This is a genomic window from Nesterenkonia halophila, from assembly GCF_009467795.1.
Taxonomy (GTDB): domain Bacteria; phylum Actinomycetota; class Actinomycetes; order Actinomycetales; family Micrococcaceae; genus Nesterenkonia; species Nesterenkonia halobia.
This window is the reverse complement of the sequence record NZ_WIAX01000019.1, coordinates 1-42,662: the sequence shown is the minus strand read 5'-3', so window position 1 is coordinate 42,662 and position 42,662 is coordinate 1. Positions and strand designations below refer to the sequence as shown.

The 42,662-nt window shown below is 72.0% G+C and carries 37 protein-coding genes, 1 other RNA gene and 1 pseudogene; 17 read left to right on the top strand and 22 right to left on the bottom strand.

What is annotated here, in order from left to right:
- The 11 genes from GCL72_RS09455 to GCL72_RS09405 form a co-directional block, all read right to left on the bottom strand.
- Window positions 1–1,426: ATP-binding cassette domain-containing protein (locus GCL72_RS09455; protein WP_153144469.1), on the bottom strand; the 1,426-nt coding region annotated here is incomplete at its 3' end.
- A 235-nt stretch (window positions 1,427–1,661) separates the two neighbouring features.
- Window positions 1,662–2,810 (bottom strand): multiple monosaccharide ABC transporter substrate-binding protein, encoded by a 1,149-nt coding sequence (chvE, locus tag GCL72_RS09450; protein ID WP_153144468.1) that lies wholly within the window; start codon window positions 2,808–2,810, stop codon window positions 1,662–1,664.
- A 214-nt stretch (window positions 2,811–3,024) separates the two neighbouring features.
- A complete protein-coding gene (gene araA, locus GCL72_RS09445; RefSeq protein ID WP_211365021.1) occupies window positions 3,025–4,545 on the bottom strand; it encodes an L-arabinose isomerase in 1,521 nt (506 codons plus the stop codon).
- Window positions 4,545–5,288, bottom strand: a complete 744-nt coding sequence (locus tag GCL72_RS09440) for an L-ribulose-5-phosphate 4-epimerase (protein WP_153144467.1) — start codon at window positions 5,286–5,288, stop codon at window positions 4,545–4,547. The genes araA and GCL72_RS09440 overlap by 1 nt, the downstream gene beginning before the upstream one ends.
- Complete coding sequence (araB, locus tag GCL72_RS09435) at window positions 5,285–7,015, bottom strand: ribulokinase (RefSeq protein WP_153144466.1); 1,731 nt, start codon at window positions 7,013–7,015, stop codon at window positions 5,285–5,287. The genes GCL72_RS09440 and araB overlap by 4 nt, the downstream gene beginning before the upstream one ends.
- Before the next feature lie 249 nt (window positions 7,016–7,264).
- Window positions 7,265–8,587: a D-arabinono-1,4-lactone oxidase gene (locus GCL72_RS09430; protein WP_153144465.1), complete on the bottom strand. Its 1,323-nt coding sequence runs from the start codon at window positions 8,585–8,587 to the stop codon at window positions 7,265–7,267.
- Window positions 8,588–8,766: 179 nt separating this feature from the next.
- Window positions 8,767–9,783: a LacI family DNA-binding transcriptional regulator gene (locus GCL72_RS09425; protein ID WP_246161123.1), complete on the bottom strand. Its 1,017-nt coding sequence runs from the start codon at window positions 9,781–9,783 to the stop codon at window positions 8,767–8,769.
- The gene (locus GCL72_RS09420; protein ID WP_153144464.1) at window positions 9,783–10,214 is read right to left on the bottom strand and encodes an HIT family protein; all 432 of its coding nucleotides are present in this window, start codon (window positions 10,212–10,214) and stop codon (window positions 9,783–9,785) included. The genes GCL72_RS09425 and GCL72_RS09420 overlap by 1 nt, the downstream gene beginning before the upstream one ends.
- Before the next feature lie 129 nt (window positions 10,215–10,343).
- Complete coding sequence (locus GCL72_RS09415) at window positions 10,344–11,363, bottom strand: LacI family DNA-binding transcriptional regulator (RefSeq protein ID WP_211365020.1); 1,020 nt, start codon at window positions 11,361–11,363, stop codon at window positions 10,344–10,346.
- A 180-nt stretch (window positions 11,364–11,543) separates the two neighbouring features.
- The gene (locus GCL72_RS09410) at window positions 11,544–12,854 is read right to left on the bottom strand and encodes an ABC transporter substrate-binding protein (protein ID WP_153144463.1); all 1,311 of its coding nucleotides are present in this window, start codon (window positions 12,852–12,854) and stop codon (window positions 11,544–11,546) included.
- A gap of 134 nt (window positions 12,855–12,988) precedes the next feature.
- The gene (locus tag GCL72_RS09405; protein WP_153144462.1) at window positions 12,989–14,503 is read right to left on the bottom strand and encodes an alpha-N-arabinofuranosidase; all 1,515 of its coding nucleotides are present in this window, start codon (window positions 14,501–14,503) and stop codon (window positions 12,989–12,991) included.
- Window positions 14,504–14,702: 199 nt separating this feature from the next.
- Between GCL72_RS09405 and GCL72_RS09400 the strand changes: the two genes are divergently transcribed.
- Window positions 14,703–15,155 (top strand): Fur family transcriptional regulator, encoded by a 453-nt coding sequence (locus GCL72_RS09400; protein ID WP_170289613.1) that lies wholly within the window; start codon window positions 14,703–14,705, stop codon window positions 15,153–15,155.
- 70 nt (window positions 15,156–15,225) lie between these two features.
- Here the strand turns inward: GCL72_RS09400 and GCL72_RS09395 are convergent, their stop codons facing one another.
- The 6 genes and pseudogenes from GCL72_RS09395 to guaB1 all read right to left on the bottom strand — a co-directional run bounded on the left by GCL72_RS09395 (window position 15,226) and on the right by guaB1 (window position 22,520).
- Window positions 15,226–16,155 (bottom strand): metal ABC transporter permease, encoded by a 930-nt coding sequence (locus GCL72_RS09395; protein ID WP_153144460.1) that lies wholly within the window; start codon window positions 16,153–16,155, stop codon window positions 15,226–15,228.
- Window positions 16,156–16,157: 2 nt separating this feature from the next.
- Window positions 16,158–16,943 (bottom strand): annotated as a pseudogene (locus GCL72_RS09390) (metal ABC transporter ATP-binding protein); the annotation flags it as partial.
- A 70-nt stretch (window positions 16,944–17,013) separates the two neighbouring features.
- Window positions 17,014–18,039, bottom strand: coding sequence for a metal ABC transporter solute-binding protein, Zn/Mn family (locus tag GCL72_RS09385; protein ID WP_153144458.1), 1,026 nt, complete (start codon window positions 18,037–18,039; stop codon window positions 17,014–17,016).
- A 96-nt stretch (window positions 18,040–18,135) separates the two neighbouring features.
- Entirely contained in the window at window positions 18,136–19,359 is a 1,224-nt protein-coding gene (locus GCL72_RS09380; RefSeq protein WP_246161122.1) for a hemolysin family protein, read from the bottom strand.
- Complete coding sequence (locus tag GCL72_RS09375; protein WP_246161121.1) at window positions 19,359–20,783, bottom strand: hemolysin family protein; 1,425 nt, start codon at window positions 20,781–20,783, stop codon at window positions 19,359–19,361. Before GCL72_RS09375 ends, GCL72_RS09380 begins: the two co-directional genes overlap by 1 nt.
- 249 nt (window positions 20,784–21,032) lie before the next feature.
- Window positions 21,033–22,520 carry a GMP reductase gene (gene guaB1, locus GCL72_RS09370; protein WP_153144457.1) on the bottom strand — a complete coding sequence of 496 codons (1,488 nt, stop codon included), beginning with the start codon at window positions 22,518–22,520 and terminating at the stop codon, window positions 21,033–21,035.
- A 310-nt stretch (window positions 22,521–22,830) separates the two neighbouring features.
- Between guaB1 and GCL72_RS09365 the strand changes: the two genes are divergently transcribed.
- The 4 genes from GCL72_RS09365 (at window position 22,831) to GCL72_RS09970 (ending at window position 28,317) form a co-directional block, all read left to right on the top strand.
- Window positions 22,831–26,829 carry a multifunctional oxoglutarate decarboxylase/oxoglutarate dehydrogenase thiamine pyrophosphate-binding subunit/dihydrolipoyllysine-residue succinyltransferase subunit gene (locus GCL72_RS09365; protein WP_425486774.1) on the top strand — a complete coding sequence of 1,333 codons (3,999 nt, stop codon included), beginning with the start codon at window positions 22,831–22,833 and terminating at the stop codon, window positions 26,827–26,829.
- Window positions 26,830–26,998: 169 nt separating this feature from the next.
- Entirely contained in the window at window positions 26,999–27,634 is a 636-nt protein-coding gene (locus GCL72_RS09360) for a GDSL-type esterase/lipase family protein (protein ID WP_153144456.1), read from the top strand.
- Between the two features lie 149 nt (window positions 27,635–27,783).
- On the top strand, window positions 27,784–28,206 hold the full coding sequence (locus GCL72_RS09355; protein ID WP_153144455.1) for a DoxX family membrane protein: 423 nt from the start codon (window positions 27,784–27,786) through the stop codon (window positions 28,204–28,206).
- 36 nt (window positions 28,207–28,242) lie between these two features.
- Window positions 28,243–28,317: a 50S ribosomal protein bL37 gene (locus tag GCL72_RS09970; RefSeq protein WP_425486775.1), complete on the top strand. Its 75-nt coding sequence runs from the start codon at window positions 28,243–28,245 to the stop codon at window positions 28,315–28,317.
- A gap of 162 nt (window positions 28,318–28,479) precedes the next feature.
- On the opposite strand, the gene rsrA is transcribed toward GCL72_RS09970, so the two are convergent.
- Together rsrA and GCL72_RS09345 are read right to left on the bottom strand one after the other, a co-directional pair.
- Window positions 28,480–28,788, bottom strand: a complete 309-nt coding sequence (gene rsrA / locus GCL72_RS09350; RefSeq protein ID WP_153144454.1) for a mycothiol system anti-sigma-R factor — start codon at window positions 28,786–28,788, stop codon at window positions 28,480–28,482.
- Entirely contained in the window at window positions 28,788–29,405 is a 618-nt protein-coding gene (locus GCL72_RS09345) for a sigma-70 family RNA polymerase sigma factor (RefSeq protein ID WP_153144453.1), read from the bottom strand. The genes rsrA and GCL72_RS09345 overlap by 1 nt, the downstream gene beginning before the upstream one ends.
- Before the next feature lie 327 nt (window positions 29,406–29,732).
- On the opposite strand from GCL72_RS09345, the gene GCL72_RS09340 reads away from it, so the two are divergent.
- The 12 genes from GCL72_RS09340 to GCL72_RS09285 all read left to right on the top strand — a co-directional run bounded on the left by GCL72_RS09340 (window position 29,733) and on the right by GCL72_RS09285 (window position 40,868).
- Window positions 29,733–30,365 (top strand): DoxX family membrane protein, encoded by a 633-nt coding sequence (locus GCL72_RS09340; protein WP_153144452.1) that lies wholly within the window; start codon window positions 29,733–29,735, stop codon window positions 30,363–30,365.
- Window positions 30,366–30,397: 32 nt separating this feature from the next.
- Complete coding sequence (aroA, locus tag GCL72_RS09335; protein WP_343030144.1) at window positions 30,398–31,834, top strand: 3-phosphoshikimate 1-carboxyvinyltransferase; 1,437 nt, start codon at window positions 30,398–30,400, stop codon at window positions 31,832–31,834.
- Window positions 31,831–33,012 (top strand): ribosome small subunit-dependent GTPase A, encoded by a 1,182-nt coding sequence (rsgA, locus tag GCL72_RS09330; RefSeq protein WP_153144450.1) that lies wholly within the window; start codon window positions 31,831–31,833, stop codon window positions 33,010–33,012. Before aroA ends, rsgA begins: the two co-directional genes overlap by 4 nt.
- Complete coding sequence (gene hisN, locus GCL72_RS09325) at window positions 33,009–33,917, top strand: histidinol-phosphatase (RefSeq protein ID WP_153144449.1); 909 nt, start codon at window positions 33,009–33,011, stop codon at window positions 33,915–33,917. Before rsgA ends, hisN begins: the two co-directional genes overlap by 4 nt.
- 106 nt (window positions 33,918–34,023) lie before the next feature.
- Window positions 34,024–35,073, top strand: coding sequence for a metal ABC transporter solute-binding protein, Zn/Mn family (locus GCL72_RS09320; RefSeq protein WP_153144448.1), 1,050 nt, complete (start codon window positions 34,024–34,026; stop codon window positions 35,071–35,073).
- Complete coding sequence (locus GCL72_RS09315) at window positions 35,070–35,867, top strand: metal ABC transporter ATP-binding protein (protein WP_153144447.1); 798 nt, start codon at window positions 35,070–35,072, stop codon at window positions 35,865–35,867. Before GCL72_RS09320 ends, GCL72_RS09315 begins: the two co-directional genes overlap by 4 nt.
- The gene (locus GCL72_RS09310) at window positions 35,858–36,724 is read left to right on the top strand and encodes a metal ABC transporter permease (protein ID WP_153144446.1); all 867 of its coding nucleotides are present in this window, start codon (window positions 35,858–35,860) and stop codon (window positions 36,722–36,724) included. The genes GCL72_RS09315 and GCL72_RS09310 overlap by 10 nt, the downstream gene beginning before the upstream one ends.
- A 171-nt stretch (window positions 36,725–36,895) precedes the next feature.
- Window positions 36,896–37,615 carry a metal-dependent transcriptional regulator gene (locus tag GCL72_RS09725; RefSeq protein ID WP_170289612.1) on the top strand — a complete coding sequence of 240 codons (720 nt, stop codon included), beginning with the start codon at window positions 36,896–36,898 and terminating at the stop codon, window positions 37,613–37,615.
- A gap of 47 nt (window positions 37,616–37,662) precedes the next feature.
- Complete coding sequence (locus tag GCL72_RS09300) at window positions 37,663–38,166, top strand: fluoride efflux transporter FluC (protein WP_153144445.1); 504 nt, start codon at window positions 37,663–37,665, stop codon at window positions 38,164–38,166.
- On the top strand, window positions 38,163–38,555 hold the full coding sequence (locus tag GCL72_RS09295; protein ID WP_153144444.1) for a CrcB family protein: 393 nt from the start codon (window positions 38,163–38,165) through the stop codon (window positions 38,553–38,555). The genes GCL72_RS09300 and GCL72_RS09295 overlap by 4 nt, the downstream gene beginning before the upstream one ends.
- A 133-nt stretch (window positions 38,556–38,688) precedes the next feature.
- Window positions 38,689–39,204 carry an SsrA-binding protein SmpB gene (smpB, locus tag GCL72_RS09290; RefSeq protein WP_153144443.1) on the top strand — a complete coding sequence of 172 codons (516 nt, stop codon included), beginning with the start codon at window positions 38,689–38,691 and terminating at the stop codon, window positions 39,202–39,204.
- Window positions 39,205–39,275: 71 nt separating this feature from the next.
- Window positions 39,276–40,868 carry an arylsulfotransferase family protein gene (locus GCL72_RS09285; protein ID WP_153144442.1) on the top strand — a complete coding sequence of 531 codons (1,593 nt, stop codon included), beginning with the start codon at window positions 39,276–39,278 and terminating at the stop codon, window positions 40,866–40,868.
- 81 nt (window positions 40,869–40,949) lie between these two features.
- Here GCL72_RS09285 and ssrA read toward each other — a convergent pair.
- From ssrA to GCL72_RS09720, 3 genes are all read right to left on the bottom strand, one after another.
- Window positions 40,950–41,326, bottom strand: a transfer-messenger RNA (tmRNA) gene (ssrA, locus tag GCL72_RS09280).
- Window positions 41,327–41,494: 168 nt separating this feature from the next.
- A complete protein-coding gene (gene ftsX, locus GCL72_RS09275) occupies window positions 41,495–42,406 on the bottom strand; it encodes a permease-like cell division protein FtsX (RefSeq protein WP_246161118.1) in 912 nt (303 codons plus the stop codon).
- Window positions 42,406–42,662 (bottom strand): hypothetical protein (locus GCL72_RS09720; protein ID WP_211365019.1); only part of this gene is annotated, 257 nt, incomplete at its 5' end. The genes ftsX and GCL72_RS09720, both read right to left, overlap by 1 nt.

Genomic DNA, 42,662 nt, shown 5'->3' with positions numbered 1-42,662 from the left:
CGGGCAGCTCGGAGGAGATCACCAGGATCGCCTTCCCGTCGGCCGCCAGGCGGTTGATGATGGTGTAGATCTCCTGCTTGGCGCCGACGTCGACGCCGCGGGTGGGCTCGTCGAGGATGAGCAGCTCGGGCTCGGTGTAGAGCCACTTGCTCAGCACGACCTTCTGCTGGTTGCCGCCGGAGAGCTGTCCGACGGTGGAGAGCACCGAGGGCGCCTTGATGTTCAGCGAGTCCCGGTACTCCTGGGCGACGGCGATCTCCTCGTTGGCGTTCACCCAGCCGCCGGTGGCCAGCTTGGTCAACGACGCGGCGCTGATGTTGCGCCGGATGTCGTCGATCAGATTGAGCCCGAACGTCTTGCGGTCCTCGCTGACGTAGGCGATGCCGTGGTCGATGGCGTCGGAGACCCCGCGGATGGTCACCGGCTTCCCGTGCATCTCCACCGTTCCGGAGATGTCGCGGCCATAGGAGCGGCCGAAGACGCTCATCGCCAGCTCGGTGCGGCCCGCGCCCATCAGCCCGGCGATGCCGACGACCTCCCCGGCGCGGACGTGCAGCGAGGCGCCGTCGACGACGGTGCGGTCGCGCTGCTCGGGGTGGCCGACGTGCCAGTCGATCAGCCGGAAGACCTCCTCGCCGATCTCGACGTCGCGGTCCGGGTACATGCTGCCCATCTCGCGGCCGACCATCCCGCGGATGATCCGGGCGGTCAGCGTCTGCTGGTCGGGCTCCTCCTCGGTGCGCATCGTCTCGATCGTCGTGCCGTCGCGGATCACGGTGACCGCGTCGGAGATCGAGGCGATCTCGCCGAGCTTGTGCGAGATGATGATGCAGGTCACGCCGGTCTCGCGCAGGTTCCGGATGAGGCCGAGCAGATGCGCGGAGTCGTCGTCGTTCAGCGCCGCCGTCGGCTCGTCGAGGATGAGCAGCTTCACGTTCTTCGACAGCGCCTTGGCGATCTCGACGAGCTGCTGCTTGCCGACGCCGAGCCGGCCGACCGGGGTGACCGGGTTCTCGTCCAGACCGACCTCTTCCAGCAGCTCGGCGGCCGCGGCGTTGGTCCGGTGCCAGTCGACGAAGCCGGCGGCTCCCTGCTCGTTGCCGAGGAAGATGTTCTCGGCGATGGACAGATGCGGCACCAGCGCCAGCTCCTGGTGGATGATGACGATGCCGCGATCCTCGGAGTCGCTGATGGAGTTGAAGTGCACCTGCTCGCCGTCGAAGGCGATGTCGCCCTCGAAGCTGGAGTCCGGGTACACCCCGGAGAGCACCTTCATCAGCGTGGACTTGCCCGCCCCGTTCTCCCCGCAGATGCCGTGGATCTCGCCGCGGCGCACCTGCAGGGTCACGTCGGAGAGGGCCTTCACTCCGGGGAAGGTCTTGGTGATCGACCGCATCCGCAGGATGTGGTCCTCTGCTGTGGTCATGGGGCCTCCTCAGGCCAGGCCTCGACGGCCCGCCGGATGTCGCCGCGGGGCCGCCGTCAGGGAGGGATGGGTGTCGAGGGTGGGTGTCGAGGGTGAGCGTCGAGGGGTGACGTCGGGGGTGACATCGGGCCGGACCGCACGCCGCGGATCGCGGCGCCGGGCGGTCCGCCGTCCCTGGTCCCGCGCCGTGGTGTCGGCGCCGCGGGGCCAGGGACGGCGGGGGATCGCGCCGCGATCACATCTGGCCGGAGTCGACCTGCTCCTCGGTGTAGTAGCCGGACTCGACGAGGATCTCCTCATAGTTGTCCTCCAGCACCATCTGGACATCGAGCAGGTAGGAGGGCACGACCTTGGCCCCGTTGTCGTAGGTCTCGGTGTCGTTCGGCTCGGGCTCACCGCCCTGCAGGTAGGTGTCGGCCGCCTCGACCGCCTGGTCGGCGAGGTCGCGGGTGTCCTTGAAGATCGTCGAGTGCTGCACGCCGTCGGCGATCAGCTTCACCGAGGCGATCTCGGCGTCCTGGCCGGTGACGATCGGCAGCCCGTCCTCGATGGTGTCGCCCTGTCCGTCGCTGCGCAGCGCGGTGATGATGCCGCGGGACAGCGGGTCGGCGGGCGCGAGCACGCCGTCGAGCTCCTCGCCGGAGTTGTAGTGGGTGGTCAGCAGGTTCTCCATGCGCTTCTGCGCGGTCTCCTGCTCCCACCGCTGGGTGGCGGCCTGCTCGATGTCGGTCTGCCCCGAGGGGACCTCCAGCGTGCCGTCGTCGATGTAGGGCTGCAGCGTGTCGATGGCGCCGTCCCAGAAGTGGTGGGAGTTGCTGTCGTCCAGCGAGCCGGCGAAGAGCTCGACGTTCAGCGGTCCCTCCGGGGCATCCTCGGCCGGTTCGAAGTCCTGGTCCAGGATGCCCAGGCCGTAGAGCAGGGCGTTGGCCTGGTTCACGCCGACCTGGTAGTTGTCGAAGGTGACGTAGAAGTCGACGTTCTCGTTGTCGGTCAGCAGCCGGTCGTAGGAGATCACCGGGATGTCGGCGGACTCGGCGGCGTCCAGCTGGGCCGACAGCGCGCTGCCGTCGATGGCGCCGACGATCAGCGCGTCCACGCCCTGGGTGATCATCTGGTCGATCTGCTGGGACTGGGTCGGAATGTCGTCGTCGGCGTACTGCAGCTCGACGTCGTAGCCGAGCTCCTCCAGGCCGGACCCGATGTTGTCGCCGTCCTTGAGCCAGCGCTCGTAGGTCTGGGTGGGCATGGCCACGCCGACGCTCATGTCCTCGGGGGCCTCGTCGCCCCCGCCGTCGCCGCTGCCGGCGCCGCCGCCGGCGCAGCCGGCGACGGAGAAGACGAGCGCCGCCGAGGCGCCCAGTGCGGTGAGATTCCTGATCCTCATCATGTCCTCCTTGACGTCTCCGTCCGGCGCTCCGGACGGACAGTGCGAATGCGCCGCCGATGCGGCGGCGACCCGGCGGCCGCGCCGCTCCCCTCCCGTGCGTCGACGGTGGTGCGGAGAGGAGCCGGCGCGGCGGCCGCCGGGGATCGGGGGTCGAGGCTCACGACCCGGCCGGTGCCGTGTCACATAGTCTCACGGGTCGCCGTAATCCAGATCACAGCCCCTGGGCGAGTCGGTGATAGGCGGCGTTGAGGCGCAGCTCCTGTGCGAAGCCGCGCGTGCTGGTGGACTCGTCGATGACCGCCAGCTCCACTCCGGCGATCTCGGCGAGGTCGGCGAAGGCCTCCACGCCGACGGCGGTGGACATCACCGTGTGGTGCGCCGCGCCGGCGGTCAGCCAGCACTCCGCCGAGGTGGCGAAGTCCGGCCGCGGCTCCCAGACCGCACGGGCCACCGGCAGGTTCGGCAGCTGGTGGTCGGGGCCGACGACGTCGACGGCGTTGGCGGTCAGCCGGAAGCGCTCGCGCAGGTCGGTCATCGCCACCACGACCGCCTCGCCCGGATCGGTGTCGAAGACCAGGCGCACCGGGTCCTCGCGGTCGCCGATGCCCAGCGGGTGGATCTCCAGCCGGGGCCGCGACGTGGTCAGCGACGGGCAGATCTCGAGCATGTGCGCCCCGAGGATCTTCTCCTTCCCCGGGGTCATCTCGTAGGTGTAGTCCTCCATCAGCGAGGCGCCGCCGGGGAGGCCGTGGCCCATGACCTTCGCCGCGCGGACCAGCAGGGCGGTCTTCCAGTCGCCCTCGGCGCCGAAGCCGTAGCCCTCGGCCATCAGCCGCTGCACGGCCAGCCCGGGCAGCTGGCGCAGTCCGCCGAGGTCCTCGAAGTTCGTGGTGAAGGCCTCGAAGCCGCCCTCGACGAGGAAGGAGCGCATGCCAGCCTCCTGCCGGGCGGCGTACGCCAGCGACTCGCGCCGCGAGCCGCCCTCGCGCAGCTCCTCGGCGACGTCGTAGAGCGCCTCGTATTCGGTCAGCAGGCGATCCACCTCGGCCTGCGGCACGGCCTCGACCCGCTCGACGAGGTCATTGACCGCCCAGGCGTTGACCGTGGTGCCCAGGGCGATCTCGGCCTCGGTCTTGTCGCCCTCGGTGACGGCGACGTTGCGCATCGTGTCGCCGAAGCGGCACAGCTTCAGGTGCTGCAGCGTGTCCCAGCCGGCCGCGGCACGCACCCAGGTGCCGACTTTGGCCCGGACTCGCTCGTCGGTGGCATGGCCGACCACCGTCTTGCGCGGCGTCGACGTGCGAGCGGCCATATAGGCGAACTCGCGATCGCCGTGGGCGGCCTGGTTGAGGTTCATGAAGTCCATGTCGATCTCGGCCCAGGGCAGCTCGCGGTTCGCCTGCGTGTGGAAGTGCAGCAGCGGCTTGGTCAACGCCTCGAGCCCGCGGATCCACATCCGCGCCGGCGAGAAGGTGTGCATCCAGACGATCACGCCCAGGCAGTCCGGGTCGGCGTTCGCCGCCAGCACCTCGGCGTGGATGGCTTCGCGGTCGGTGAGCACCTCGCGGTGCTCGATGGTCGCCGGGATCGCCTCGGCGGCGTCGAGCGTCTCGGCGACGTGCCGGGACTGGTCGGCGACCTGCTGCAGGGTGTCCTCGCCGTAGAGGCCCTGCGAGCCGGTCAGGAACCAGACTTTCCGGCCGGCGTAGGGGTTGCTCAGCGTGGTGGTCATCATGCGCCTTTCTGGCCGTAGACGTTCTGGTAGCGGTCGAAGAGGGAGTCGACCTGCCCCTGGTCGATGCGCGGCGGCTCGCCCAGCTGGCGGGCGACATGCACGGTGCGGGCGACCTCCTCGCACATCACCGCGGCCTTGACGGCCTGCTTCGCGCCGGCCCCGACGGTGAAGGGGCCGTGCTGGGCCATCAGCACCGCCGGCGAGCGCGAGGTGCGCAGCGTCTCGACGATGCCGCGGCCGATGGAGTCGTCGCCGATGAGCGCGAAGGGCCCCACCGGGACGTCGCCGCCGAACTCGTCGGCCATCATCGTCAGCACGCACGGGATGGGCTCGCTGCGGGCGGCCCAGGCGGTGGCGTAGGTCGAGTGGGCGTGGACCACTCCCCCGACCTCGTCCATGTGCCGGTAGACGTAGGCATGGGCGGCGGTGTCCGAGGACGGCGTGAGCGTCTCGGGCGTGCCGTCGTCGATCTTCTCGCCGTCCAGGGTGCAGACGACCATGGATTCGGCGGTGAGCTCGTCGTAGGAGACCCCGGAGGGCTTGATGACGAAGAGCGCGGGCTGCTCCTCGTCGGCGCCGAGCCGCGCGGCCTCGACGGTCGGCACCCGTTCGGAGACGTTGCCGGCGGTCCAGACGACCAGCTCGTTGCGGGGCAGTTCGGCGTGCAGCGCGGCGACGCGCTCGCGCGCGGCGGCGACCGCCTCGCGGACCGGCTCGGGCAGGGCGGACAGGCGGATCATGCGCGGGCTCCTTCCGCGGCGGCGGTCTCGGTCTGCCGATCGGCCGGCTGCTCGGCGAGCTGCTCGGCGTGGGCGCGGCGGCGGATCGCCTTCAGCCGGCGCATCATGTCGTCGCCGCCGCGGCCGAAGTGGTCGTGCAGGCGGGTGTACTCGGCGAAGAGCTCGTCGTAGGCGTCGGCGGCGGCCGGGTCCGGGGTGTAGGCCCGCTCGACGCGTCCGCCCATCGCCGCCCCGGCGGCGCGGACGTCGGCGTAGTGTCCGGCGGCGACGGCGGCGTGGACCGCCGAGCCCAGCGCCGGGCCCTGCTCGGAGACGATCGTCGAGATCGGCAGCCGGGTGATGTCCGAGTAGAGCTGCATGAGGAAGCGGTTCTTCAGCAGGCCGCCGGCGACGACGAGCTCCGTGACCGGCACCCCGGAGTCGCCGAAGGACTCGATGATGGTCCGGGTGCCGTAGGCGGTGGCCTCCAGCAGCGCGCGGTAGACCTCCTCGGGGCGGGTGGTCAGCGTCAGGCCGACGATCAGCCCGGAGAGCTCGTGGTCGACCAGCACCGAGCGGTTGCCGGAGTGCCAGTCCAGCGCGACCAGGCCGTGGGCGCCGACCGGCTGGGCGGCGGCCTTCTCGGTGAGCAGCTCGTGCAGCCCGATCCCGCGGGAGGATGCCTCCTCCGCGTAGGAGGCCGGCACCTGGTTGTCGACGTACCAGCCGAAGATGTCGCCGACGCCGGACTGGCCGGCCTCGTAGCCCCAGGCCCCGGCGAGGATGCCGCCGTCGACGACGCCGCACATCCCGGGCACCTCGGCGAGCCGGTCGCCGTTCATCACATGGCAGGTCGAGGTGCCCATGATCGCGACCATCTGACCGGAGTCGACGGCGTCGGCGGCCGGAGCAGTGACATGGGCGTCGACGTTGCCGACGGAGACGGCGATGCCCGGACGCAGCCCGGTCCAGCCGGCCGCCTCCTCGGAGAGGCCGCCCGCGTTCTCGCCGAGCTCGCCGATCCGGTGATCGAGCTTCTCGGCGACGAAGTCGGCGAACTCCGGGTTCAGCGCGGCGAGGAAGTCCTGCGACGGGTAGGAGCCGTCCTGGTAGATGCCCTTGTAGCCGGCGGTGCAGGCGTTGCGCACGTACTGGCCGGTCAGCTGCCAGACGATCCAGTCGGCGGCCTCGACCCAGTGGTCGATCGCCGCGTAGAGCTCGGAGTCCTCCTCCAGGATCTGCAGCCCCTTGGCGAACTCCCACTCCGAGGAGATGAACCCGCCGTAGCGGCCGATCCAGTCCTCGCCGCGGGAGTGGGCCAGCTCGTTGATCCGGTCGGCCTGCCCCTGGGCGGCGTGGTGCTTCCAGAGCTTGGTGTAGGCGTGCGGCCGGTCGCCGTACTCCTCCAGCTCGTTCAGCGGCGTGCCGTCGTCGGTGGTCGGCACCATCGTGCAGGCGGTGAAGTCGGTGCCGATGCCCACGACCTGCTCCGGGCTCACGCCGGCGGCCTCGACGGCGGCCGGCACCGCGGTCTTGAGCACCTCGACGTAGTCCGCCGGGACCTGCAGCGCCCACTCGGGAGGCAGCGGCTCCCCGCGGTGGGCGGTCAGCGCGTCGTCCATGACGGCGTGCGGATAGTCGTGGACGGCGCTGCCGAGCTCGGCGCCGTCGCTGACGCGCACCACGAGCGCACGTCCGGACAGGGTGCCGAAGTCGATGCCGATCACGACGGGGTCAGTGGTGGTCATCTCTGCAGGACTCCTTCGCGTGTTCCAGAGCACATCCGAGTGTTAACGTTAACATCTCGTCGTGTCCGGCGCCACACACCTCCGTGTCCTGCGTCATGCCGGGCGCGGAGCCCGCCTCGCCCGCCGGAGTGTCGGATGCGGACGGCGAACGGGGGATTCACTGCTGCTGTGTCGCCGATGCGGCGATTCAGCAGCAGTGGATCCCCCGTCCGATGCCTGAGGAGGCGCTGCGCGCGACGCCTGAAGGCCTCAGAGTCCCAGGCGCTCGGTGTAGTCGTTGCGCAGGGCCCCGGGCGGGTCGCACTCCTCGCGCAGCGCGACGAAGTCGTCCCAGCGCGGGTAGAGCCCGCGGATCCGATGGGGGTCCATGACGAAGAGCTTGCCCCAGTGCGGACGCGCCGAAGCCGGCAGCTCGCACTCGAGCTCGGCCAGCACCTCCTCGACGGCGGGCTGGTCGGGATGCCAGGTGAAGTGCAGCCCGACGGTGTCGCCGCCGTGGGCGGGGCTGAGCCAGTGGTCGTCGCCGGTCATCGTGCGCACTTCGCCGATCATCAGCACCGGCGCGATCCGATCGGCCAGCCGCTGCAGCGCGCGGATCGCCTCGACCGCATCGCGGCGCGGAACCAGGTACTCGCTCTGCAGCTCGGCGCCGGCCGACGGGGTGAAGTTCATCCGGAAGTGCGGCAGCCGCTCGTGCCACGGACCGGGTTCGCCGCCCTGCAGGCTGGTGGCCTCGACGTCGCCGCCGGGGACCGGGTGCCGCCGACCGTCGGCCGGACGCACTCCCAGCGCCTCGAGGACGGCGGGATCGGCGGCCGTCGCCGTGGCCGCGCCGGGCTCGACCTTCGCCTTGACCCACATCTGGTCGGCCACCTCGACGTCGCGCCAGCTGGAGAAGATGCTCACGCTGTAGCCCAGCGACGTCGCCGCGTCGAGGTCGGCGAGCACCGCCTCCCAGCGCGGCTGCTCGTAGACGGTCTGGGCCACCTCGTAGGCCGGCTCGGTGTCCAGCTCGACGGCGACGACCGCGCCGAGCGCGCCGAGGCTGACCACGGCGCCGTCGAAGGCCCGCTCGCCGCGCTCGAACCGGCGCAGCTCGCCGGCCGGGGTGAGGATCTCGACGGCGCGCACCGCGGCGGCCAGGCCGCCGACCGCGTCGCCGGAGCCGTGGGTGCCGGTGGCCACCGCACCGGCGACCGAGATGTGCGGCAGCGAGGCCAGGTTCGACAGCGACCGGCCCCGGGCATGGAGCTGCTCGGCGACGTCGCCGTAGCGCATCCCGCCGCCGACGCGCACCATGTCCTCGCCGATCTCCAGGAGCCGGGGCATGCGCTCCAGGGAGATCAGCGTCCCGGTGGTGTCGGCGATGTCGTTGAAGCAGTGCCGCGAACCGATCATCCGCTTCGGACCGGGGCGGCCGAGCTCCTCGCGCAGCGCGTCCAGCGACTCCGGACGGCGCACCGCGCGCGCCCGGTAGGTCAGGTTGCCCGCCCAGTTGGTCTCGCCCGCCGGATGCTCGGCGGTGCGGCCTGCTCGCTGAGCTGCCCTCTCGTCTGCCGCATGGTCTGCCACGTCACGCTCCTCGCTGTCGGCGACGGCGGCCCTGCGGCCCCGTCGAGTCACCTGCGACAGCATACGCCGAACCGTGACCTCGCCCACGGAACGCGCTCTCCGGATGACATCGCCCAGGCGGCTCGCGGTCCGGCGAGCTTGCCGCCCGAGGAGCCGCCTCGACGGCCTGCGGGTCCGTCTCAGGCGGTGGCGCGACGGATGAGCGTCGGAGCGATGAGCGTGGTGTGCTCGCCGCCGCCGGCGCCGAAGAGCTCGGCGATCGCAGCCCGGCCGACAGCCTCGAAGGGCTGGCGGACGGTGGTCAGCGGCGGGCTGAGATGGGCGGCGCCGTCGACGTCGTCGAAGCCGACCACGGCGACGTCCTCGGGGACGCTCAGCCCGTGATCGGCGAAGGCGTGCATCATGCCCAGGGCGATGTAGTCGTTGGCCGCGAAGACCGCGTCCACGACGCCGGAGGCGACCTGGGGCGCCAGCTCCGCCCCGGCGGCATAGCCGTCGTCGGCGGTCCACCCGGCGCAGTGCAGCAGCGGTCCCTCCGCGACGCCGGCGGCGGAGAGCGTCTCCTGCCAGCCCTGCACACGCCCGCGGGCGTCGTACCACTCGCCCGGACCGGCCGCATGGGCGATCCGCCGCCGACCGGCGTCGAGCAGATGGCGCACCGCCTCGCGGGCGCCGCGGACCTGGTCGATGCCGACCACGTCCAGCGAGGCGGTGGGCTCGGCCCCGGAGGCGACGAGCACCACTGAGCGGGTCTCGGCGATCTGCCGCGCCGCCTCGGCCACTGCGATGATCGGGGCGAGCACCACGATCCCGTCGACGCCGTGGTCGAGGAAGAACTCCAGGGAGGATTCGACCGTCTCGGGCCGCGAGTCGCGCACGACGCTCAGCGCGGTGGCGAAGCCGTGCTCGCGCGCGGCCTCCTCGACGGCCAGCGTCATCCGATTGGGACCGAAGGCCGAATGCCCCGGCGTGATCACCCCGATCAGCCCGGTCCGTCGCGTCTTCAGCGCCCGCGCGGTGGCGTTGCGCCGGTATCCGAGCTCGCGCATGGCCCGCTCGACCTTCTCGCGGGTCGCGGGCCGCACGGCGTCGGGAGTGTTGAGCACCCGGGAGACGGTCTGATGGGAGACGCGCGCCTGCTCGGCGACGTCGACCATCGACGGTGCCCGCGCCCCGCCTCCCGGCGGCAGGACCATCAGGACGCGTCCGGCACGCGGTCGGTCTCGCCGAGCACCCGCAGCGCGGCGCGCAGCGTCGCGGCCGACTCCTCCATCATCTCCGGATCCGGGGCGGTCATCGCGTTGGAGAAGTCGAAGTCGTCCATCGAGTTAGACGGCCACACATGCACGTGGAGATGATCGATCTCGTAGCCGGCGACCGCCAGGCCGGCCCGGGCGGAGTCGAAGGCCTGAACCTGGGCCTGCCCGATCCGGTGGGCGACGCGCGTCAGATGGGCGACCAGCTCGCCGTCGGCGTCGGTCCACCGGTCGACCTCGCGGCGGGGCACCACCAGCGTGTGCCCGTGGGCCAGCGGGTTGATGCTCAGGAAGCCCACGCAGGTCTCGTCCTGCCAGACGAAGCGGCCGGGCAGCTCGCCCTGGATGATCTTGGTGAAGACGGTGCTCATGAGAGGTGCTCCTGTCGTCGTGCGATGCGGTGCGGGTCCGGTGCCGGGTCGGCACCGCCGCGGAGCGGCCGGTGCCCCGGCCCCGATCGTACCTGCGGCGGACTCCTCCGCGGCGGCCGGCGACGCGGCTCAGCCGCCGGTGGACTCGCGCACCACCAGGCGGAAGGGCGCGATCTCGTCCTCGCCGGGCGGACCGCTCATCGCGATGCGCTCCAGCAGCCGCTCCACCGCCCGACGCGCCGTCCAGTCGTGGTCGGGCTCCACAGTGGTCAGCGACGGCGTCAGATGCGCGCCGACGCCGATGCCGTCGAAGCCGGCCACCAGCACGTCCTCGGGCACGCGCAGCCCGGCGTCGACCAGGCCGCGGATCAGTCCCACCGCCAGCGTGTCGGTCAGCGCGAAGATCCCGTCGACGCCGTCGGGACCGCCTGCGGCGCCCTGCTCGCCCAGCCGACGGCCCACGGCGCGGCCGGCGTCCATGGTGAGCATCTCGCAGTCGACCAGCCGGAGGTCCTCCTCGTCGATGCCCGCCGCACGCACCGCCGCCTGCACGCCGTCCCAGCGCATGCTGCGGATGGTCGGCTCGCGATCGTCCGGGCCGCCGACGAAGGCCAGCCGCCGCGCCCCGCGGTCGATCAGGTGGGCGGCGGCCGCCTGGGCGCCGTCGGCGTTGGGCAGAGCGATGTGGCCCACCGCCGAGCGGTTCTCCCGCTCCCCCAGCAGCATCAGCGGCAGCTGCGGCAGCGTGGTCAGCTCGGCCATGTCCAGCCCGACGGTGCTCAGGATGAGCCCGTCGTAGTCGAGCCGCTTCGAGCTGCGGATGGCCCCGCGCTCCCCCTCGGGGGCCGCGCCGGTCTCCTCGACGGCTACGCGCAGGTCGTGCTCGCCGGCGACGGCGACGATCCGCCGGGCCAGCTCGCCGAAGTAGGGGTTGTCCAGCTCCGGGACGGCCAGCCCGATCACGCCGCTGCGGCCGGCCCGCAGATTCCGGGCGGCCACGTTGATCCGGTAGCCGGTCTCCTCGATGGTCTCCATGACGCGGCGTCGGACCGCGTCGCTGACGCCGGCCCGGCCGTTGACCACGTTGGAGACCGTCATCGGCGAGACGCCGGCCGCCCGGGCGACGTCGCTCATCGTCACCGCCCCCATGGGCCGCACCTCCTGGTCGTCGTCGCCGGCCCCGCCGGGGCACCCGTCCTCTGCGGCATGCTAGCAACGTCGACCCGCGGCGCCCGCATCCGCACGCACTGCGCCGCCGACCCGCGGACGGTGTCGACGGCGCGGCGGCTGTCCGATGCCTCCGCCTCCGCGATGCGCGGAGGAGAGGGATCAGCCCTGGTCGAGCGCCTCCTGCATCTCGGCGTGCATCTGTTCGGCGGCCTCGGCCGGGGTCAGACGCCCGAAGAAGACCTCGTTGCAGTACCGGTAGGCGATATCCTGCAGCTGGCTGAAGCCCACCGGCGGGACGGGCTCGGCCTCGCCGATCTCGTCGGAGACCTCGTCGATGAAGTCCGCGACCACCTGCTCCTGGCCGTCGATCTGGTCCAGCACCACCTCGCGCGCTCCCTCGCTGGCCGGCAGGCCGCGGTCCATGCCGATGATCTCGGCGGCCTCCTCGTCGTTCACCAGGAAGTCGACGAACTCCTGGGCCTCTTCGGGGTGCTCGGTGGCCGAGCTGACCGAGTACATCATCGTGGACTTGAACCAGAGGCCGTTGTCCTCGGAGCTGCCGCTCTGCGACGGGAAGCGCAGCGGCTCGAAGTCCACGGCGGCCTGCTCCGAGAGGGCCGGCACCTGGTTCGACCACCAGCGGCCGACCGCCTGGTCGCCGGTCTCGAAGGGCGACTCTCCCGGCGCCATGCCGGAGACCTCCTGCATCACCGTCGCCGACGGATAGGAGTCGGCCTCGAGCAGATCCTGCTGGTACTCGAAGTACTCCTCGAGATCGGCCACGCTGTGGCCGAGCTCGCCGTCGGCGTCGGCGAGGTGCTTGCCCTGCTGGCGCAGCCAGATCTGCAGGTCGGCGGTCTGCGGCACGCCGCCGTCGCCGTAGACCTCCTCGGGCAGCTCCTCGCGCAGCTCGGAGGTCAGCTCCAGATAGTCGTCCCAGGTCCAGGACTCGTCGTCGGGCATCTCCATGCCCGCCTGCTCGAAGAGCTCCGGATTGGCCAGCACCGTCATCGTGTTGATGCCCGTGGTCACCCCGACCAGTCCGTCGTCGGTGGTGCCGTTCTGCACCGCGTTGTCGTCGAAGCTGGAGACGTCGACCTGGTCCATGTCCAGCAGCGCGCCGCGCTCGGAGTACTCGCTGAGATAGCTGGCGTCCATCTGGATGACGTCAGGGGCGTCATTGCCGGCCGACTGCGTCGCCAGCCGATCCCAGTAGCCCTCCCAGGGCGAGTTCTCCGCCTCGATGGTCACCCCGGGGTTCTGCTCCTCGTAGAGGGCGATGACCTCCTCGGTGACCGCGTTGCGATGCTCGGCGCCCCACCAGGTGAAGCGCAGCGTGACGTCGCCGTCCTCCGCGGCGTCCGAGCCGCCCGAGCAGGCCGTGACCGCCAGCAGCGCCGTCGTGGCCGCGACGCTCAGCACCGCGGCGCGGCGGGTGCGGGCCGTGGTCCGTGTGGTGTCGTCCCTCATCATCCATCTCCTCCCTCGCAGATGCTCCCCGGCGCATCCCGCCGGCGATTTAACGCAACAGTACGAGTGACGTGAATCACAAGTCAACAGCTCCGCACGGCTTCACACGGATCCACACTCGCCCGCGGCGCGACTCAGAGCTCGACGGCGACGAAGGACGAGGCCGGCAGCTCGAGCCTCAGCTCCTCGCCGTCCAGCCGCGCGCCGTCGAAGTCCCGCGGCGCGACCTCCGCCGGGACCTCCGCGGTGTTGTGCGCGGCCGGCTCGGCGGTGAGCAGCCGCGCCGAGCGCACTCCCCCGCCGAGCTCTCCGCCGCGCAGCCGCAGGCGCGCCGTCGCCGCCTGGTCGGGGTCCAGATTCGCCGCAGTGACGGTGATCCGCCCCTCGCGCGTGGAGACCGAGATCGGCAGCGTCCGGACAGTCTCGCCGTCGACGGCGCGCACCGGTTCCTCGCTCAGCGGGTGGACCGTCCGGCGGACGCCATCGTGGTGGCCGGTGCTCATCGCGAAGACGTGGTACGTCGGCGTGAGGATCATCCGGTGCTCGTCGGTCAGCACCATCGCCTGCAGCACGTTGACCGTCTGGGCGATCGTCGCCAGGCGCAGCCGGTCGGCATGGGCGTGGAAGGCCTCGAAGTGCACGGCGGCGACCAGCGCGTCGCGCATCGTGTTCTGCTGGAACAGGAAGCCCGGATTCGTCCCCGGCTCGACGTTCCACCAGCTCCCCCACTCGTCGAGCGCCAGCCCCAGCTTCTGCCCCGGGTCGTAGGCGTCCATGACCGCCTTGTGCCCGGCGATGATCCGCTCGACGCGCTGCGCGGCGCGCATCGTGGTCCAGTACTCGTCGACGGTGAAGTCGGTGGCGCTGCCCTTGTCCATCCACGGCCCCGAGCGGGTGTAGTAGTGGAAGGAGATCGCCTGGTAGATGTCCGAGGGCTCCTCATCCTGCAGCCCCGAGGTGACCTCGCGCATCAGCTGCTCGGTCCAGGCGTAGTCGTCCTCGTTGGCGCCGGCGGCGATGCGGTGCAGCCGGTTGCCCCCGTGGTCGCGGGCGTAGGTGGCATGCTGCCGCGCCGTCGCCCCGTACTGCGCGGCGGTGAGGTTCCCGCCGCAGCCCCAGGGCTCGTTGCCGATGCCGAAGAAGGCCACCTGCCAGGGCTCCTCGCGGCCGTTCTGCCGTCGCAGCCGGGCCATCGGCGAATCGCCCTCGCGGGTCAGATACTCCACCCAGTCGCTGGTCTCGCGGACCGTGCCGGAGCCGACGTTGGCCGAGATGTAGGGCTCGGCGCCGAGCAGCTCGCAGAGCCGCATGAACTCGTGGGTGCCGAAGTGGTTGTTCTCCTCGACGTCGCCCCAGTGCGTGTTGACCATCCGCGGACGCTGCTCGCGCGGACCGACGCCGTCGGCCCAGTGGTACTCGTCGGCGAAGCAGCCGCCCGGCCAGCGCAGATTGGGGATGTCCAGGCCGCGCAGGGCCTCGACGATGTCGGCGCGGATGCCCTCGACGTTCTCGATCGGCGAGTCCTCGCCGACCCAGAACCCGTCGTAGATGCACCTGCCCAGGTGCTCGGCGAAGTGGCCGTAGAGATGGCGGCTGATGGTCGGGCCTTCGACGTCCAGGTCGACGACGGCGGTCAGGGTGGTGGACATGGTTCTCCTCGTCTCCTCCGTCAGGTCACAGGGCGGCAACCCCCGTCCTTTAACGATACACGCCCATCCTCGACGACACCCTCACGGGCGGCGGCACCGCTCCGGCCGACGCTGGAGACCACGCTGATATCCTGGACGAGCCCGATCCGGGGCGTGCGCGCGGTGCGCTCGGCCCCCGGTGATCGAGACTCCTGGGAGGATGGCCCCGCCCGTGACCACCGATTCCTCGGCCCCGCCGGTCCGCGGCCGCTCGACGCGCCAGAAGCGCGCCGTCTGGGCGGCGCTGAACGCGCTCGACGACTTCGTCAGCGCCCAGGAGCTCCACCGGATCCTGCAGGAGCGCGGCGAGACGGTCTCGCTGGCCACGGTCTACCGCGTGCTGCAGTCCCACCAGGAGGACGGACTGCTCGACGTCGTCCGCCCCGACGATGCCGAGGCCGTCTACCGGCTGTGCGCGCGCGAGGAGCACCACCATCATCTGGTGTGCCGCCGATGCGGACTGACCGTGGAGTTCGAGGCCCCGGACATCGAAGCCTGGACCGGCCGGCTGGCCGCCGAGCATCGCTTCACCGACGTCCACCACACTTTGGAGATCTTCGGGCTCTGCGCCGGCTGCGCGGCCGCCCGCGACGGCGAGTCCGACGCCGGCTGACCACGCCGCCTCTGCCCGGGCCAGCTCTGGCTTCAGCTCCGGCCAGCTCCGGACCGCTCCCGGCGATGCCTCAGCCGCGGGACGAGGCCGCGGCCGTCGGAGCGCCCGCAGCGCCGGAGCCGCTCGTGCGGTCGCCGTCGAGCATCTGCGCGGCCTGCCGACGCCGGCGCCGGCCACGGCCGCGGCCCGCCGCCAGGCAGACCAGGTAGATCATGAAGGCGATCGTGGTGATGTAGGGGCTGATCGGCACTTCGCCGGTCAGCGCGAGCATGATGCCGCCGACGGCGGAGATCAGGCCGAAGAGCATCGACAGCCCCACGGCCAGCACCGGCCGCGCGGTGACCTTCAGCGCCGCCGCCGCCGGCACCACCAGCAGCGAGAGGACCAGCAGCGCGCCGACGACCTGCACCGACATCGCCACCGCGCCGCCGAGCAGCCCCATGAACAGCAGCGAGAGCGCGTTGACCGGCACGCCGCGGGCGCGGGCGAGCTGCGGATCGACCGAGGCGAAGAGCATCGGGCGCCAGACGAGGACCAGCACCGCCATGATCAGCACCGCCCCGGTGACCAGCGTCTGCGTCTGCACGTCGTCGACGCCGACGATCTGGCCGGTCAGCAGGCCGAATTTGTTCGACGACCTCCCGTCGTAGAGCGAGAGGAAGAGGATGCCGAGGCCGAGCCCGAAGGGCATCAGCACGCCGGCCACGCCGGAGGTGTCCTTGTCCTTCAGGCTCAGCCCGCCGATGAGCAGCGCCAGGACCACGGCGCCCACGGCCGATCCGGCGACGACGTCGAGGCCCAGCAGCAGCGCCAGGGCCGCTCCGGCGAAGGAGACCTCGGCGATCCCGTGGACGACCAGCGCGGTGCGCCGCAGCATGATGAACACCCCGACGAGGCCGCCCATCAGCCCCAGCACGCCGGCGGTGATCACCGAATTGCGCACCAGGTCGAAGAGGCGCCAATAGTCCTCGACGGTGAAGGAGGAGAGGAACTGGTCCATGGTCAGTGCGCTCCGATCCGTCCGTCGTGCCTCGGCTCCGCCGAGTCGTGCTCCGGCGCCGCGGTCCGCTCGTCCTCGGGGGTGCAGTGGTGCCCCTCCAGGTGCTGACCCATGACCACCAGCCGACCGCGATGCTCGAGCACGTCGACGGGCGCGTCGTAGAGCTCGCTGAGCACGGAGGTGCGCATCACCTCGCGCGTGGCCCCGATTCGGTGCTGACCGCGGGCGAAGTACAGCACCCGGTCGACGTGGTCGATCACCGGGTTGATCTCATGGGTCACGAAGACGACGGCGGCGCCGCGTTCGGCCGCCTGGCGCTGGATCAGGTCGGTGATGGCCTGCTGGTGGTGCAGGTCCAGCGAGTGCAGCGGTTCGTCGCAGAGCAGCACCGCCGGGTCGCCCGCGAGCGCCTGGGCGGCGCGCAGCCGCTGCTGCTCGCCGCCGGAGAGCAGCCCGACGGGCATGTCGGCGTACTCGGTCGCGCCGACCTCCTCGAGGAGCCGGTCGACCTCGCGACGCTCGGACCGGCCGCGGAGGCGCAGGCCGAAGCGGTGCCCGTCGAGTCCCAGGGCGACGAGGTCGCGCCCGCGGAGCGGAGTCTCGGTCGGCAGCGTGTGCTGCTGCGGGATGTAGCCCACGGCGCTGCTGCCGCGGCGCGCCGGCCGCCCGGCGATCTCGGCGGTGCCGGCGGTGAGCTTCTGCAGCCCCAGCAGCACTTTCAGCAGCGTGGACTTGCCGGCGCCGTTGGGGCCCAGCACGGCCAGGAACTCCCCCGGGGCGAGCTGCAGGTCCAGCTGCCGCCACAGCGTCCGGCCGTCGAAGCCGACGGCGGCGTCGTGCAGGGCGAGGACCGGGCCCTCACGCATCGTCGTCCTCCACGATCTGCCGGACCGAGGAGACGGTGTCGCGCATCCAGACGAGGTAGTCGTCGGTGTCGTCGGGCAGCGTCTCGCGGAAGTCCATCACCGGCACCTCCGCCTCCTCGGCGGCGGTGCGGATGCGCTCGGACTGGTGCGTCTCGGTCTGTGAGTTGTAGGCGAGCAGGTCGACCTCGCCGCCGGACGCGGCGCCCAGCGCCCGCTGCTGCAGCCGGGGAGAGACGTCCTCGCCGTGCTCCACGGCGCCGAGGAAGTCGGGGTCGGTGACATCCTCGTATCCCATCCGGACCAGCAGGTGCGCCGAGACCGGTTCAGTGGCCAGCGCCTGCAGGCCGTCGGCGTCGACGGCGCGGGCCTCCTCGTCGAGCGCGTCGATCTCCGCGGCGAGCTCCTTGGCGTTCTGCGTGAACTCCTCGGCGTGCTCCGGCGACCGCTCGCCGAGCTCCTCGGCGAGGTCCTCCACGAAGTCGCTCATCATCGGCAGGTCGTACCAGACGTGCTCGTTGGCGGCGAGCGCCTCGGCGGCGGCGCCGTGCTCGTGGCCGGCGTGCGCGTCCTCGCCGTCGGAGCCGTCTGATCCGCCGGACTCGTCATGCGCATGCTCGTTGGGGCCGTCGATCACCTGCACGACGGCGTCCTCCTTCTCCGCCGCCGTGGCCAGCTGGGTCAGGAAGGGGTCGTAGCCGCCGCCGTTGGCGATCAGCACGTCCGCCTCCTCGACGCTCAGCCGGTCCTGGGGCGTCGCCTCGTAGGAATGCGGATCCAGCGCCGGCTCGTCGACCACGGCCTCGACGTCGGCCGCGCCGTCGACGACGTGCTCGGCCAGCGAGGCGTAGACGTCGGTGGAGGTCAGCACCAGCATCCGCTCGTCGTCGTCCGCCCCCTGGGCGCCGCCGCATCCGGCGAGGAGCAGGGCCAGCGCCGCGGCGCCGGCCGTCGGACGGATCGAGCGACGGCGCGCCGGCGCGGTAGACGCGACAGGACGGGAGATCACAGGGCCGGACATGGCGGAGCCTTTCAGGACGAGAGGGAGGCGACGGCCCGCCGACCGCGCGGCTCGCGCTGAGCCCGGGTCGGAGGCGCGGGCCGCCGACTGCAGAGATCAGCGTACGCCGGGCCCCCTATTGCGAACAAATCTCAACTCACCCGGCCGGGGCCCGTCGTCCCGCCGACGCTCCGCCGGTGCCGTCCGGGCCGCCTGTCCGTCGCGCCCAGCGCGCCCGGCGATCTCGACCTCGCGCTCCTCCTCGGGCGGTTCCTCCTCGACCCGGTGCCGGCGCCGCGAGTCACGGGACTGGGTCGCGTCGTGGATCTCGCCGACGAGCACCTCGAGCACGTCCTCCAGGAAGAGGATCCCGCGGGTCTCGCCGTCCTCATCGATCACGCGAGCCAGGTGCGAGCCGGTGCGCTGCATCTGCGCCAGGCAGTCCTCGACCTGGTCGCCGCCGGTCATGTTGCCCAGCGAGCGGATCGCGGTCACCGGGATCGATTCGCGATACCGGCTCGCCGGCAGGCTCATCACGTCCTTGAGATGGACGTAGCCGATGAAGGCGTCGTCGCCGTCGACCACCACGAAGCGGGAGAATCCGGTGCGGCCGACGGCGCGCTCGACCTTCTTCGGCGAGACGTCGGCCGGGACGGTGATCACCTCGGAGAGCGGAACCATGACGTCGGAGGCGGTGACCTCGCTGAAGGACAGCGCCCCGGCGATCACCCCGGCCTCGTCGTGCACGGTGCCGTCGCGGGTGGACTCGGCGACGATCGACTGCATGTCCTCGAGGGTGAAGGTCGAGACGACCTCGTCGCGCGGGGTGACGCCGACGGCTCGGAGCACCAGGTTCGCGGTGGCGTTGAGCAGCAGGATCACCGGGTGCAGGATCCGGGACAGCAGGACCATCGGCGGCGCCAGCAGCAGCACCGCCCGGTCGGCCACCGAGACGGCGAAGTTCTTCGGCACCATCTCGCCGAAGGTCACGTGCAGGAAGGTCACCAGCACCAGCGCGACGGCGAAGGCCGCCGTGCCGGCGACCGAGGCGGGCAGCCCCAGGTCGACCAGCGGCTCGGTGAGCAGATGATGGATCGCCGGCTCGGACATCAGCAGGATCAGCAGCGAACAGACGGTGATGCCCAGCTGGGCGACCGCCAGCATCTGCGAGACGTGCTCGATGGCGTGCAGCGCGGTCTTCGCCCGTCGGGATCCCGCCTCGGCCTTCGGCTCGATCTGGCTGCGCCGCGCCGACATCACGGCGAACTCGCCGCCGACGAAGAACGCGTTGCCGGCCAGCAGCACGACCAGCCACACCGCGCCCATCAGGTCGCCGCCCATCAGCGTCCCCCTCTCTCGGCTCGCGCGGATCTTCCGGCGCTCTCGACGGCGCTCTCGACGGCGGGCGCCGCCCCGGACCCGACCGGCGCGCCGCGCTCAGCCTGGGCGACGAGCGCGGCCCGGCGCGCCTCGGCGTCGGGGATGAAGCGCACTCGGTCGATGCGGCGGCCGTCGACGACGACCACGCGCAGCGTGCCGCCGGAGACCGGAACCTCGTCGCCGACTGCGGCGAGCCGCCCCAGCGCATCGACGACGAATCCGGCGACGGTCTCGTAGGCGGCGTCGTCGGGCACGGCGAGCCCGACGATCTGGGCGTTGATCTCGTCGGGGCGCAGCAGGCCGGGGAAGAACCAGTCGCCGCCGGCCGACTGCAGCACGCCCGGCGCGATCCGGTCGTGTTCGTCGGCGACCTCGCCGACGATCTCCTCGATCAGGTCCTCCAGCGTGACCACCCCGGCGGTGCCGCCGTACTCGTCGACGACCACCGCCATCTGCAGCGAGGCTTCACGCAGCACCGGCAGCAGCGCGTCCAGCGAGAGCGTCTCGGGCACGCGGGTCACCTCGGACATCACCGTGGCCGCGACCAGGCCCTCGCGCTTGTCGCGCGGGACCGCCACGGCCTTCTTCACGTGAGTGACGCCGCGGACCTCGTCGACGGACTCGCCGAGCACCGGGAACCGCGAGTAGCCGGTCCGCCGGGCCAGGCCGATCAGCTCGGTCAGCGGGGCCTCGGCCTCGACGGCGGCCATCCGCGGACGCGGGGTCATCGCGTCGGCGGCGGTCTGCTCGGCGAAGCGCAGCGTGCGGTCCAGCACAGTGGCGGTGTCGGCGTCCATCGTGCCGAGCTTCGCCGACCGACGGACCATCGAGGAGAGCTCCTCCGGAGTGCGCGCCCCGGAGAGCTCCTCCTTGACCTCCAGGCCGAAGCGGTGGAGCACCAGGTTGGAGAAGCCGTTGAGCAGCAGCACCAGCGGCTTGGCGACGGCGGTGACGATCAGCTGCGGGCGCGCCAGCGCGCGGCCCAGCCGCTCTGCCTCGGCGATGGCCAGATTCTTCGGCACCAGCTCGCCGAGCAGCATGGAGACCAGCGTGGCCAGCAGCATCGCCACGATCAGCGAGACCGGTCCGGCAGCGGCGTCGGGCACCCCGAGGGCGGTCAGTGGCGAGTCCAGCAGCGCCCCCAGCGCCGGCTCGACGACGTAGCCGGTGAGCAGCGTGGTGACGGTGATGCCCAGCTGGCAGGTGGACAGCTGGGTCGACAGCGAACGCAGGCAGGACAGCAGCGCCCGGGCCCCGGGGTCGCCGCGGTCGACGGCGCGTTGGACGGTGGGCTGGTCGAGGGCGACCAGCGAGAACTCGACGGCGACGAAGAACGCCGTGCCGAGGATCAGCAGCAGGCCGAGGCCCAGAAGGATCCATTCCACGTCAGGCGGTGCACCTCCGCGCTCCGCCGGGACGTCCCCGCCGCGGCGCGGGTCCGCCCGCGGCGGGCGGGCCGCCGTACGGCGGCCGGCTCAGACGCGGGCGGTAGTGGGGCAGGACAGAGTGGTGCGGGGTCGAGCGTCGAGGGACGGGACCCGGTTGTCGATACTCCATGAGAAGACCCAGTGTAGCGACGCCCGCGGGTGACCGCCACCACCCGGCACGACGCCGACACGACGCCGGGACCCCGCTCACCACGTGGTCGGGACCGGCTTGCCCTCCTCGTAGCCGGCGGCGGACTGCACCCCGGCCACGGCCCGCTCGCGGAAGGCGGCCAGATCGCCCGCCCCGGCGTAGGTCATCGCGGAGCGCACGCCGGAGGTGATCGAGTCGAGCAGATCCTCCACTCCGGGCTGCTCCGGATCCAGGTACATCTTCGACGTCGAGATGCCCTCCTCGAAGAGCCCCTTCCGTGCCCGGGAGAAGGCGTCCTCCCCGGCGGTGCGATTCTGCACCGCCCGCGAGGAGGCCATCCCGTAGCTCTCCTTGTACCGCCGGCCGTCGGCCTCGGCGACCAGGTCGCCCGGCGACTCGTAGGTGCCGGCGAACCAGGAGCCGACCATCACCTGGGAGGCGCCGGCGGCCAACGCCAGGGCGATGTCGCGCGGATGGCGCACGCCGCCGTCGGCCCAGATGCGGCCGCCCAGCTCGCGGGCGGCGGTCGCACATTCGAGCACGGCGGAGAACTGCGGACGGCCCACGGCGGTCATCATCCGCGTGGTGCACATCGCTCCGGGGCCGACGCCGACCTTGACGATGTCGGCCCCGGCGGAGATCAGGTCGCGCACGCCGTCGGCGGTGACCACGTTGCCGGCGACCACCGGCACCGCCGCCCCGCGGACGTCGACCACCTCGCGGACCGCGGCCAGCGCGTCGAGCATGCGCCGCTGATGACCGTGGGCGGTGTCCACGACGAGCACGTCGACCTCGGCGTCGAGCAGCGCCTCGGCCTTGGCGGCGACGTCGCCGTTGATGCCCACCGCCGCGGCCAGCGCCAGACGACCCGAGGCGTCGACGTGCGGGGTGAACAGCGTCGAGCGCAACGCCCCGCGCGGGGTGAGCACGCCGGCGAGCACGCCCTCGGACGTGGTCACCGGCGCATACTCCACCGCGGCGGCGTCCATGGCGAGGAAGCCCTGGCGCAGCCCCTCGGCGAGCGCGGCGCCGTCGTCGTCGGCCTCCAGACCCAGCTCGGCGGTGGTGAAGCGGACCTGCGGCATGCGCATCACCGAGCCCACCGAGGAGAAGCGGTCCCGGCCGACGCCGTCCTCGGCGTGGACGACCCCGGCCGGGCGCATGTCCTCGTCGACGACGCAGACGGCGTCGTGGCTGCGCTTGTCGAGCAGGTGCAGCACGTCGAGCACAGTGTCCTGCGGCGAGACCTTCAGCGGCGTCTCCAGCACCGGGTGGCAGGACTTGACCCACTGGGCGACCTGACGGATGACCTCCAGCGGGACGTCCTGGGGCAGCACGCCCAGCCCGCCGCGGCGCGCCATGGTCTCGACCATCCGCCGGCCGGTCACCGCCGTCATGTTCGCCGAGACCAGCGGGATGGTGGAGCCGGTGCCGTCGTCGGCGGAGATGTCGACCTCGGTGCGCGACATCGCCTCGGACCGCGAGGGCACCAGGAAGACGTCGGCGTAGGTGAGATCGGTGGTCGGCTCGTTGAGGAACTTCATGCGCGGGTCGTCCGCCCCTTCATATGTCGTGCTCGTGCCGCGGGGACCTGCCCGTGAGCGGGTCGCACGGCCTGGGACACGATACCGCGCCCAGTGGCGATGCGGCAGGTCGAATCACTATGCTGGTCGGCAGGTGACCGACAGCGTCGCCGGCCCGCCGGGCGCATGTCCCCGAGACGGCGATGAAGCCGTCGTCGGATCTCCCCTCCGGGCAGGACTGTCGCACCGCGGCCGAGCGTCGGCTCCTGCAGCTGGACGGTCGTGGTGCTCCAGAACCGACCGACACACATATGGAAGAGGCGTATCCACAGTGCCAGAGCTAACGTCCAGCCGTCTCGCGGAGGAATTCCCCGGAAACGAATGGCTGGTCGCCGACATATACGACAAGTACAGGGCGGACCCCGGCTCAGTGGACCGGAAGTGGGCTGACATCTTCCGCCGGATGGAGTCGGAGAGCGCCGACGACGGCGCGGCGGCCCCGTCGGCGCCGACGTCGTCGACGACCTCGACGACGCCCCCTCCGGCCTCCGCCTCCTCCGCCGCCGGCTCTTCAGCCCGCGGCGCCGCCGACGACGGCGCCCGCGGATCGGCGAGCCCCTCGCCCGCCGGCTCGGCCTCCGCCGCCGACGGCGCCGCACCGGCGCCCGCCTCAGACATTCCCGACGCGGAGGCCCCCGCCGAGAAGTCCTCGCGCGACGGCTCCGGCACAGCGACGCCGCCGCGGAGCACCCCGTCGACGGCGAAGCCGGCCGAGCCGGACCACGCCCAGAAGCCGCGCGGCGAGAAGGGCCCCTCGACCTCCGCCACCTCCGCCTCCGCCCCCGCTGCGCCGAAGACGCCGACGACCCGGAAGGCCCCGGACTCCGACACCCGCCCCATCCCCTCCGAGCCCTCGGCGGGCGAATCGACGGCCACGGAGGAGAAGGAGGACGAGGTCACCGTCCTGAAGGGCATGTCGAAGGCGATCGCGGCCAACATGGACGCCTCGCTCTCGGTGCCCACGGCGACAACCGTCCGCGCCGTGCCGGCGAAGCTGCTGATCGACAACCGCGTGGTGATCAACAACCACCTCAAGCGCACCCGCGGCGGCAAGGTCTCCTTCACCCACATCATCGGCTATGCGATGCTCAAGGCGCTGCGCGCGCACCCGGCGATGAACGTCACCTACGACGTCAAGGACGACAAGCCCGCCGCCGTGCAGCCGGCCCACGTCAACTTCGGCCTGGCCATCGACATGCCGCGCCCCGACGGCACCCGGGCGCTGGTGGTGCCGAACGTCAAGGCCTCCGAGGAGATGGGCTTCACCCAGTTCTGGGCGGCCTACGACGACGTCGTCAAGCGCGCCCGGGACAACAAGCTCACCCCGGACGACTACTCCGGCACCACCGTCTCGCTGACCAACCCCGGAGGCATCGGCACCGTCCACTCGGTGCCGCGGCTGTCCAAGGGGCAGGCCACCATCGTCGGTGTGGGAGCGCTGGAGTACCCGGCCGAGTTCCAGGGCGCCTCGGAGAAGACGCTGAACAAGCTGGCCGTCTCGAAGGTCATCACGCTGACCTCGACCTACGACCACCGCGTCATCCAGGGCGCGACGTCGGGCGAGTTCCTCAAGACCATGCACCAGCTGCTGCTGGGCGAGGACGGCTTCTACGACGAGATCTTCGAGGCCCTGCGGATCCCCTACCAGCCGGTGCGCTGGTCGGCCGACATCCAGGTCAACCCCGAGGACCAGGTCAACAAGGTCGCCCGCATCCAGCAGCTCATCCACGCCTACCGCGTGCGCGGGCACCTGATGGCCTCGGTGGACCCGCTGGAGTACCGGATGCGCGACCATCCGGACCTGGAGATCGAGACCCACGGACTGACGCTCTGGGACCTCGACCGCGACTGGCCCACCGGCGGCTTCGGCGGCAAGTCCATGCTCCCGCTGCGCAACATCCTGGGCGTGCTGCGCGACACCTACTGCCGCAACACCGGTGTGGAGTACATGCACATCCAGTCGCCCGAGGAGCGGCAGTGGTTCCAGGATGAGATCGAGCACCCGTATGAGAAGCCCTCCCGGGACGAGCAGTTCCGGATCCTGGGCCGACTGAACTCCGCCGAGGCCTTCGAGACCTTCCTGCAGACCAAGTTCGTCGGTCAGAAGCGCTTCTCGCTGGAGGGCGGCGAGTCGCTCATCCCGCTGCTCGACGTCATCCTCTCCGGCGCGGCCGACGAGGGCCTCGACGAGGTCACCATCGGCATGGCCCACCGCGGGCGACTCAACGTGCTCGCCAACATCGCCGGCAAGACCTACGCGCAGATCTTCCAGGAGTTCGAGGGCCGCGACTCCGGCATCGGCTCCGGCGACGTGAAGTACCACCTGGGCACCCGCGGGTCCTTCACCTCCGACCAGGGCAACTCCACCAGGGTCTACCTCGCGGCGAACCCCTCCCATCTGGAGGCGGTCAACCCCGTGATGGAAGGCGTCACGCGCGCGATCCAGGACCGCCTGGACAAGGGCTCGGACAACCTCAACTCGTTCTCCGTGCTGCCGCTGCTGGTCCACGGAGACGCCGCCTTCGCCGGCCAGGGCGTGGTCGCCGAGACCATGAACCTCTCCCAGCTGCGCGGATACCGCACCGGCGGGACCGTGCACGTGGTGGTCAACAACCAGGTCGGCTTCACCACCGCGCCGCAGGCGGGCCGGTCGATGACCTACTGCACCGACATGGCCAAGGCCATCCAGGCTCCGATCTTCCACGTCAACGGCGACGACCCCGAGTCCGTCGCCCGCGTGGCGCAGCTGGCCTTCCAGTACCGCCAGCGGTTCAACAAGGACGTGGTCATCGACCTGATCTGCTACCGGCGCCGCGGCCACAACGAGGGCGACGACCCGTCGATGACCCAGCCGAAGATGTACAACCTCATCGAGGCCAAGCGCTCGACCCGTCGGCTCTACACCGAGGCGCTGGTCGGACGCGGCGACATCACCCAGGAGGAGGCCGACCAGGCGCTGCAGGACTTCCGCCAGCGGCTGGAGCGCGTCTTCACCGAGACCCACGCCGCGAAGACCCAGCCGATCTCCACCGTCGACTCCGGCGGAGGCGACGAGCTGGCCCCGACTTCCTCGGCCGACGAGGAGGCCACTCCCGAGCGGGCTCCGACCGACACGGCCGTCTCCGAGGAGACGCTGGCCCACATCGGCGAGGTCCACACCAACATCCCCTCGGACTTCACCCCGCATCCGAAGCTGAAGTCGCTGCTCGAGAAGCGGGCCAAGATGTCCCGCGAGGGCGGCATCGACTGGGGCTTCGCCGAGATCGCGGCCTTCGGCTCGCTGCTCATGGAGGGCACCGAGGTCCGGCTCTCCGGCCAGGACTCGCGGCGAGGCACCTTCGTGCAGCGGCACTCGGTCTTCCACGATCGGCACAACGGCGACGAGTGGTACCCGCTGAAGAACCTCACCGAGGACCAGGCGCGGTTCTTCATCTACGACTCGGCGCTGTCGGAGTACGGCGTGGTCGGCTTCGAGTACGGCTACTCGGTGGAGAACCCCGAGGCCCTGGTGCTCTGGGAGGCGCAGTTCGGCGACTTCGTCAACGGCGCCCAGACGGTGATCGACGAGTTCATCTCCTCGGCCGAGCAGAAGTGGGGCCAGCGGTCCTCCGTGGTGATGCTGCTGCCGCACGGCTACGAGGGTCAGGGTCCGGACCACTCCTCCGGACGTCCGGAGCGCTTCCTGCAGCTCTGCGCCCAGGACAACATGACGGTGGTCATGCCCTCGACCGGGGCGAACTACTTCCACCTGCTGCGCCGCCAGGCCGTCGCGCGGCCGCGGCGCCCGCTGATCGTCTTCTCGCCGAAGCAGCTGCTCCGGCTGAAGGCCGCGGCGAATGCGGTGGAGGACTTCACCACCGGCACCTTCGACGAAGTCATCGGCGACGCCGCGGTCGACCCGCAGAAGGTCGAGCGGGTGCTGGTGACCTCCGGGCGGCTGTACTACGACTTGGACGCCACGCGCCAGAAGCACCAGGACGAGCGCACCGCGATCGTGCGGCTGGAGCAGCTCTACCCGATGCCGGTGGAGCAGCTGCAGGCCGAGCTGGACCGCTACCCGCACGCGACCGACGTCGTCTACGCCCAGGACGAGCCGGCGAACCAGGGCCCGTGGCCCTTCCTCGCCCTCAACCTGCTCCCGCAGCTGACGCACGAGATGCGGTCGATCTCGCGGTCCGACTCCGCGGCGACGTCGGTGGGCCAGGCACGGCGCCACGCCCAGGAGCTGGAGACTCTGCTCGGCGAGGCGTTCCCGCACCTGGACCTCTGATCCCGTCCGCCGTCGCCGCTCCGAGGGGCCGCCGATCCGGAGAGATCGTCGGCCCCTCGGAGCGTCCATCGGGCGCACCGCCGGCACGGCGAGTACGGTCGGAGTTCAGGGATCTCCGCGTCGTCGAGGGCGCCCCTCAGGAAGGGGCGCCCTCGACGACGCGGCCTCCATGCAGGACCGGAATCAGGGACTGGGAAAGGACACTGTGGAACGCAGCATCAGAATCGTCGCAGTCGGCAACGAGCTGCTGACCGGGGTCGGCGACCCCCGGGCGCTGGGCTGGCTGGGCCGTGTGCTCGCCAAGACCCCGACCGAGTCGGTGCGTCTCGAGCACTACGTGCTGGCGATGCCGGGCGAGGGCACTGAGGCGCTCTCGCAGCGCTGGCGGGAGGAGACGCTCCGCCGCTTCGAGGCCGGGACGGAGAACCACCTCGTCATCGCGCTCAACGACCTCGACCTGGACAGCGAGACCTCGTCGGCCCGGGGCCGGCTGAACCTCGCCAACATCCTGGACCGCGCCTCGCAGGAGGGCATCCGCTGCCTGGTGGTCGGTCCCGTCCCGACGCTGGACTCCGAGCGCAATCAGCGCATCGCCGAGCTCAACGCCGCCTATGAGGACGTCGCCTCACGACGTCGACACGTCTACGTGGACACCTTCACCCCGCTGCTGCAGCACGAGCAGTGGCGCGGAGACCTGGCCGCCAACGACGGCCAGCCCGGCCAGGCCGGCTACGGCCTCATCGCCTGGCTGGTGCTGCACCGCGGCTGGTACCAGTGGCTGGGGCTCGCCGAGCCGACGACCTGAGGCGCCTCCGGCGCCGGCCGGTCCGGACGGTGCCGGGCTGGCCGGGGCCGGATCGGGCGCCGGGAATGACGCCGCATCCGCGGGAGTTCTCTCCGCCGGACCGTCCGGCCGTGCCGCGGCCGCCCCCAACCACAGAACGGAGCCTCTCCATGTCCTTCTCCTCGGTCGCCCTGCGCGCCGTGCCCGGCGCCTTCCTCCTGGACTCCGGCATCGGCAAGCTCTCCCTCGACGCCGACTCGGCGGCGGGGCTGCAGAGCATGGCCGCCACCGGCGTGCCCGCCGTCTCGGCGCTCTCCCCCGAGACGTTCGGCCGGGCGCTGGCCGTCGGCGAGATCGGCGTCGGCGCCGCCCTGCTGACGCCGTTCGTCAACGACCGGATCGCCGGCGTCGCCCTGGGAGGGTTCACCGCGGGGATGCTGAGCATGTACTTCCGCAACGACGCGATGACGCGCAAGGACGGCGTCCGACCGAGCCAGGAGGGCACGATGCTGGCCAAGGATCTCTGGCTGGCGGCCATCTCGGCGGCGCTGATCGGCGGCGAGCGCCGTCGCCCGCGCCGCGGCGGGGCGTAGTAGGATGGGTTCCAGTCGACGAGAGGAGTTCGCCCTATGAGCAAGCGTGGACGCAAGCGCAGCGCGCGCCGGAAGAACAAGGCCAACCACGGCAAGCGCCCGAACAGCTGATCCCGACGGGATCGGCGGGCGCCTCGGAGGGGCCGTGACCCGACGGCCCCGGCCCTGATCGGCCGGAGGCGCGAGAGCGCACCTGACGACGTCGAACCCCCTGCAGACCGTGGTCTGCAGGGGGTTCGACGCGTCTGGGGCCGGGGCCCGGCGGTCAGGCGCTCAGGCCGATTCGCGTCCGACGACGTCGTGGCCGGCCTCGCCGCGGAGCTGGCTGATGCGCTCCATGATGGTGACCTTCAACGTGTCGGGGGCCCGCTCGGTGCAGGAGCGGCGCACCACGCTGCGGATGATGCACTCGAGGTCGTACTCGGTCGCGCAGTCCGGGCAGTCGTGCAGATGGGTGCGCACGTCCTCGAGGTCCTGCCGGCTCAGCTGGCCGTCGAGGTACTCGTAGATGCGCTCCATGCGCTCGTCGGTCTCGCGGCAGTCGCCCTCGCGACACGTCTCGTCGGTGGTCTCGTCGCTCATCAGCGGGCCTCCAGCTTCTTGTTCTTGAAGCCGCGTTCGCGGGCATAGTCGGTCAGCAGACCGCGCAGCAGCTTCCGGCCGCGGTGCAGACGGGACATCACCGTGCCGATCGGGATGTTCATGATCTCGGCGATCTCCTTGTACGCGAAGCCCTCGACGTCGGAGAAGTACACCGCCAGGCGGAACTCCTCCGGGATCTGCTGCAGGGCGTCCTTGACGTCGGAGTCCGGCAGGTGGTCCAGGGCCTCGGCCTCGGCCGAGCGCAGCCCGGAGGAGGTGTGCTCGGCGGCCTGGGCCATCTGCCAGTCCTCCACCGTCTCGGTGTTGGCCTGCTGCGGCTGGCGCTGCTTCTTGCGGTAGATGTTGATGTAGGTGTTGGTCAGGATCCGGTACAGCCAGGCCTTGAGATTGGTGCCGGGCTTGTACTGGTGGAAGGCCGAGTAGGCCTTCGTGTAGGCCTCCTGGACCAGGTCCTCGGCATCCTGGGGATTGCGCGTCATCCGCATCGCCGCCGAATACAGCTGGTCGACATACTGCATCGCCTCGGCCTCGAAGCGCCGGCGGCGCTGGGCCTCGGTCTCCTCGGACACGTCGGCGTTCTCCTCGTGGTCATCCATCGCCTCCGAGTGTACGCGCACCGCCGCGCCCGCGCCCCCAGCCGGCCGCGCGGGCGCGGCCCCCGGGACCTCGGCGAGAGGACTCGCGGTCTGTGGTCGCTCCAGCGTACTTGTGCTCATGCACGGCTCAACGACCGGCGGGGCCGCGGCATTCCGCACCGCGGCCAGCTGTGAGCACGCGGACATGATTCCGAGTCCCGCGCGGATTGGGTAGATTGGCGTGTGGAGAGTGCCCGGGCCTCGTCGCCTCGGCGCGCACGTCCCGACTCGACCCCGAGTCCCCGCCGGCCGAGGCCGCCGGCGGCGGTACCGCCACAGGAGGATTCCATGTCTCTGATCCGCACACTCGCCCGGCCGATGCTCGGCGCCGGCTTCATCGTCCACGGCGTCGACCGTCTCCGGAACACGCCGGAGGCCGCCGAGGCGCTCGAGCCCACGCTGGAGGAGGTCGGGGCGCTGGTGCCGCAGGCTGAACCGGTCACCGGGCACCCGCAGCGCACCACGCAGGTCCTCGGCGGAGTCCAGGTCGTCGCCGGCGCCGCGCTGGCGATCGGGAAGTTCCCCCGGCTGGCCGCGCTGACGCTGGTCGGCGTGCACAAGCTCGACACCTACGTGGAGTTCCGCACCGCCCGGGCCGAGTCCACCGACGGCGCCGCCGTGCGCACCGGGCTGCTGAAGAACCTGGGCATCCTCGGAGGCCTCGGGCTGGCCGTGGTGGACCTCGACGGACGCCCCTCGCTGTCCTGGAGGGCCGAGCACCTGGCGAAGACCGCGAAGGGATCGCCGTTCAGCGACAAGACCCACAAGATCGCCGAGCGGACCGGAGGCGAGGCGGTGAAGACGCTGAAGGCGTACCAGAAGGCCGCCGCCAAGGGACTGAAGAACGCCGAGCGCGAGGCGCGGCAGGCCGTGGCCGCCGTCGCCGAGGAGGCGAAGAAGAAGACGGAGGCGGCCTCCTGAGCTCCGCGCCCCGCACAACGCCTGCTCACCCGGTGCCCCCGGAGCCGTGGCCTGCGCCGCGGGCGGGGGCGCCGGTGCGTGGAGAGGTCCGCGTGCCCGCCTCGAAGTCGCTGACCAACCGGCACCTGCTGCTGGCCGCCCTGGCCGACGGCCCGTCGGTGGTCGTCAACCCCCTGGAGTCCCGCGACAGTTCGCTGATGCTGCAGGCGCTGTCCGCGCTCGGCGCCGGCGTCGAGCATCTCGCCGAGCATCCCTCGACCGGCGAGCCGGCGGTGCGCATCACGCCGCTGACGCTGGATGCCGACGGCGACGACGGCGCCCCGCCGGTCGAGGTCGACTGCGGCCTGGCCGGCACGGTGATGCGCTTCCTGCCGGCAGTCGCCGCGCTGACCGGCCGCACCGCGCGCTTCGACGGCGACCCGGAGGCCCGGGTCCGCCCGATGGGTGCGGTCCTCGAGGGGCTCGCCGCGCTCGGCGCTGAGGTCCCCGCCGGCGCATCCGCCGATGCCGGGACGCCGCGGCCGGAGACGCTGCCGTTCACGCTGCGCTCCCGCCGTGGGCTGGCCGGCGGCGAGGTCGCCGTCGACGCCTCCGCCTCCTCGCAGTTCGTCTCCGGGCTGTTGCTCGCCGCTCCGCGCATGCGCGAGGGGCTCACGCTGCGCCACACCGGCTCGACGGTGCCCTCCTCCGAGCACGTGGCGATGACGGTCGCGGTGCTGCGCGCCGCCGGCGTGGAGGTCGACGACTCGGAACCGGCGGTGTGGCGCGTGGCGCCGTCGACGATCCCGGCCTTCACCGTGCGCGTGGAGCCGGACCTCTCCAACGCCGGCCCGTTCCTGGTCGCCGCGGCGGCCACCGGCGGAGAAGTCACCATGCGCGGCTGGCCGCGGGAGTCCACCCAGATCGGCCGCCGCTGGACCGAGCTGCTGCCGCAGTTCGGCGCCGTCGTCGAGCTCGTCGACGAGCCGACGGGGCAGGATTCTCCGGCCACGCAGACGCTGACCGTGCGCGGCGGCCGAGACGGCTCCGGCGCGCCGCAGGTGACCTCCCCCGGCGTCGTCGACGGCACCGCCGAGCTCACCCCGACCGTCGCCGCGCTGGCCGCCCTCGCCGACTGCGCGACCACCTTCACCGCCGTGGGGCACCTGCGCGGCCATGAGACGGACCGGATCGCGGCGCTGGCCGCGGAGCTGCGCCGCCTCGGCGCCGCCGTCGACGAGCACGACGACGGCTTCAGCATCCGCACTCCGGCGGTCCGCGGCGACCTGGTGCGCAGCTACGCCGACCATCGGATGGCGACCTTCGCCGCCGTGCTGGGGCTGCGGCTCGACGGCGTGGAGGTCGAGGACATCGGCTGCACGGCCAAGACGATGCCGACCTTCCCGCAGCTGTGGCGCGCCCTCGTCGACCCCGGCGGAACCGGCGAGCCGGGCGCACCGGCAGCACCGGGCGAGGGCGGAGGACGATGAGCCGCCGCTGGTCCGACTTCGACGAATCGGATGTCAAGGTCCGGCCCAATAAGCGCGGCTCCCGCCCGCGGACGAAGGAGAGCCCGGACCACCCCGACGCCGAGCTGGGCCGGGTCATCACCGTCGACCGCGGCCGCTACCGGGTGCATATGCACCGCGCCGACGACGGAGAGCGCCTGGTCACCGCCGTGCGCGCCAAGGCGCTGCGCCGCTCGCCCATCGTGCCCGGCGACGTCGTCGCGCTGGTCGGCGACACCTCGGGCGACGAGGGCACGCTGGCCCGACTGGTGCGCATCGAGGAGCGGACGACGCTGCTGCGCCGCAGCGCCGACGACACCGACGACGCCGAGCGCGTCGTCGTCGCCAACGCCGACCAGCTGCTGATCGTCGTCGCCGCCGCCGACCCCGCTCCGCGGACCGGTTTCATCGACCGTGCCCTGGTCGCCGCCTTCGACGCCGGCATCGAGCCGATCCTGCTGATCACCAAGGCGGATCTGGCCGCGGACCCCGCCGACCCGGCGGGGCTGCGTGCGCACTACGCGGAGCTGAGCCTGACGACAGTGGTCTCCCGCCGCCGGGACGCGGAGTCCGACGCCGGCGCCGGGGACGAGTCCGGGGACGACGCCGGGGACGACGCGCTCGACGAGCAGGCCGTCGCCCGGCTGCACACGCTGCTGGACGGCCATGTCACCGCGATGATCGGCCACTCCGGAGTGGGCAAGTCGACGATGGTCAATGCGCTCACCGGCGCCGAACGGGCGACCGGCGGCGTCAACGACGTCACCGGCCGCGGGCGGCACACCTCCTCCTCGGCGGTGGCGCTGCGGCTGCGGACCGCGGGCGGGGTCGCCTCCTCGGCGAGCGCGGACGAGGCCGGATCCGCCGCCGGCGTCTCCTGGATCATCGACACGCCGGGGGTGCGCTCCTTCGGCCTGGCCCACGTCGATCCCGACGGCGTGCTGGCCGCCTTCGAGGACCTCGTGGAGGGTTCGGCCGACTGCGAGCCCGGATGCGCCCATGAGTCTCCGCAGGGCGGCTGCGCGCTGGATGCCTGGGTCGCGGCGGGACGCGCCGGAGCGCACGGTCCGGCACGCCTGGCCTCGCTGCGCGGGCTGCTCTCCTCGCTCGCCGGATCTGCGGAGGAACAGGACGAGAAGAGACTAGGATCGTCCCCATGAACCGCCACCAGACCAGCCCGTACACCGAGGACCTGCGCCTCGCCCACATGATCGCTGACTCGGTGGACGCGCAGACGATGGCCCGCTTCTCCGCGATGGACTTCGACGTGGAGACCAAGCCGGACCTCACCCCGGTCACCGAGGCCGACCGGCAGGCCGAGGAGCTCATCCGCGGCCAGCTGAGCCGGGCCCGCGGGCGGGACGCCGTCCACGGCGAGGAGTTCGGCTCCTCGGGGTCGGGCCCGCGCCGCTGGGTGATCGACCCGATCGACGGGACGAAGAACTTCGTCCGCGGCGTGCCGGTCTGGGCCACGCTCATCGCGCTGGTCGACCATGGCGTGCCGGTGATGGGCGTGGTCAGCGCCCCGGCGCTGGGCCGCCGCTGGTGGGCCGCCCGCGACGGCGGCGCCTACACCGGCAAGTCGCTGGCCTCGGCGCGCCCGCTGGAGGTCTCGAAGGTCTCGGCGCTCTCCGACGCCTCCTTCTCCTATTCCTCGCTGACCGGCTGGCGCGCGGCGGGCCGCAGCCAGAACTTCCTGGAGCTCACCGAGTCGGTCTGGCGGACGCGGGCCTTCGGCGACTTCTGGTCCTACTGCCTGCTCGCCGAGGGCGCCGTCGACCTCGCCGCCGAGCCGGAGCTGGAGCTTCACGACATGGCCGCGCTGGTGCCCATCGTCACCGAGGCCGGCGGACAGTTCACCTCGCTCGACGACGAGCCCGGCTGCTCCGGCGGCAACGCGCTGGCCACCAACGGGCTGCTGCACCAGGCGGCCCTGGCCGCCCTGGCCCCGGACGACCCCACTCCGTGGGCGAGCCCCTCCGTGGAGGACGCGCCGCAGGGCGCCGCGACGCCGCCGGAGGCGGCGCAGCACGAGGCCCGGCGAACCGGCCTCAGCCCCTCCTGACCACGTCCTGCGGCCCCGGCCGCCGACTGGACGGACGCCCTCCGCCTCCCTCGTGATACGACGCGCCCCTTGCTGTTTTAAGCATGCCTAAACCATACTGGACGGCATGGCGCTCTCCCTCTCCTCTCGTCGGACGCCCCGCCGGGCGCGGCGGCACTCCGTCGTCGCGGCGCTGCTCGGCGCATCCCTGCTGCTGAGCGGCTGCGGGCCCGCCGGCGCCGACGGGCTCGGCGAGTCCGGCGATGCCGACGACGACCGCCCGGTGGTGCTGACCACCTTCACCGTGCTCGCCGACATCGTCTCGCAGATCGGCGGCGACCGCGTCCAGGTCCGCTCCATCACGCCCGTCGGCGCGGAGATCCATGAGTATGACCCCACCCCCGGCGACATCCGCGCCGCGACCGAGGCGGATCTGGTGATCACCAACGGCATGGGGCTGGAGGCCTGGTTCGACCAGTTCATCGACCACGCCGAGGCTCCGTCGACGACCGCGACCGCCGACGTCGACCCGCTGCCGGTGACCCGGCTCTCCGGCCATCCGGCCGCCGGCGAGGACCTGCCGACCAACCCGCACGCCTGGCTCTCCCCGGAGCGCGGCCGGCAGTACGTCGACGCCGTCGAACGGGCCCTGACCGAGCTCGCCCCCGCCGACGCCGAGGTCTTCGCCGAGCACGCCGACGCCTACCGCGAGCGCCTGACGGAGATCGCCGAAGACGCCCGCACCCGGCTCGCCGCCGTCGAGGAGTCCACCGGGTCGCCGGCCCAGGTGGTCACCTGCGAGGGGGCATTCAGCTATCTGGCCGAGGACCTCGGCCTCGAGGAGCACTATCTCTGGCCGATCAACGCCGACACCGAGGGCACCCCGCAGCAGGTCGAGGCGCAGATCGAGCACGTGCGCGCCCACGAGGTGCCGACGATCTTCTGCGAGACCACTGTCAACGACGACGCCCAGCGCCAGGTGGCCGAGGCCTCCGGGGCGACGCTCGGCGAGCCGCTGCACGTCGACTCGCTGTCCGCCTCCGACGGGCCGGTGCCCAGCTATCTGGAGCTGCTCCGCCACGATCTGGATCAGATCATCTCCGGGGCCGAGGCCGGCGTCGAGGACGGCGCCGAAGACGGCGCCGAAGACGGCGCCGAGGACGGGGAGGACCCATGACCCAGGCTCCCGCCGCCGCAGTCGAGGTGTCTGGGCTCAGCGCCGGCTATCCCGGCGTGCTGGCCCTGCAGGGCGTGGATCTGCGGCTGACCGCCGGCACGATCACCGCGCTGGTCGGCGCCAACGGCTCCGGCAAGTCCACGCTGTTCTCCGCGCTGCTCGGGCTCCGCGTCCCGCTGGCCGGCACTGTCCGGCTGCACGGGAAGCCGCCCCAGCAGGCGCGTCGCCGCAATGTGGTCAGCTATGTCCCGCAGCACGACACGATCGACCACACCTTCCCGCTGACTGTGGCGCAGATGGTCATGATGGGCCGCATCCCGCACCAGGGCCCGACCCGCCGGCCGCGGCGCGCCGACCGTGCCGCCGTCGCCGAGGCGCTGGAGCAGGTCGGGCTGGCCGAGCTGCGCCGGCGCACCGTCGGCGAGCTCTCCGGCGGCCAGCGGCGCCGGGCGTTCCTGGCCCGCTCGCTGACCCAGCAGGCCCCGCTGATGCTGCTCGACGAGCCCTTCGCCGGCGTCGACCGCGGCTCCGAGGAACTGATCACCGCCACGCTGCATGCCCTCCGCGACGCCGGGACCACAGTGCTGGTCTCCACCCACCATCTGGACTCGCTGGCCGACCTCGCCGACGAGGTGGTGCTGCTGCACCGCCGTGTGCTCGCCGCCGGCCCGCCGTCGGCGGTGCTGACCGAGTCCACCCTCGCCGGCGCCTTCGGCACTGTGCTGGCCGACGACGGCGGCGCCGCGGACAGCACCGAGGACGCCGTCGGACGACAGGAGGCCCCATGGAGCTGATCGTCGAGATCCTGGCCGCGCCGCTGCAGTTCGCCTTCATGCAGAACGCGCTGGCCGTGGCCGTCGTCGCCGCCGGCGTCTGCGGGCTGCTCTCCTGCTGGCTGGTGCTGATGGGGTGGTCGCTGATGGGCGAGGCGGTGGCCCACTCCATCCTGCCGGGCATCGTGCTGGCCCAGCTGCTGGGAGTGCCGATGGCCGCCGGCGCCTTCGTCTTCGGCCTGATCGCCGTGCTGCTCATCGGCGGGATCAGCAGCACCCCGGTGATCAAGCGCGACACCTCAATCGGCGTGGTGTTCACCACGCTCTTCGCCCTGGGCCTGGTGCTGATCTCACGGGTGCCGAGCCAGACGCATCTGCAGCACATCCTCTTCGGCAACGTGCTGGGCACCTCGCGGACCGACCTGTGGCAGGTCCTCGCGCTGGGGCTGGCGACTGCGGCGGTGCTGCTGCTGGCCCGGCGGGACCTGACCCTGCTGGCCTTCGACCGCACCTACGCCCACACCGTCGGACTCTCCACGGCCGCCCTCTCGGCGCTGCTGCTGGTGCTGCTGGCGCTGACCACCGTGACCGCGCTGCAGACGCTGGGCATCATCCTGGTGGTGGCGATGCTGGTCATCCCCGGGGCCACCGGGATGCTGACCTGCCGGACGTTCGGACGGATGCTGATGGTCTCCTCCGGCGGCGCGGTGTTCGCCGCGGTCAGCGGCGTCTACCTGAGCTACTGGCTGGACCTGTCGACCGGCGGGACCATCGTCCTGATGCAGTCGACGCTCTTCGGCCTGGCCTATGTGCTGGCCCCGCACAAAGGGCTCATCGCCCGGGCGGCGCGTGCCCGACGGACCGCCGCCGCGGCCTGAGCCGACGGGGCGAGGCTCTGCCGGCATCGACGCCCGGGACGGACGGATAGACTGGGCGCACGATGCCGGCGCTCCCCGTCGCGGCTCGTCGCCGCGTCGGCGAGTGCCGTCGCCAGCACAGCCACGATGCCCGTCGGGCCCGCCGGCGGGCCCCTCTCGCGGAAGGATCCCATGAGCCCGCGCACCTCCGCCCAGGGGCGCTCGACCCGCACCGACACCGCCACGACCTCGGTGGAGGACTACGCCAAGACCATCTACGGCCTCACCGAGTGGGAGGACGATCCGGTGGTCACCGCCTCGGCGCTCGCCCGCACCCTGGGGGTCTCGAACCCTTCGGTGACGCTGATGGTGCGCAAGATGGCCGAGCTGGGACTGGTCGACCACCATCCCTACGCGCCGCTGCGACTCACCGAGCAGGGCCGCCGACTGGCGCTGGCCATGGTCCGGCGCCACCGGCTGATCGAGACCTGGCTGGTCCGCGAGCTCGGCTACGACTGGGGCGAGGTCCATGACGAGGCCGAGCGCCTCGAGCACGCGGTCTCGGAGACGTTCATCGACCGGCTCGACGAACGGCTCGAGCGGCCCGCCGTCGATCCGCACGGCGATCCCATCCCCCGCCGGGACCTGAGCATGGAGCACCCGGAGACCGAGCGGCTCTGCCGGGTGCCCGAGTCGGCCGCGGTGCGCCTGGAGCAGGTCGACGACGCCGTGCCCGACGCGCTGCGCACGCTCGCCGAGGAGCAGGTCGACATCGGCGCGCGGATCACCGTGCGCACTGCGGCCGCGACGGAGGGCGGCGACGTCGTCGTCGCCCGCGCCCCGGCGGGCGAGGGCATCCGGTTGGCCCATGAGCTGGCCCACGCCATACGCGTCTCGCTGGTCGATCGCTGAGCGTGCCCGTCGCCGGGCCCGCGTCGGAGTCGTACTAGTCTGGGACGGTGCCCGATGCTGAGACCTCCGCCCCCGCCGCGCCCCCGCTGCGCCTGATCGTGCCGCTGGTCGCCCTCGCCGGCGCCGTCGGCGCGCTGGCCCGGCTGACTGTGGGCGAGCTGCTCCCCGAGCAGAGCATGAAGTTCCCCTGGACGACGCTGGCGGTGAACCTCTCCGGCTCCGGACTGCTCGGCCTGCTGACCGGAGTGGCCTCAGTGCACCGGCTGCCGCGCTGGGTCGTCCCGACGCTGGGCACCGGACTGCTGGGTTCCTACACCACCTTCTCGCTGGTCATCGTCGCAGTGATGCCGGCGGTGCCGGGGGCGATGTTCGACGAGCTCGCCGCCCAGACCCTCGTCAATCCCGCCGCGCCGGAGCTGATCGCCTATCTGCTCATCAGCATCCTCGGCTGCACCGCCGCCGCGGCCGCCGGCATCACCGTCGGCCGGGCGATCTTCGGGGCCGTGGGCCCGCCGCAGCCCGGGGCCCGGCGCACAGGAGCCGCCCGATGACGGCAGAGATGACGATCGCCGTCGTCCTCGGCGTCGGACTGGGCGGCGCGGCCGGGGCGGTGCTGCGACTGATGCTGGACCGTCTGCTGCCGTGCGGGATCCTGCTGGCGAACACCGCCGGCTGCCTGGCCCTGGGGCTGGTATACGGCTGGATCACCGTCGAGCCGGCCGCGGTCGAGCCCGGGACGACGACCGCGCCGCTGCTGGTCACGCTGACCACCGGGCTGCTCGGCGCGCTGAGCACCTTCGCGACCGTCTCGCTGCGCGCGGCCGAACGCTGGGTCGCCGGCCGGCGGCTGGCCGCCGCCGGGCTCTGGGCGATGCACGTGCTCTGCGGAGGCGCCGGCGCGGCCGCCGGGATCGCGGCCGCGCGACTGCTGCTGGGCTGAGCCGGCGGCGGGCGTGCGCGGCCGCCGCCGGGTGTATCATGGGCAGTCGGCCCGACGGCGCGCCGTCGCCCCGGGCCCGGATCCCCGCCGCCCGATCCGCGGCGGGCGGCACGCAGCCCGGAGGAGGTGGCACATGGCGACGAAGGCCAAGCAGAAGGCCCGCAACAAGGCCGCGAAGGACCCGAACAATCATGTCGTGGCCACCAATCGCCGCGCTCGGCACGATTACCACATCGAGGACCGGTACGAGGCCGGCCTGGTGCTCGCCGGCACCGAGGTGAAGTCGCTGCGCGAGGGGCAGGCCTCGCTGACCGACGGCTTCGCCGCCTTCTCGAAGTCCGGCGAGCTCTGGCTCGAGCAGATCCACATCCCGGAGTACCTCAACGGCACCTGGACCAACCACAGCGCCCGGCGGAAGCGGAAGCTGCTGCTGCACCACAAGGAGCTGGCCAAGATCTCCCGGCAGATCGAGTCCTCCGGGATGACGATCGTGCCGCTGCAGCTCTACTTCTCCGACGGCCGGGCCAAGGTCGAGATCGGCATCGCGCGCGGCAAGCGCGAGTTCGACAAGCGCGAGACGCTGCGCCGCAAGCAGGACGAGCGTGACGCCCAGCGGGCGATGCGCTACCGCAATCTCGGCGTCGACTGAGCCGCCTGCCTCTGGTGGCCTCGGCCGCCGGCGGCTAGGATCAGGCCCGGACGACTCCGGGAGGATGTGGCATGGGGCGCGTGCGCCGAGGGCAGCGCCGGCTGCGGCGATCGGCCGCGACGGCGACCGCGATGCTGGCGCTGGCCGGCTGCGGAGGAGACGACGGCGACGACGAGTCCCGCCCCATCCCCCACCAGGAGTTCCTCTCCCGCCCGGACCTGAAGCCGCCTGCCGTGGAGATCACCGAGGGACCGGCCTGGTCCGCCCGGCGGGACGCCGCGGACGAGTACATCTTCCTCAGCCCCAATTACGGCACGCGGACGCCGCAGGACGGCTCGCTCATCCTCGACGCCGCCGGAGAGCTGGTGTGGATGCGCCCGGCCTCCGACGAGGACCCGGACGACGACCCCTTCGACCTGCGCGTGCAGGAGTACGACGGCCGGGACGTGCTCACCGTCTACGAAGGTCCCAGCGAGGGCGGCCACGGTCATGGCGAGGTCACGGTCCTGGACGGCTCCTATGAGGAGATCACCCGGGTCACCACCGGCGGGTCGCTGGGTCCCGACGAGGCCGACCTGCACGAGACGACCATCACCGAGGACGGCACGATGCTGCTGGCCGCCTACGTGCCGACGGAGGCCGACCTCACCGACGTGGGCGGGCCCGCCGACGGGCACGTCGAGGACGCGGTGATCCAGGAGGTCGACATCGCCACCGGCGACGTCGTCTTCGAGTGGAGCGCCCTGGACCATGTGCCGGTGACGGAGACGATGGTCGACTACGCCGCCGAGCGCGAGGAGGTCGCCGAGGAAGCCGAGGGTGACGAGGACCCCGCGGTGCTCGGCTCCGCGGAGGAGCCCTTCGACTACTTCCACATCAATTCGATCACCGTCGACGACGACGGCTCGCTGCTGGTCTCGGCCCGTCACACCCATGCGGTCTACCGCCTGGACCGCAGCACCGGCGCGGTGGACTGGACGCTGGGCGGTTCGTCCAGCGACTTCAGCCTGGACGAGGACGCGGTCTTCTCCTGGCAGCACGACGCCCACCGGGCCCCGGACGGCACGCTGACGCTCTTCGACAACCATGCCCACGGCGGAGACGACGACGAGTCCTCGCGCGGGCTGCGGCTGGCGCTGGACGAGGAGGCGATGACCGCCGAGGTCGCCGCCGAGTACCGGCCTCCCGAGGAACGGGTCTCCAGCGCCATGGCCAACGCCCAGCTGCTGGACGACGGCGGCATGTTCATCGGCTGGGGATCCCGCCCGCACTATTCGGAGTACACCGCCGACGGCGAGCTGATCTACGACGTCTGCCACGGGGACGAATGCCTCGACGGCGACTATGACGGCGGCGGAGGCAGCTACCGGGGCTACGCGCTCGAGTGGCAGGGCCGGCCGACGACCGACCCGGACGCCGTGCTGACCGAGGAGGGCGGCGAGTCCGCCGTCCAGGTCTCGTGGAACGGGGCGACCGAGGTCGCCGAGTGGCGGCTGACCGCCGGCGAGGAAGAGGCCGCGACCGTCGCTCGCGACGGCTTCGAGACCACGATCCCGGTCCCGGACGGCGGCGCGGAGGCCGGGTCGCTGCGCATCGAGGCGCTGGACGACGACGGCGAGGTCCTGGGCGGCACGACGCCCTCCGAGTCCGCCGACGAGGAGTGACGGCGTGGTCGGCGCCGCCGTGCGTGCTGCGGACACGACGACGCCCCGCCCGGACCAGTGGTCCGGACGGGGCGTCGTCAGCGGTGGAGACGGCGGGAATCGAACCCGCGTCCGATCTGGATTCGCATGGACTTCTCCGGGCGCAGTCTGCGCATCGGGTGTTGCTCGGCCCCATCCATCATGCAGACGAGTGGATGGCCCGGGCCCAGCCGTGTGAATGTCGAGCGACGTCCCCACGACGAGGACGGCGTCCAGTGGCTATCTAGCTGATGCCAGGCTCTGAGTCGACAGCGAACTCAGGCTGACAGACTCGCGTCGCTGCTATCAGGCAGCGAGGGCGAAGTCAGTGCGCTTAGAATCGGCACTTATTGGGTTGCAGAGGGGTTTTTACGAGGGCACTCTACATCCTCGGCCCGCTTCCCCATGCTCAACTCAGATCGTCGAAACCGATCGTCCCCGTATGCGGTTGTCAAGAACCGTTCCCCGCCCTCAGGTTCCCCATCGGGCAGGTACTCCAGTGTATGCCAACGGCGCGCGTCCGGGCAATATTCCGGACGCTCCGCCGACTGCCGTGTCCGGCAGCGCCCCTGGACGGGCGCGGCACGGGTCCGGCGGCCGCATCCGGCTCAGACCGTCAGGTGCCGGCGGACCGTCACCCAGGAGGAGAGCACCGCCAGCAGTACGCCGATCAGCAGCAGCACCGGCATGACGACCCAGGCCGCGGAGCCGTCGATGAACTGGATGGCCGGGATCTGCTGGTCGAGCCACTCCCCCATCAGGTGCTCGGCGACCACCCAGGTCGCCGCGCAGGCCAGCAGGGAGCCGAGGAGGGCGGCCGCCACGCCCTCCAGGACGAAGGGGGTGCGGATCATCGCCTTCGAGGCGCCGACCAGACGCATGATCCCGGTCTCCCGCCGCCGGCTGAAGGCCGAGAGTCGGATGGTCGTCGAGACCAGCAGCACTGCGCAGACGATCATCACCGCCGCGACGGCCAGGGCCACCAGCGTCATCCCGTCGAGGATGGCGAAGACCTGGTCCATGACCTCCTGCTGGTCGGCGACCGTCTCCACGCCGGGGGCGCCGGCGAAGAGCTCGGTGACCACGTCGTACTCCTCGGGGTCCACCAGCAGCACGCGGAGGGACTCGGGCATGTCGCCGGCCTCGATCGCGGGCGCCGCGGCGTCCTGGGAGGACTGGAAGTTCTCCAGCGCCTGCTCCTGGGTCTCGTGCCGGTAGCTGTCGACGTACTGGCTGGCCGCGCCCTCCTCGAGCGACTGCTCCAGCGCGGCCCGCTGGTCGTCGCTGACCGCGCCGGTCGGACACGAGGACTCCGGCGAGTTCTCGGTGCAGAGGAAGACCGAGACCTCCAGACGGTCGTGGAACTCGTCGGTCATCCGGTCGACCTGGGTCTGCATCAGCGCCGCCGAGCCGACGAAGGTCAGCGAGATGAACGTGACCAGCACGACCGAGGCGACCATGGCGACGTTGCGCCGCAGCGAAGCGAGCGTCTCGCCGAGCATGTGCATCAGTCGGTGCATCATTTCCTCCTCAGACGGCGCCAGATCGAGCGGAGGCCGCCCCGCTGATCGGCGGTGCGGCGGGCATCCTCGTCAGCGGCCTGCGCAGAGGACGACGTCGGCTCCGGGGCCTCGGCGGACCCTTCGCGATCGGTCATCGGGCGGGCGGCCCGCCGGCGGGCCTGCAGTCGGGGCTCCTGCGCGGGCCCCCGTCCCGGGGACGTGTCCTCGGCCGGGTCGACCACCGGCGGCTCGTCCTCGGTGCTCTGCGCGGCCA

Excerpts from the sequence above, each read along its gene's own strand:
- araA (WP_211365021.1), bottom strand. The coding sequence starts at position 4,545 with ATGACCACCACGCTGAGCAACCCCTACGCCGGCCGGAAAGTCTGGTTC.
- rsrA (WP_153144454.1), bottom strand. The coding sequence starts at position 28,788 with ATGAGCGACGAGACCACCGACGAGACGTGTCGCGAGGGCGACTGCCGC.
- GCL72_RS09355 (WP_153144455.1), top strand. The coding sequence starts at position 27,784 with ATGTCCTTCTCCTCGGTCGCCCTGCGCGCCGTGCCCGGCGCCTTCCTC.
- GCL72_RS09425 (WP_246161123.1), bottom strand. The coding sequence starts at position 9,783 with ATGGTCCTGCCGCCGGGAGGCGGGGCGCGGGCACCGTCGATGGTCGAC.
- hisN (WP_153144449.1), top strand. The coding sequence starts at position 33,009 with ATGAACCGCCACCAGACCAGCCCGTACACCGAGGACCTGCGCCTCGCC.
- GCL72_RS09380 (WP_246161122.1), bottom strand. The coding sequence starts at position 19,359 with ATGGGCGGCGACCTGATGGGCGCGGTGTGGCTGGTCGTGCTGCTGGCC.
- smpB (WP_153144443.1), top strand. The coding sequence starts at position 38,689 with ATGGCGACGAAGGCCAAGCAGAAGGCCCGCAACAAGGCCGCGAAGGAC.
- GCL72_RS09345 (WP_153144453.1), bottom strand. The coding sequence starts at position 29,405 with ATGGATGACCACGAGGAGAACGCCGACGTGTCCGAGGAGACCGAGGCC.
- GCL72_RS09395 (WP_153144460.1), bottom strand. The coding sequence starts at position 16,155 with ATGGACCAGTTCCTCTCCTCCTTCACCGTCGAGGACTATTGGCGCCTC.
- GCL72_RS09360 (WP_153144456.1), top strand. The coding sequence starts at position 26,999 with ATGCAGGACCGGAATCAGGGACTGGGAAAGGACACTGTGGAACGCAGC.
- ftsX (WP_246161118.1), bottom strand. The coding sequence starts at position 42,406 with ATGCACCGACTGATGCACATGCTCGGCGAGACGCTCGCTTCGCTGCGG.
- GCL72_RS09725 (WP_170289612.1), top strand. The coding sequence starts at position 36,896 with ATGAGCCCGCGCACCTCCGCCCAGGGGCGCTCGACCCGCACCGACACC.
- guaB1 (WP_153144457.1), bottom strand. The coding sequence starts at position 22,520 with ATGAAGTTCCTCAACGAGCCGACCACCGATCTCACCTACGCCGACGTC.
- GCL72_RS09340 (WP_153144452.1), top strand. The coding sequence starts at position 29,733 with ATGTCTCTGATCCGCACACTCGCCCGGCCGATGCTCGGCGCCGGCTTC.
- GCL72_RS09310 (WP_153144446.1), top strand. The coding sequence starts at position 35,858 with ATGGAGCTGATCGTCGAGATCCTGGCCGCGCCGCTGCAGTTCGCCTTC.
- GCL72_RS09410 (WP_153144463.1), bottom strand. The coding sequence starts at position 12,854 with ATGAGGGACGACACCACACGGACCACGGCCCGCACCCGCCGCGCCGCG.
- GCL72_RS09295 (WP_153144444.1), top strand. The coding sequence starts at position 38,163 with ATGACGGCAGAGATGACGATCGCCGTCGTCCTCGGCGTCGGACTGGGC.
- rsgA (WP_153144450.1), top strand. The coding sequence starts at position 31,831 with ATGAGCCGCCGCTGGTCCGACTTCGACGAATCGGATGTCAAGGTCCGG.
- GCL72_RS09420 (WP_153144464.1), bottom strand. The coding sequence starts at position 10,214 with ATGAGCACCGTCTTCACCAAGATCATCCAGGGCGAGCTGCCCGGCCGC.
- araB (WP_153144466.1), bottom strand. The coding sequence starts at position 7,015 with ATGACCACCACTGACCCCGTCGTGATCGGCATCGACTTCGGCACCCTG.
- GCL72_RS09315 (WP_153144447.1), top strand. The coding sequence starts at position 35,070 with ATGACCCAGGCTCCCGCCGCCGCAGTCGAGGTGTCTGGGCTCAGCGCC.
- GCL72_RS09415 (WP_211365020.1), bottom strand. The coding sequence starts at position 11,363 with ATGGGGGCGGTGACGATGAGCGACGTCGCCCGGGCGGCCGGCGTCTCG.
- GCL72_RS09285 (WP_153144442.1), top strand. The coding sequence starts at position 39,276 with ATGGGGCGCGTGCGCCGAGGGCAGCGCCGGCTGCGGCGATCGGCCGCG.
- GCL72_RS09385 (WP_153144458.1), bottom strand. The coding sequence starts at position 18,039 with ATGTCCGGCCCTGTGATCTCCCGTCCTGTCGCGTCTACCGCGCCGGCG.
- GCL72_RS09400 (WP_170289613.1), top strand. The coding sequence starts at position 14,703 with ATGGCCCCGCCCGTGACCACCGATTCCTCGGCCCCGCCGGTCCGCGGC.
- GCL72_RS09320 (WP_153144448.1), top strand. The coding sequence starts at position 34,024 with ATGGCGCTCTCCCTCTCCTCTCGTCGGACGCCCCGCCGGGCGCGGCGG.
- chvE (WP_153144468.1), bottom strand. The coding sequence starts at position 2,810 with ATGAGGATCAGGAATCTCACCGCACTGGGCGCCTCGGCGGCGCTCGTC.
- GCL72_RS09405 (WP_153144462.1), bottom strand. The coding sequence starts at position 14,503 with ATGTCCACCACCCTGACCGCCGTCGTCGACCTGGACGTCGAAGGCCCG.
- GCL72_RS09440 (WP_153144467.1), bottom strand. The coding sequence starts at position 5,288 with ATGATCCGCCTGTCCGCCCTGCCCGAGCCGGTCCGCGAGGCGGTCGCC.